Origin of the sequence: Pseudomonas sp. K8 (assembly GCF_014889455.1) — a bacterium.
Taxonomy (GTDB): domain Bacteria; phylum Pseudomonadota; class Gammaproteobacteria; order Pseudomonadales; family Pseudomonadaceae; genus Aquipseudomonas; species Aquipseudomonas veronii.
Map to the genome: position 1 here is coordinate 1 of NZ_VJWO01000045.1, position 48,911 is coordinate 48,911.

Consider the following 48,911-nt stretch of genomic DNA (forward strand, 5'->3'; position numbering starts at 1 on the left):
AGATGATCCTGCAAGGGACCCAACTGGAGATCGAATACGCGCGCGACACCATGCCACGCGGTGTACTCGGCATGAACGCGGCGATGATGGAGGACTACCTCAAGTTCATCGCTAACCGTCGTCTGTCGCAGATCGGTTTGAAGGAAGAGTATCCAGGGACGACTAACCCATTCCCATGGATGAGCGAGATCATGGACTTGAAGAAAGAGAAGAATTTCTTTGAGACCCGTGTGATCGAGTACCAGACTGGCGGTGCGTTGAGCTGGGATTGATTTTAACGGTACAAAGGAGCTGCCCATTGGCAGCTCTTTTTTTGCAAAAAACTCAGTGGTTTGGAACAGCAAATGGATTACCTGTAATCCGGCCAAATCCCCTTCAGAACGCCAGCATCAAGGGTGACGGTGCCCGCAAATTTGTGCCAACGAAGCCTCTATGCCACCCCCTTTGGCCCTCGCACTTAAACCAAGTCCGCAGGCTGCATCGTCAGGATGATTTTTCCAACGTTTTCAGACGACTCCATTCGGCGATGGGCATCGGCCGCGCGTGACAGCGGGAAAGTACTGTCGACGACCGGCTCCAAACTTCCAGCGCCATCGAAGCGATCAAGCCAATACTCGCGAAAGCGCTTGATCATGTCGTGCTTCTCCGGCTGTGTACGCGACTTCATGACTGTACCGATGATTTGCAAGTGACGGTAAAGAATGTGTTCCAGCTCTACGCTCACCTTACCGCCTCCGCCCAGGATACCGACCTGAACAAGTCGGCCGCCATGAGCGAGAGAAGCGATGTTGCGTGCAAAGTAGGGCTCGCCAATGAAATCAATGACGACATCAACGCCTCGACCATTGGTTTTGGCTGCGATGACTTCAGCAAAATCCTGCGTCTTGTAATCAATGGCAATATCCGCGCCTAAATGCTCGACACGCGCCAGCTTGCTGCCCTCGGTTGTCGCATACACCGTCGCCCCGGTGGCGTAGGCCAGTTGAACGGCGGCAGATCCCACACCGCCTGCGGCGGCGTGGATCAATACCGAGTCGCCGGACTTGAGCCGAGCCAGGTGCATCATCGCTTCATGGGCCGTGACGAAGACCTCGGGAATAGCCGCGGCATGCACATAGTCCAGCTGCGCAGGGATATGCATGGCCATGCGGTAATCGATACGCGCAAGCTCGGCATAGGCCCCACCTCCGACGACCCCCATCACTCGATCTCCAACCTCGAAACCCGTGACCAAATCACCTTTGCCAATCACCTCACCGGCGATCTCCAGCCCGATGATCAGCGAGTCACCGAAATTCGGATGGCCGTAGCCACCCGTTCGATGTGTCAGGTCCGCACGGTTCACGCCAGCGGCATAGACACGTACCAGCAAGTCGGTTGGGCGCAGGTGTGGATTGGGAGCATCTGCCAGTTCAAGTACGTCCGCCGCGCCGAATGCTCTGATGCTGATGGCTTTCATGATCAGTTTTTCTCCGGTTCGGTAAACGTGGCATTAGCGATAGCAGAGGCGGTAATGGCGCCTGGAAAGCCTACGTAGAACGCCAGGTGAGTGATCGCGGCGGCGATTTCGTCATGGGTCACCCCGTTGCTCAGCGCCCGTCGCAGATGCGCGGGCAACTCTTCAGAGTGACCACCGGCAATCAATGCGGCCACTGTGATCAGGCTGCGGTCGCGTGGGGACAATGCCGGATCGCTCCAGATCTGCGGATACAACGTCGAATCAACGAATTGCGACAGCTTTGGGGTAAACGCCCGAGCCGCTTCACGAGGACTGCTGAAGTTGAGATTGGACATGATGCTGTCTCCTTAAACCTGGCTGATGAATTTGTGGGTGAGGTAGTGCTCGATGCCTTCAATGCCACCTTCCGAACCGTGGCCGCTTTCTTTCATGCCGCCGAAGGGAAGTTCTGTGGCGACGATGCGGTATTGGTTGATCCCGATCATCCCGGCCTCTAACCCGTCAGCGACGTCAATGGCCGTTCGAGCACTCGACGTGAACGCGTAGGCTGAAAGCCCGTAAGGCAGACGATTGGCCTCCTTCAAACCATCAGCCAAGTGATCGAATGGCATCAGCACGGCGATAGGCCCGAAGGGTTCTTCATGCATGACTCGGGCATGCATAGGCACGTCCGCCAACACGGTGGGCTCAAAAAAGTAGCCGCTGCATTCCAGGCGTTTACCACCGGCCAACACGCGCGCGCCTTTGGCAACGGCATCTGCCACCAGCTCTTCCATCTTGGCCAACTGCCGTGGATTGGCGAGCGGCCCAACCTGGGTGCCGGGCGTCAGGCCATCGCCAATGTTCAACGCGAGGGTGGCCGTCACAAAGTGCTCAACAAACGTTTTATAGACGCCACGCTGAATCAAAAACCGCGTTGACGAGATGCAGACTTGGCCAGTCCCGCGGAACCGATTGGCAACGCCTTCGACGGCTGCTTTTTCGATTTCTGCGTCATCGAATACCAGCACCGGCCCGTGTCCTCCCAGTTCAAGGGTGATGGGCTTGACGCCCTCGGCAGCACGAGCGGATAGCAGCCGACCGATGGGAACCGAACCGGTAAAGGTCACCTTGCGAATGATGGGAGAAGCGATCAGGTGGCTGGAAACTTGGTCCGGCACACCAAAGACCACTTGCAACACGCCTTTAGGCAATCCTGCATCGTCGAGAGCACGCGCCAGGGCCAGCGCGGTGGAGGGGCTTTCTTCCCCTGGCTTGAGGATGACACTGCAACCTGCGGCCAAGGCTGCCGAGAGCTTGCGGGCGGGCGTAATGGCCGGGAAATTCCAGGGCGTGAACGCAGCGACCGGGCCGATGGCTTGGCGTTTTACCATTTGCAGCACACCGGGACGATTGGCCGGGACTACACGCCCATCGATACGGCGCGCGCTTTCGGCAAACCATTCGAAGTATTCAGCTGCACGCGTGACCTCATCCAGGCTTTCCGCAAGCGGTTTGCCTTCTTCCAGCGTCATTTGCTCGGCGATGTGTGGGGCCCGTTCCAGGATGAGATCGGCAGCGCGTTTGAGAATTTTTGCGCGCTTGTCGGGTACGGTCTGGCGCCATTGTTCAAAGCTCTGTTGAGTCACTTCGAGCGCGTGATCGAGGTCGCCTGCGGTGGCGAGTGGAACACGCCCGATCTCACGTGCGGTTGCGGGGTTGACGACAGCGGCGGTCGCGCGGCCTTCGGCACTGATCCATTCACCACCGATAAAGAGATAAAGCGGGTCGTAAGACGTGTTCATGAGGTTGCCCTTCGGTTGGTTTATCAACAAGTTCGTACAAGACTCAGCGCCTGGGTTGCCGTGTTCAGGCGCCCTGTGCAACCAAGTCTATGGAGTACAAACCGTTTGATTTAGCCGACCAGAAGGGAATCATTGTTGTGCCTGGAGGTAATATCGAGCACCGCCAGGAGCGTGTAGCATCTGCAAATACCGCTCACGTCATGCGGCAATGACAACCTGGCTCGTCGCTCCAGGCTTGATTGTTTTTTGGGGTGGGGACTTCTGCAGTGAAGAACGTTTGCAATCAGATCGACAGGTAGAGTTGGATGGATAAGCTTACGAACATGTCCGTGTACGTCAAAGTTGTTGAGATGGGCAGTTTTACTGCGGTGGCTAACCATCTGGACTCTACGGTCGGCAATGTCTCGCGTGCGGTTTCCGCGCTTGAAAACGTGCTCGACGCCCGCCTGTTACAGCGCTCGACCCGCCGCCTTTCGGTGACAGACGCTGGCCGGCGCTTTTATGAGCGCTGTACCAAAATTCTGGCAGACCTTGAAAATGCAGAAGCCGAAGCAAGCAACGCCGCGCTGAAACCCAGGGGGACGTTGCGTGTGCATTGTGTGCCGGGGCTAGCACGGCAGTTGGTTACTTCAGCCGTGCTGGATTACCGCCGGGAATTCCCCGATGTCACCGTGGACTTAATGCTTTCTCAGCGAATGCCTAACCTCCTGGAAGACCAACTGGACGTCTCGATTCTGATTGCCCGAACGCTGCCAGATTCAGCGTATGTCAGCCAAAAGATCGGCATCAGCCATTGTGTGCTGGTTGCGTCTCCAGCATATCTGGAGCAACACGCTGCCCCTGTAACGCCAGAAGATCTCAGCGATCATCAGTGTTTGCTGTTGGGCACCGTCGATTATGTGCGGGATGAATGGCAATTAAAGAGCAAGACCGGGGATGCGCTATTTACCCCCAAGGGCCCGAGTTTCAGCGTCAATGATATGGACGCAATGGCAGTCGCCATTCGAGAGGGAGCAGGCATAGGTTTGCTGGCCGGTTTTTCAGCCATTGAGGACTTGCGTTCAGGCCGGCTCGTGCGTGTTTTGCCCGAGTACCATACCTACGAGCGTAATGTTTACGCCGTCTACACATCACGTCAGTTCATCGATGCAAAAGTTACTCGATTCATCGATACGTTAAAAAATCGGGTCGGTACTGAGCTGATGATGACCGCTCAGGAGCTCATCGCTTGAAGGACGCCAACCAAGGCCCGACGGGGAGGCTGTATCAGGATGGGTGCCTTCCTCATTTCGAGGCATTTCGAAACAGAAGACGCTAAAGACAATCAGGCGGGCTAAGGTTCGGTCATACCACTTGAAGTGTTTTTTTTGCCATTTTTTGCAGTCCATCACGAAGGGTTCGGATCGCATCACCAATGCTGTAGCCTTGTCCGCCAATTGCTATCAGCGCTGTCACCGCTCGAATGACCGGGATGAATTCACCGCCGGGCTCTACTCGACAATCGGCCGATTGATACAGGAGTAAACTCTTGCGGTCACAGCTGATGCATTCTCAATCAATACTAGCCAGGACCGAGGCCACCCCGTGAACCCAGATATGCTCGAAGCCGGCCCCGTGGATGCCAAAGTACTTTCCGTCTTTGACTTCGACGGCACCCTGACCCATCACGACAGTTTCGTGCCCTTCCTCAAGTTTGCCTTTGGCGCCGGCGAGTTCTATGGCCGGATGATCAAGCTGGCGGTGCCTGGGCTGCGGTTTCTGGTGCGGCAAATCAGCCGGGACGAGTTGAAGGCGCAGTTGATCCGCACCTTTATGACCGGGGTGGAGAAGGCGTGGGTGCAGCAGAAGGCCGAGGAGTACTGCCAGCGCAGTTGGGCGCGGTTGATGCGGCCGGCGGGGGTGTTGTCGGTGGAGCAGGAACTGGGCTCGGGGGCGGTGGTGACGTTGTGTTCGGCGTCGCCGGCGTTGGTGCTGCAGCCGTTTGCCGATCGGCTTGGGATCAAGTTGATCGGGACCGAACTTGAGGTGGTCGACGGCGTGTTGACCGGCAAGCTCACCGGGAACAACTGCCGGTGCGAGAACAAGGTGCTGCGACTTGAAGCGGTGTATGGCGACCTGGGGGAGTATCGGCTCAGGGCCTGGGGCGATACGCGTGGGGATCGGGAGTTGTTGGCAGCGGCGCAGGACGCGCATTTTCGGCATTTTCATGGGAAGAAGCAGCAGGCCAGGTTGCAGCGCTGATAGGGGCGGTGGGGGATGCCATCGCAGCCTCGCTGGGATACGCGAGGTTGCGGTTTCCTAGCGACATCTGCGTAATATCCGGCTATCAATAGCCAAACCTCTCACGGACCCGAGCCCATGAAATTCGACACGGCCTACAGCCTGAGTCTCGACGACAAGCTGTCGATCTACGACGTGCGAGAGTTGAATTTCGACGAAACCGACGCCTACGACTCCGACACGGACCGTTTCCTCTGCCCCAACGACACATGCCGCGCGGCCTTTGACGCAGGCAATGTGCTGAGCACGTTCAACGCAAAAAACGTCAACTACCGACGCACCCCGCATTTCAAGAACACCCCAGGCACCCGGCACATCGAGGGTTGCCGTTACGCCAGCAGCCACAAGACTGCCACGGGCGAAAGTGAGGACGAGCGCGAGGAACACTTCCCATCGGAATTCGTCCTGACCCGGCGCACCTACCCGCGTAAAACCCCGCAGGCCGGCACTGAGGGGCAAGTCCCACAAGCCCCGGCGAAGCCCCCTTCAACCCGCACCAGCGCGTCTGTCGGCGCCAACGACACCACCCCGGATAAAACCAGCGTGTTCGCACACCCGGTGGAATGTTATGTGTCGAACCTCGACGACAAGGACAAGCTCAAGGCGATGCCCTTGAAGATCGGCGACCATACCGCGACGTACTGGACGTTTTTCAAGAAGATCGAGTACCTGCAGGACAATCAGGGCCTGATCTACTGGGGCCGGATCAAAGCGATCAAGGACTACACCAACAGCTTTCGCATCGACTTCGAAAAGAAGGTATGGCTCGACAAGAAGCCCTATTCGGTCAACGTCTACCTGAGCAAGAAACTCATCGAGAATTACCGCAAGCGCACAGCGTTCCTCGAGCAGATCAAGGCCGCGGCCAGCAGCGCACGGCCGTTATATTGCTTCTTTTACGGGGTGACGCCGACACTTAGACAGGTGCCCAGCAAGAAAAACCCCGAGCAGACGTTTGGGGTGTTCAGCGCCGATATCGAGAATCTGGATCATTTGATTATTCGCGAAGTGCCAGCGGCTGAGGCGGGTTAGCCGAGACCGTGCCCGACCTCGCACACGAATACCCTCGTGCAAGCCTCAAAATAGAACGGTGTCGGCGCCGGAGAAAATTCCAGTTGATGAGCGGTCAAAACAACTGTACAAAAACACAGTATAGTTTGTCCTCCCCGTCGAACCCTGGAGACACCCCATGTCCTCTCTGGCAATGAGCTCTTTCGTAGAACAGCAGATCGTCCTGCATCAATTCACCGCCAAGCACAGCGTGCAGGCCCGCGTCATGCTCGGCTGGAGCCGCGAAGAGCTGTCGCGCCAGGCCGGTGTGACGGTGGATGCGATTCAACGGTTTGAAACCCAGGGCACCGTGGAGGACGACGTGCGCCTGACCCTGGCGTTTCGCCTGGAAGCCGAGGGGTTGGTGTTTTTCCCAGGGTTTGCGCCTGGCTGGGGGATGCGTGCGCGCAAGTTGGGAGCCGCCGCAACGGAACCCGCTGCACAAAACATCCTGTCTCGATTGATGGGTTCAACAGCGACGTCAATTGATTCACCAACCCCGCAGGCGCAGTAAGGCGCTGAGTGCGAACCCCAACGTTGGCCACGCCTGGGTGTGAACATTGCCTGACGGCTTAGAGGCTGGGCTTGGCGACCTTCTGTGCCGCCTGCTCATAGCCATGGCCCACAGCAAGCAGTGTGGGTTCAGACCCACGGGCACCAAAGAAGTACGCACTGGTCGGCACGCCGTCCTCATTCTTCCCGGATGGCACGCTGATCCCTGGGTAACCGGCCACCGCAACCGCGAAGTAGCTGTTCGTATCAAAGTCCGACACCATGGCGTCGAGGTTTTCCTGCGCGATCAGTTCATCCACCGTGCCACGAAAATCCTCGATCATTGCGTCCCATAACGGCTGGCGCTCATCGGCGGTGAGGGTGGACGCGTTGATCTCCTTGAGTGTCGGTTGGTGATCGGTGTCGGTGCCATCGCGCTTTTCATTGAACGCGATCAACTCGGACACCGACTTGACCGGCAACCCCTCGCGCTTGGCCAGGTAGTCGTTCAACTCATCCTTCACATCGGCGTACAAGAGTTCGCCATAGCGTGATGCGTCGGCCAAGCGCATATCGACCGGCACCAGAACCGCGCCTTGCGCGCGAAGCACTTCAAGCGTCTTGCGAAATTGCGGACTGTTGTCCACCGGTAAGCTTTCGCCATTCGCGGAAAAGGTCACGGGATAGCCGATACGTTTGTCCTGCAACGCACCGGGCTTGAGCAACGCGGTGTAATCAATTCCTTGGGGCGCATCCACACTGGCGGCATCATGAGGGTCCTTGCCCGACATCGCATTAAGCATCAACGCAGCATCAAACACCGAACGCGTCATCGGGCCCGGCGTGTCCTGCCGATGACTGGCTGGAATGATGCCGCTGCGGCTCAACAAACCCACGCCGGGCTTGAAACCGACCACCCCGTTGAACGCCGCCGGCACGATGATCGAACCATTGGTCTCGGTGCCCACCGCCAAGGGAGCGAAGCCTGCGGCGACCGCGGCGGCCGACCCCGAACTCGAACCACCCACCTCTGCGCCCGCTTGATGCGGGTTACGCGTCTGCCCGCCCCGCCCACTCGAACCATCGGGACCACCGCGAAAGCCCGCCAGTTCAGTCAAGTTGGTTTTACCCAGGATCACGGCCCCCTGCTCGCGCAAGCGCTCGACGATGAAGGCATCCTTGGGCGCCGCACTGCCCACCAAGCCAAAGGCGCCAGCGCTGGTTTGCTGGGTATCTCCCGTCTCGATAGTGTCCTTGAGTAACACGGGAATGCCATGCAGCGGGCCACGCACCTTGCCATTGGCGCGCTCCAGATCGAGCTCGCGGGCGATCTGCAAGGCCTCGGGGTTCAGTTCAATGATCGAGCTCAATTTGGGGTCGAGCTTATGAATGCGCTCCTGCAGGTAACTAACCAGATTCGCCGAAGTGAGCCCACCCGGCCGGGCCATTTGCTCGCCGAGCTCACGCACACTGGCGTATTCCGTTCCCGGGGGAACCGGCGCTGAAGCCCCCGATGAAGACTGCGCAGGCAGCACTCGCTGCACCTGGTGAACAAACACACCCATGCCATAACCAATACCCAACATGAAGCACCTCCCGGAAGGCGTAAGAAGTGATGAAGGACCCACATTGATCCGTACACCAGTCTAAAAACCCCACTCGTTCCAGGCTGCGCGACGCAGGTTGTTCAAACCGTGGGATTGTTCAGCGCAGTTGGTAGCTTTGCCTACCCATTAGTCAGGCCACGGGCGTTGCGATAGCCCTGCACCAGCACCTTCAGCGAGTCTTTCGACCACTGCGCGCCATAGAACCATAGCGTCGCCCCGTCCCCCAGCGGCTCACCAAGGCTCGGGTAGCCACTCCAGCACGCGGCATGGAATGCAGCGCTATGGCTCTCGGACACCAGCGCATCCAGCCGATACTCACTCACACGCTCATCGATTTCATTGCGCGAATGCAGGGTGAAACGCAGACCGTCATCAGCCCGCTCTGCCGGCACCGCCACCAGTTGGGCACCGGCCTGACGCAGGAAACCCAACGCTTCCAGGAAGGATGCGCTGTGTTCAATCAGCTCCTGATCATTGCCACGCACAAGGCGGTCGGCGAACCCCACGCGAGTGCCCGCCAACGTGTAGGGGACGGCGCAATTGCTGGAGTGTTGCACCAAGGCAGCTTCCACCTTGCCCGATTCAGTGGGCTCGCCCCCACTCAAGGCGATCAATGACAGCGCGGGGTCGCGCACAGGTTTCAGAGGCAGGGCCGGCACGTTATAGCCAGGGATTACAACGCCGGCACCAAGATGTGCATCGGGGACGTAGCCGATGCCCAGTGCCGTCGTGGTCCCCGTTTCGATGTGAGCGTTGGAGGGCGCCTGCGCCAAACAAACCGGTTCCGCAGAGGGGGGTAAAAACGCTTCCCGCCGACAAGACATAGGCGATAGCAAAGACTTCCCACATTTATTGTCCATCAGAGCCGACTCCCGGAAATTGACCTTCCCGAGATCATCGCACTCTCATCTGGCGTTTGTCGTAGGCCTGCAACACCTTGAAAATTCCTTTTTTTCCGATTTTCCCAACCGTCAGTTCACAAGCGCTTCCTTACCGCTCTGAACCTCCACCTCCAACCACCACGCGACACCTCGCGCGGGCTGGCTCAAACTGAACGCCTGCCCCATGGCCGGTGTGGTAATCGACACGTTGCGCTCCCACGCCAACGCCATGATACGGTCGAAAGGCTCGTGCCAGGCATGGAAGGCCAGGTCGAAGGTGCCATTGTGAATCGGCAGCAGCCAGCGGCCTTTGAGGTCGATGTGCGCCTGCAGGGTTTGCTCCGGTTGCATGTGTACATGGGGCCAGTCGACGTTGTAAGCACCGGTTTCCATCAGCGTCAGATCAAACGGCCCGTACTGTTCGCCGATGCGTTTGAAGCCGTCGAAATAACCGGTGTCGCCGCTGAAAAACACGCGACGCGCGCCATCGATCATCACCCAGGAACACCACAGCGTCTGGTTGCTATCAAACAAACCACGCCCGGAAAAATGCTGCGCGGGAGTGGCGACAAAATGAATGCCATCGACTTCGCTGCCCTGCCACCAATCCAACTGCCGCACTTGGCTGGCGTCCACACCCCACTTCACCAGGATGTCGCCGACGCCCAGCGGCGCAAGGAAGTAACGGGTCTTGTCGGCCAGTTGGATGACGGCCTTGCGGTCGAGATGGTCGTAATGGTTGTGGGAAAGAATCACCGCTTCTAACGGCGGCAGGTCTTCGAGACTGATCGGCGGCGCATGGAATCGCTTGGGGCCGGCCCAACTGAACGGCGAAGCGCGCTCGGCGAATACCGGGTCGGTCAGCCAGAATTTGCCGCGCATTTTCAGCAGCACGGTGGAATGTCCCAGGCGGAACACACTGTGGTCGGGGGCGGCCGACAGCTGTTCGCGGGTCAGCGAATGTACCGGAATATCCCCCACCGGCCGCGTGCTGCGCGGCTTGTGAAACAGCATCTTCCAGAAAATGCGCAAGGTTCTGCCGAAGCCGGCGCGCTGTACGGGAGCATGGTTACTGAAGGTGCCTTGCTCCTGTTCGGCAGCTTTGCGTACCACAGGCGAGGGATCGAGACGGGTTGAAATCGTGGCCATTACAAGGTGACTCCTACGGACCGCTCATGGAATTACACTGCACAGTGTAGTTTCAAGATTGCAACAAAACCCGGAGCAAGTAAACTACCGAGTGTAATTTTCCTTTTAGAGTCGATCACTGTTCATGACTGCGCCTCAACGCCTCACCCAACGCAAACGCGAAGCCATCCTGGCCGCCGCCATCGCAGAGTTTCGGGTCAATGGGTTCGAGGTCACCAGCATGGACAGGATCGCCGCCACCGCCGGCGTTTCCAAGCGCACGGTGTACAACCACTTCCCCAGCAAAGAAGAGTTGTTCGCCGAAATTCTCAACCAACTCTGGGCCAGCAGCGTCGCGCAACTCGACGTGAGCTACGCCGGCGACCGCCCGCTGCGTGAACAACTGCGCGGGTTGCTGGAAGCGAAGATGAAGATGATGTCGGACGTTAACTTCCTCGACCTGGCCCGGGTCGCCATCGCCGCCACCATTCACTCGCCGGAACGCGCCCAGGACATGGTCAACCGCTTGAGCATGCGCGAAGAAGGTTTCACTCAATGGGTGCGCGCCGCCCAGGAAGACGGCCGGCTCACGTGTACCGACCCGGCCTTCGCCGCGCACCAGATTCAAAGCCTGCTCAAGGCGTTCGCCTTCTGGCCGCAGATCACCCTCGGCCAACCCACCCTCGACGCCGCCGACCAAGCCCGCGTGATCGAGTCGGCAATCGATATGTTTCTGGCCTGCTACGACGCCGATACTCGCCGCCCGCAGTAAACGACCGTTGCAGACGCGACATACCTGGTCGTTTTTGGCCTATTTGCCCTCTGTTTTGCGCGAATGGCCTGGAAGGACACTGATTATTCCTACATGAATAATCGACAATATTCACACACATTATCCGATCAACGGTTATCCCTGCACACGCGCGCGGCTGAATCTGTGAAAAAGAGCTGACCTGGGAATCTATGGAAAACAGACGAGGCAAAGGGCTTTCATTTGCCAGGCGTATTTACAAGCCAAGGATCATCGGCCTGGGTATCGGCTGCATCAGTGTCATCGGCGGCTTGTACCCGCTCGCGATGCCGGGCTGGGTGTGGGCGTTCCTGCTGTTCAATGGGTTGGCGTGGGCACATGTGGCGTACCAACTGTCAATCCGCTCACCCTTCCCCTACCACGCCGAACAGCGCAACATTTTGTATGACTCGTTGTGCGGTGGTTTCTGGGCCGCCGCTGCCCAGTTCACGCCGCTGACGGCCGTGACCATCCTCTCGATGATGACCATGAACAACTTCGCCGCCGGCGGCAAGCGCCTGTTCCTGCGCGGTTTGCTCGCGCAAGGGGTGGGGATCGGGGTGGCATGGGCGCTGTTCGGCGTGCGGTTCAACCCCGACGTCAGCCTGCTGCAGGTCTACACCTGCCTGCCGATGTTGACGTTGTACCCCATGGCCATCGGCATGGTCTGCTACGAGTTGGCGATCAAACTGTCGGAACACAAACGTGCCCTCAGCGCCCTGAGCCGCACCGACAGCCTCACCGGCCTGCTCAACCACGGTTCCTGGAAAGATCTGCTGCACCTCAAGTTCCACAAGTGCCGGCAGCAGCAAAGCCACGCCACCATCGCGCTGATCGATATCGATCACTTCAAACAAATCAATGACACTCACGGCCATATCGTCGGCGATGCCGTACTGCGCCAACTGAGCCTGGAGATACGGCGCAACCTGCGCGAAAACGATCTGGCCGGACGCTACGGGGGCGATGAGTTCTGTGTGATTCTTCCGCAAATGCCCTTGGAAGAAGCTGCACGGGTGATGGAGCGTATCCGCGAAAACTTCAGTAATTATCGCAACCCGCAGATCCCCGAGTTGCGCGTGAGCCTGAGCATCGGCCTCGCCGATTTCCAACGAATCTTCACCGATGCCGCCACCTGGCTGAACGCGGCGGATCGCGCGCTGTACGCCGCCAAGGACACCGGGCGCAACCGGGTCAATGCGAGTAACTACGCGGTCGCCCATTCCGCCTGAGGCGGCCATACGGCATCTCGTAGGCACCCCAGGTCGTCCTCGGGTTATTCATGCGTAAGACAGGTCGCCAAGGCTATAGTGGCCACCTGTCTTAAACATTGATGACCCGAGTTTGCCATGAGCCCAACCCCCGACAACCCCAAAGCCGTCCCCGTCGATCATCTGCGTTTCCATCGACGCCACGCGCACCTGGCGCCGACCTTTGGCAACGACACCTTCGCCCTCAAGGCCGAGGCTTTCGCACGCTTCTTCGGCACGCCGATGTTCCTCGGTGCGCAAACCTTGATCGTGGCCGTGTGGATTGCGCTCAACGTCAGCGGCATCACGCACTTCGACGTCTACCCGTTCATCCTGCTCAACCTGGCCTTCAGCCTGCAAGCGGCCTACGCGGCGCCGCTGATTCTGCTGGCCCAGACACGCCAGGCCGCGCGCGACAAAGCCCAGTCCGACGCCGACGCGCAGCACCGTGAAGCGCTGGCCGTCGCCAATGCCGAGCGCCAGGCCGAGGCGCAGAACACCAGCAAACAGCTGCTGGAACTGCTGGAGCAGAACACTCGGCTGACGGAAATGACCAAGCAACTGACCGAGCGTATCGATACCCTGACGTGTGAAATGCATGCGCAGTTTGTGCGAAAACCTTAAGCACCCCATGCCTGCCGGTCTCAGGGGCTCAGTCGTACATGCCGCCCCAGTTGATCAAACAGCGTCACCACCGAGCGCAATGCCCGGCAATCGGGGCGCGTCAGCAGCCATAGCGCCGTGTCATGCCCCGCCAACGCGGGGCCCAGCGGTTGCAGGTGTTCATCCAACAGGAAATCCGGCAGCGCCGCCACGCCCAGCCCTGCCCGCACCAGTTCGGTGACCGACAACATGCTGTTGCAGCGATAGCCGGGACGCACACCCGGCAACTGCGCGCGGCGCCAGACGACGGTGGGATGATCGGGCAGGAAATCATCCGGTGCGATCCAGGCCAGCTCTGCCAGCTCGCGTCCTGCGTGCCGCCGCGCAAAACCTGTGCTCGCGCACACCTGATACCTCACGGTGCCGAGGCAACGTCCGACCAGATGCTGCGGCGGTGTCCGGGTCAGGCGCAAGGCGATGTCGGCATCGCGGCGGCTGAGGTTGGCGAAGTCATTGGAGGTGCTCAGCTCCAGGGTTAGCGCCGGGTAATCCGGCATGAACTGCGCCAGCGCCGGCAACAATAAGCCTTGCAGTACCGAGTCGGTGCAGGTCAGGCGCACGGTGCCGCTGATCACTTCACCGCCTTGCTCGACGCCGACCCGCGCCGCTTCCAGGGCTTGTTCGGCGCGTTCGGCCTGTTGCGCCAGATGACTGGCCAGGCTGGTGGGCAGGTAACCGGCGCGGCTTTTTTCAAACAACGTCTGGCCCAGCGCGGCCTCCAGGCGCCGCACGGCGCGGAACACCGTCGACACATCCACCCGCAACAACGCGGCGGCCCGCGCCAGGGTGCCACCGCGCACTAGGGCGAGGATCAGCGACAGGTCGGGGTAATCGATTCGATAGTGCGTGAGCGCATTGAACATGTGGGCAAACGCCAATATTGATTGCGTGAACGCCAATCTATAGTGCGCGCCAGGACACAACAAGCCAGGGGATGCCTAAGATGAACGCCAGCACGCTGCACCTCGCCCTGATCGGCGATTACAACCCCGATGTCATTGCGCACCAGGCCATTCCCGTGGCGCTGCAACAGGCCGCCGACGCCTTGGGCCTGACGGTTCGCACGCAATGGCTGGAGACCGACACCCTCAACACCACCTCCGCGCTGCAGGGTTTCGATGGCTTTTGGTGCGTGCCCGCCAGCCCGTACCGCGACATCGACGGCGCACTGCGTGCGATCCGTTTTGCCCGCGAGCAGCGGCGCCCTTTCCTCGGCACCTGCGGCGGTTTTCAACACGCGGTGTTGGAATATGCCCGCAATGTGTTGGGCTGGGCCGATGCCGAACATGGCGAACTGGCCCCCAACGCCCCACGTGCGGTGATCGCGCCACTGAGCTGTTCTCTGGTGGAAGCCACCGACACCGTGCGCCTGGCCGCCTACACGCGCATCGCCGACGCCTACGGCACACGCGATATCCACGAAGGTTATCGCTGCCGCTACGGCATCAACCCCGACTTCGCCAGCGCGCTGCTGGACGGTGCTCTGATCCCCTGCGGCCACGACTCGGCCGGCGACCTGCGCGCGGTGGAGTTGCTGGACCATCCGTTCTTTGTCGCCACGCTGTTCCAGCCCGAACGCGCCGCCCTCAAGGGCGTCACGCCGCCGCTGGCGATCGCTCTGCTCAAAGCCTGCCAGGAGACCTCGGTATGATTGCCCACACCCCCGCCCCGCCTTACTACGCAGTGATTTTCAGCTCACTGCGCACCGCCGGTGACCACGGTTACGCTGAGGCTGCCACGCGCATGCTGGAACTGGCGCGCGAGCAGCCGGGCTTTCTCGGGGTTGAGTCGGCGCGGGAGGATGGCCTGGGGATCACCGTATCGTACTGGCGCAGCGAAGCCGACATCCTCGCCTGGAAACAACAGGCCGAGCATCGGGCGGTGCGCGAGCAGGGGCGTTCCACTTGGTACTCGGCGTTTCACACCCGCGTATGCAAGGTGGAGCGGGCCTACACATCCCAGAACTGAACGGCAGCCGGAAGCCCTCCCGCCGTTGACCTTCATCGATGCCAAAACGCCGCTCAGGCTAGCTGACGAGACTGCGCAACGCACTGATCTGCGGGATCTCCACCCGCCGCATGTACACGCGCAGCGGCTCGGTGATGTTGATGCGATCGTCGATGTTCTGATCGAGCAGCAGTTGCAGACGCTCACGGGACAACGTCATGACGTGCTCGGGGGCCGGCAGCCAGACAAATTCGGCAGTGGGGATGATGCCGTCATCGGCAACATCCATACCGAAGGAGTCTTCGCTGAACCGCACGATGTACTGGCCGGTCTTGCGGTTGAGGCCGACAAAACCGTGAAGCTGGTCGGCGGCCTGGCAGATAAGCTCGGAGGTGATTCGCATGGTAAACCTCACTGAAAAGTCCCACAGGGACTGGAAAGATGGTTTACACGCGTGGCGGAAAGTACTGCCCTCTTACGGGGCGGTTCGCGGCAAGAGTACTGCAAAGCCACGCAAAAAAAACCCAGAAAATTAGCGCGCACACACGTTAATGTCGGTTTGGTGATAGCGCCTTTCGTTATCAATTGTTAAAAAGGAAGCCTTCTCAAAGCTCCCTCCACGAAAGGACTCCACATATGCCTGTCACGTTCACCAAGAGTGCCTTGCTGCTCGCCCTGATGCTTGGCCTTGGCCAGGCGCAGGCTGCCGACCCGATCAGCCCGGCTGAATTGGCAACTAACGAAGGCATTCCCTACCCTGCGGTGATCGCCCACCGCGGTGCATCCTACGACGCCCCCGAGTCCACTGCCGCAGCCTACAAGGTCGCGCGCGACCTGGGCGCCGACTACCTGGAGTTGGACCTGCAGCGCAGCAAGGACGGCGTGCTGTTCGCCCTGCACGACAACAACCTGCAACGCACCACCGACGTGGCCACCAAGTTCCCCGAGCGCAAAGACGCTCCGGCCAACGAGTTCACCTGGAAAGAACTGCAAACCCTCGACGCCGGCAGTTGGTTCAACGCCGCCTACCCGGACCGCGCCCGCCCGGGCTTCGTCGGCCTGAAAATCCTCAGCCTGGACGACATCATCAAGATCGCCGAAGGCAACCCGCAGCACAAACCGGGCCTGTACATCGAAACCAAAGAACCCAAGCAATTCCCGGGCATCGAAGCCGACCTGAAAAACAAGCTGCTGGACAAAGGCTGGTTGAGCTCCGCCGGCTCCAAGCTGGGCAAGAGCAACACCGGTGTCGGCCAGGGCAAGGGGCGCGTGGTGCTGCAGACCTTCGAGACGGCCAGCCTGAAAGAGCTGCAGAAAGAAATGCCCAACACCCCGAAAATCCTGCTGCTGTGGGTGGGTGAAGGCAGCATCGAGCCGAAATCCAAACAAACCTTCGCCGAATCCGGCGAAGCGACCAAGGCCGCTTACTACGCCAAGCAAGAGCCCAAGGACGCCGCCGAGTTCGAAAAGTGGGTCGACGAAGCCAAGAGCCTCGGCGCCATCGGCACGGGCCCGTCGGCGGAGCTGACCGCCCTTGGCGACCAGAGCTACACCGACCTGGTGAAGCCTGGAATGAACAAGCTGACCCACGACAAGGGCCTGCTGGTACACGTCTACACCGTGGATGAACCTGTGGACTTCGAGAAAGTGATGAACGCCGGCGTCGACGGTATCTTCACCAACCGCGCCGCCGAACTGCTGAAGTTCTACAAGCGCTGGCCGTCGTCCAGCGTGCAGGACCTGCTGAACGACCACAAATACTGAGCGAGTCAGTGTGCCATTAAGGATGAATTAAGTTGCGCCGGTTAATCTGGCGCCACTTAAACAGCTCACCGAAAAAGGATACACACCATGAAAACCTTGACTGCCCTGTTTGCCGCGACCGCCCTGACCCTGGCCGCCGGCCTGGCCCAGGCCGATGTCCGTCCGGATCATATCGAAGGTCTGCTCAAATCCGGTGCCGTGATGCCTTTCGACAAGCTCAACGCCGCCGCAGTGGCCAAACACGCCGGCGCCCAGATTACCGACACCGAGCTGGACCACAACAACAGCGGCGTCCTGGTCTACGAAGTTGAACTGACCGACACCGCCGGCAAGCGCTTTGAAGTGAAACTCGACGCCAAGACCGGCACCGTGCTCGAAGACAAGCAAGACACCTGAGTCAAACCCTGAAAAAACCGCGCCACCTTCGGGTGGCGCGGTTTTTTATGGGCGCTTGATCAAGCGCTCAGTCGCGCCGTCACCTCGTTCAATTCGCCGGACAAACCACGCAGATTCTGGCTCGCCGCTTCGGTGCGCTTCACGTTGTCGAGGTTGGCGGTGGCCACGGTGGTGATCTGGGTGATATTGCGCGAAATATCCTCGGCCACCGACGTCTGCTCCTCGGCCGCCGTGGCGATCTGGCGGTTCATGTCGCGAATCGCTTCGACGGCCTGGGTGATGTGAGCCAGCATCGCGCCGGCCTGGGTGACTTTTTCCACGCTGTCATCGCTGCACGACTGGCCAGTGACAATCGCCTCGGCCGCATCGACCGCGCCGGTTTGCACCGCCTGGATAATCTGATTGATCTCGATGATCGACGCCGCCGTGCGTTGCGCCAGGCTGCGCACTTCATCGGCCACCACCGCAAACCCGCGCCCCGCCTCGCCCGCCCGTGCCGCCTCGATCGCGGCGTTGAGCGCCAGCAGGTTGGTCTGCTCGGCGATCCCGCGAATCACTTCGAGCACCTTGCCGATCCGCACGCTGTCGGTTTCCAGGCGGCGGATGATGGTGCCGGTGTTGAGGATTTCAGTACGCATCTGGCCGATGGTGGCGATGGTGACTTTCATCACTTCGCCGCCCTCGCGGGCCGATTGGTCTGCGTCATCGGCCGCGCGGGACGCACTGGCGGCGTGGTGCGCCACTTCCTGGGCGGTGGCCGACATTTCGGTCATGGCCGTGGCCACCTGGTCGGTACGGTTGAATTGTTCGTGGGTGCCGGTCGCCATTTGCCCGGCGATCGAATTCAACTCACCGCTGGCGTGGACCAGATCGGTGGCACTGCGCTGCAGGCGGCTGAAGGTTTCGGCCAAAAAGTCGCGCAAGGTGTTCGCGGCCTCCGCCAGATGCCCCAGTTCGTCCTGGCGACGACTGGCGACACGCTCGGCAAAACGGCCGTGGCTCAGTTGGCTCACATACTCGATCAAGCCACGGATCGGCAGGATCAGGTTGCGGTTGATCAACCACAGGCTGAACAGGCCGATCAATACGCCGGACAGCAACATGATCGCCAGCCCCACCATCACCGTGCGCTCGGCATGGGCGCTGATGGCCTGGGATTGCTGGGTGCTTTGGGCACGCAGATCGCTGACCAGCGCGCTCATCTGTTCACTGGCGGCGCGGTCCACGCCCTTGACCGCGGAGTCTCCGGCGCTCGGGTCGGCGCCGGCGGCCAAGTAGGCATCACGGCCCTTCTGGTAGGCAACGCCGAGCTGCTGGTGTTCCTGACGCAGGTTCTGGATACGCTGGCTCAGCGCCGGGTCACCGGCGGTCTGGGTGACCAGCCGCGAGAGAATGCCTTGTACATCGCGCTGCCGATCCTGGAACTGGCCCCAGTATTTCTCCAGGTCCTGCGGCTGCTTGCCGCGCAACAACACGTTTTTCCATTCTTGCACCTGCACTTTGAATTGCAGGTTGGCCTCATCGATCAACTGTGAAGTGAGCAACGGCCCATCGAGCAAACTGCGGTAACTCTGCACCCCGTTGGAAAGGAAGTTGAAACAGGCCAGGGCTATCAACAGCATCGCCAGCAGGCTGCCGCCGAGCAGCGACAAAATCTGTGCCCGCAGGGATGTTCGTAAAAAAGTCATCGGGAAAAGCCTCGAAACAAGGAAAAGGTGCAAATACGTCATGACATCCCTGTCGTCGAAGGCGCCGTCATCCGCAGCGGTTGTTGTGCCCTGAATCGGCCGATCTAGACACTTCTTGAGCTCATTTCGATAGTCGGTCAATAAAATGTCATCAAGTCGAAAACTGTCACAAAACTGTCAAGCATCCTTGCAATGATTCGCTCACGCGAACCTGTGAAACGTCCGACAGGTCCTTTCTCTGCGAGACTCCATGAACCACAGCATCGACCATAGCCACCAGGACTCCGATCTGTTTGGCTTGCTTTACGGTTTCCGTTTCCGCCCAGGCGAAAAGGGTGAGCAGATTGATTCAGCCACCGCTCTCCAGGCCTTGCAGCAACCGCAAGACCCGCAGGAGTTTCTATGGCTGCACCTGAACCTGGCTCATGCCGGATGCGAGCGCTGGATGCTGGCGCACCTGCAATTGCCGGAAGAATTCTTCGAAGCCTTGCACGAAGGCTCACGCTCCACCCGTATCGAACACGTCGACTCTGCCTTGCTCGCGGTGGTCAACGACGTGGTGTTCAACTTCAGCAGCATGGTCTCGTCGGATATTTCCACATTGTGGGTCTGCGCCCGCAGTCACTTGCTGATCAGCGCGCGCCTGCAACCGCTGCACTCGGTGGATAAGTTGCGTTCGTCGGTCAAGGCCGGTGAGCACTTCCGCTCGCCGCTGGAGCTACTGGTCCACCTGCTGCGCGACCAGGGCGAGGTGCTGACGCAGATCGTGCGCAAGACCAGCATCAGCGTCGACCACATCGAAGACCAATTGCTCTCCTCGCACCTGTCCACCAACCGCGCCGAGCTGGGCGCCATGCGCCGGGTGCTGGTGCGCCTGCAACGCCTGCTGGCGCTGGAGCCCGGCTCGCTGCTGCGGCTGCTCAACCGCCCGCCGCAGTGGCTGCAAAAGGAAGACGTCAAGGAGCTGCGCAAATCCACCGAGGAGTTTGCGCTGATCATCAACGACCTGACCGCCCTGGGCGAACGCATCAAGTTGTTGCAGGAAGAAATCGCCGCCAACCTCAACGAACAAAGCAACCGCACGCTGTTTACGCTGACGGTGGTCACGGTGCTGGCGTTGCCGATCAATATCATTGCCGGCTTTTTCGGCATGAACGTAGGCGGCGTGCCGCTTTCCCAAGACCCGGAAGGCTTCTGGATTCTGGTGGCGTTGGTCGCGACCTTTACCTTGATTGCCGGGCGCTGGGCCTTCAGGAAACGCAACGACTACTGACCCTCACATGCGCTCAAAAAATCTGTGCGTTTGTAGACCAGCGGCCAATCCAATCCGCTAAACACTGATCTATCGCAGCATCTCTGTAATATTCTGCAATGATCATGAGCGACATCCTCTCCGACACTGGATGTTACTGCATGGCCACCCCTTCCCTGACAGCTTCAACGCATACGTCATCCGTTGATACCCGACCCAGGCTGGACAAAAAACCCGGCCTGCTGACGGTGATCATTTTCTTTGCCGTGCTCGCGATGGGCCTGTTGTTCACCGCCTACAGCCTGATGCGCGACATGCACGAACTGGGCACGCTGGTCACCACCTGGACGCCGTTCCTGCTGCTGGGCGTGGCGCTGCTGATCGCCCTGGGTTTCGAATTCGTCAACGGTTTCCACGACACCGCCAACGCCGTGGCGACGGTGATCTACACCAACTCGCTGCCGCCGCAGTTCGCGGTGGTGTGGTCGGGTTTTTTCAACTTCCTCGGGGTGCTGCTCTCCAGCGGCGCAGTGGCGTTCGGCATCATTGCCCTGCTGCCGGTCGAGCTGATTTTGCAGGTGGGTTCCTCGGCCGGTTTCGCGATGATCTTCGCCCTGCTGATCGCGGCGATCCTGTGGAACCTCGGCACCTGGTGGTTGGGCCTGCCGGCCTCATCCTCCCATACTCTGATCGGTTCGATCATCGGCGTCGGCGTGGCCAATGCCCTGATGCACGGGCGTGATGGCACCAGCGGCGTGGACTGGAGCCAGGCGATCAAAATCGGTTACGCCCTGCTGCTCTCGCCGCTGATCGGTTTCGCTTTCGCCGCCCTGCTGTTGCTGGCCCTGCGCGCCTTCGTGAAAAACCGCGCGCTGTACAAGGCGCCCAAAGGCGACACCCCGCCGCCATGGTGGATTCGCGGCATGCTGATCCTCACCTGCACCGGTGTATCGTTCGCCCACGGCTCCAACGACGGGCAAAAAGGCATGGGCCTGATCATGCTGATCCTGGTCGGCACCCTGCCGATGGCGTATGCGCTGAACCGCGCCATGCCCGCCGAACAATCGCTGCAGTTTGCCGCGGTGGCTGAAGTGACCCAGGTCGCGCTGATGAAAAGCGCGCCGCAAGCGCTGCCGGGCGACCCGCGCCCCATCCTCTCGACCTACGTGCGGACCAAGGACGCCACACCCGAACTGATCCCGGCCCTCGCCGCCCTCGCCGGCCAGATCGGCGATGAAGTCAAAGGCTACGGCTCTTTGGCTAAAGTCCCCGCCGAAGCCGTAGGCAACGTGCGTAACGACATGTACCTGACCAGCGAAACCATTCGTTTGATGGACAAGGCCAAGATCGGCAACTTCGACGCCGACACCCAAGGCAAGCTGCAACTGTTCAAGCAACAGATCGACAACTCCACGCGCTTCATTCCGCTGTGGGTGAAGATCGCCGTGGCCATCGCCCTGGGGCTCGGGACCATGGTCGGCTGGAAGCGCATCGTGGTGACCGTGGGCGAGAAAATCGGCAAGACGCACATGACTTACGCCCAAGGCGCCTCGGCCGAGACCGTGGCGATGCTGACCATCGGCGCTGCGGATATGTTCGGCTTGCCGGTGTCGACCACCCATGTGTTGTCGTCCGGCGTGGCGGGGACCATGGTGGCGAACGGCGGCGGCTTGCAGATGAAGACCATCCGCAATTTGCTGATGGCCTGGGTGCTGACCTTGCCGGCAGCGATTCTACTGTCGGGTAGCCTGTACTGGTTATTCACCCAACTCTTCTGACCCAGCGCCGGTCAACAATGTGGGAGGGGGCTTGCTCGCTCCCACATTGTTGGCCGGCGTGGCAGTGACCAGGGTGGCGATGCTGCTCTACTGGCTGTTCAGCAAACTCTGCTGACCCACTACATTTTGCTGGGTGGTGTTTCAGGTATTGAAGAGCCCGGTCATTGCCTTCAGACGCTTCTTGTACACCCGCCGCGCCTCCAACGCTTGCTCCAGGCTGACCGCCACAAACCCCGCCCGCTGGTTCGGCTGCATCTGCCCGATCAAGTCCAGGTCGGCACTGATCACCGTGCCGATCATCGCGTAGCCGCCGCCCGACACCGCGTCCCGATGCAGCACGATCGGCTCCAGCCCGGCCGGCACCTGGATCGAGCCGATCGGGTAGCAACTGTCGACGATGTTCGACGGATCGGACCCCGCACCAAACGGCTGCTCCCGTGGCTGAAAGCTCAACGCACTGCCGCCCTTGAAGCGATAGCCGATACGGTCCGCCTCGGACCCCACCGTCCACGGCTCGGCAAAAAAGCTGCTTTTCGCCGCCGCCGTCAGGCGTTCGTAATACAGGCCGGGCACCACGCGCAAGGTCACATCGCCACCGACTGCCCGGCGCAAGGCCATCGGCAAGCTGTTGCCCGCCCGCCCCTGCCCACAGGGCTCGCCGATGGGCAGCTCATCCCCCGCCTGCAACCGCCGCCCGTGAAAGCCACCGAGTGCGCCGAGGGTGTAGGTCGAGCGACTGCCGAGCACCAACGGCACGTCGATGCCGCCGGCGACCGCCAGATAGGTACGCGCACCGGCCTGGGGAAATTCGAAGCGCAACACCTGCCCGGCGCGGACCTGGAACGCGGTGTCCTGGTGGACCACTTCACCGTCCAGGCGCGGCGCCATCAAGGCGCCGCTGAGGGCGACCAAGGCGTCCCGGCGAAACTCCAGCTCGGGACCGATCAGCGTGCATTCCAGGCCGGCCGCGCCCGGCGGGTTGCCCACCAAATGGTTGGCCGCGCTCAGCGCGTACTGGTCCAGCGCGCCCGACGGCGGAATACCCAGGTGGTAATAACCTTCGCGGCCCAGGTCCTGTACCGAGGTCGCCAGGCCGGGTTTGAGCACCTTGATCATGCCAGCGCCTCCTGCAGGGTTTTCGGATAACCGATGGGGTCGGCGAGAAACGCATCCAGGGAAAATTCCAGGGGGCGGATGCGCAGGTCGAAACGTCCTGCGTCCACCTCGGCGACGGCCAGGTCGTAGGCCTCGCGGTCGATCGGTTTGAACTGCACGATGTCGCCCGGCCGGAAGAACACCATATGGTCCTTGAGGTAGGCCAACTGCTGCGCCGGGTCGTAGATCGGTGCCGGGGTGACGCCGAACATCTGGTAGCCGCCGGCGCCGCGCACCGAATAGATGCAGCCAAAGCAGCCGCCATGGCCGAGGGTCAGTTTCGGCGTGTCGGTGCGCGGGCGCAGGTATTTGGGCACCTGCAACTGCCGCTCGCGCTCGACCATCTGGAACATGAACGGCAAGCCCGCGACAAAGCCGACCATCGACACAAACCACGGCGCGCCACTGTGGGCCGCGATGAAAGCGTCGACATCGGCCAGGCCGTTGATCCGCGCCGCGTATTCCAGGTCGGTGCCGCTGGGGTCTTGATGGCGATCGCGAAAGCGCATAAGGGTTTCGTGGGTCCAGGGGTCGTTGTAGAGCACCGGGATTTCGATGATGCGCGTGTGCAAGGTGCGTTCGGCCACGGCCTGGGCTTCGGCGCTTTGCACCGCGTCGAGCAGCACATGGGGCGCAATGCGGTCCGGGTCGAAGCGGATCTGGAAGGAGGCGTTGGCCAGGCACACATCCAGCACACCGTCCAACGCCAGGCGTTCCACGGCGCGGGTCACGGCCATGCCTTTGAAGAAAGCCTCCAGGGACATGCTGTCGCTGACCTCGGCGAACAGGTGTTCATCGGCGCCGAAGCTGTAGCGGATGGGGGACGTTTCAGCCATGTCTGTTCCTCTTGGAATCGTTATAGAAAGGCAGGCAAAAAAGTATGGGGGCGATCTTATTCGGGTGTTCTGACCGCAATGCCTGCTTGGTCCAGGGCTTCACGGGTGGCTTCGACCAATTCCAGGGCGCCGGGGGTGTCGCTGTGCAGGCAGATGGAATCGAATTCGATAAACAGGTCTTCGCCTTCTACGGTGCGTACAAGACCCGTCTGACAAGCCCGTAGGACCCGCGCCGCGACGGTGGCAGGGTCGAGGGCGCGCACCGTGCGGGTGAACACGATAGAGCCGCTCAGGTCGTACTCGCGGTCGGCGTAGAACTCACGCACCACCGGCTGCCCCAGTTCCTTGGCTATGCGCCAGATCACCGAGTTCGGCATGCAGTACAGCAACAGTGTCGGCTCAATCAGTTGCAGGTTTTGCACCAACAACCGCGCGGCGTCTTCATCGCGGGCCAGGTGCATGTAGAGCGCGCCGTGGGGCTTGATGTGTTGCACGGGCACCCCCTGGGCGCGGGCGATTTCACGCAGGGCGCCGAGCTGGTAGAGCATGTCGTCCACCAGTTCCTGGGCCGGCGCGTTGATATGGCGGCGACCGAAGCCCACCAGGTCGCGAAAGCCCGGATGAGCGCCGATGGCGACCCCCAGTTGCTTGGCGCGTGCGACGGTGCGGCGCATGGTGCCGGGGTCGCCGGCGTGGAAGCCGGTGGCGATATTGGCCGAGCTGATGTAGGCCATCAGCTCGGCATCGACGCCATCGCCGATCGTCCAGGGGCCGAAGCCTTCGCCCATGTCTGAATTGAAATCCACTGCCTGCATGAAAAGTCGCTCCGCCAAAGGTGATGCTGAAAAGTAGGCTGCGGCTTGACCCCTTGGGAAGATCTATTATCAGATGGCCTATCTTCTGAAAAACAGATATCGCCATGTCGCTGACCTTGCGCCAAATCCGCTACTTCGTCGCCACCGCCGAGATCGGCCAGATTTCCCAGGCGGCGATTCACCTGAACATCTCCCAATCGGCCGTGACCACGGCGATCAAGGAACTGGAGGCGATGCTCGGCGTGCAATTGTTTGTGCGTTCGGCCCAGGGCATGAACCTGACCGACGCCGGGCGGCATTTTCTCAACCGCGCCTATGTGATCGTGCGCAGTGTCGACGACGCGCTGAACAGCCCACTGCCCGACTACCGCGCCAGCGGCGTGCTAAGGGTCGCCGCCAGTTACACGGTGCTCGGTTATTTCCTGCCGCACCATCTGCAGCGCATGGAACACTGGCACCCGGACGTGACCATCGAGGTGTTCGAGCAGGAGCGCCAGGCCATCGAACACGGCCTGCTCGACGGCCAGTTCGACATGGCCGTGGTGCTCACCGCCAACCTCACCCACGCGGATATCGTGTCGGAAATCCTCTTCAACTCCGAACGCCGCCTGTGGCTGCCCAGCCATCACCCATTATGCGAACGCGGCGCCGTCAGCCTGGCGGACGTGGCCCGCGAGCCCTACATCCTGCTGACTGTCGACGAAGCCGAACACAGTGCCATGCGCTACTGGGAACAGGCCGGGCAAACGCCCAAGGTGCGGCTGCGCACCAGTTCGGTGGAAGCGGTGCGCAGCATGGTCGCCAATGGCAGCGGCGTGGCGATCCTGTCGGACCTGGTGCATCGGCCCTGGTCCCTGGAAGGCAAGCGCATCGAAACCCTGACCGTGACAGACCCGGTGACGCCCATGAGCGTCGGCCTGGCCTGGCACCGCGAGCGCGCATTTACCCCGGCGATGCAGGCGTTCCGGGACTACTTCCACGACGCCTTCCTGACCCCGCAGCAGTTGTCGGCGCGGCGTTAGAGTTGGGCTTGCAGCGTCGCGGCCAACCAGCCCATGAACACCCGCACCCGCAGCGGTAAATGCCGCTGCCCGGCATAGAGCAGGGACACGTCCAACGGCGGCGCCGGGTATTCCGGCAAAACCGCCACCAGTTCGCCACTGGCCAACTGATCGCCAATGCCCAGGGCCGGCACCTGGATAATCCCGAAACCGCCCAGGCAAGCCGACTTGTAGGCATCAGTGCTGTTGACCGTGACCCGCCCGGCCATGGGCAGGCGCTGCACCTTGTTGCCCTGCAGGTATTCGAACCCCGCCGAGCGCGAACCCAGCGGGCGCACGTAATGCACCAAGTGGTGGTCGGCCAGGTCGGCCAGCGTCCGCGGCACGCCATAGCGTTGCAGGTAGCCTGCGCTCACGCAGTTGATCATCGGCATGCTGCACAACAACCGGGCGACCACCGACTGGTCCGGCTGCGCACCGACGCGCAGCACGCAATCGAACCCCTCGGCCAGCAGGTCGACCTGACGGTCGGTGGCGCTGATTTCCAGCTCGATCAACGGGTGCGCGTCCATGAAATGCGGCAGGCGCGGCAGGATCAAATCCCGCGCCATCATGGTCGGCAGGTCCACCCGAATGCGTCCGGTCAGTTGTGTTTCGTCCTGGCGAAACAATCCCTCCAGTTCCTCCATGTGCGCAAGCAAGTCCTTGCTGCGTTCATACAGCACACGGCCGTCCTGGGTCGCCTGCACCTTGCGCGTGGTGCGCTGCAGCAGGCGCGCGCCGAGCAGTTCTTCCAGTGCCTGCACATGCTCGGACACCGTGGAACGCGGCAGGCCCAGGCTCTCGCCGGCGCCGGTGAAACTCGACAGTTCGGTGACGCGCACGAAGGTGCGCAGCAACTCCAGTTTGTTCATGGGATTGTTCGCTTTTTCCGGCCAGTGATTTCGCTTTACCGCTGTTTATCACGTTACAGGCGGACAAATACACTCATTCCCACAATCACCTCAGAGGACTGCACCATGACCCGCAAAATCGCACTGATCACCGGCGCCAGCCGCGGCTTGGGTAGAAGCGCCGCGTTGCGCCTGGCCGCACAAGGCGTGGATATCATCGGCACTTACCACAGCCAGGCGGATGAAGCCCAGGCAGTGGTCGAGCAGATCGAACAATGGGGTGGCCGCGCCGCCATGCTGAAACTGGATGTGAGCCAGAGCGCCACCTTCGACGCGTTCGTCGAAGCCGTCGGCGGCGTGCTCAAGCGTGTTTTCGCACGGGATGATTTCGACTTTCTGATCAACAACGCCGGTATCGGCATCCACGCCAGCTTTGCCGAGACCAGCGAAGCGCAGTTCGACCAACTGGTCGCGATTCAATTCAAAGGCCCGTTTTTTCTGACCCAGAAACTGCTGCCGCTGATCCGTGACGGTGGCCGCATCCTCAATATCTCCAGCGGCCTCGCCCGTTTCAGCCTGCCCGGCTATGCCGCGTATGCGGCGATGAAAGGCGCCATGGAAGTGCTGACCCGCTACCAGGCCAAAGAGCTCGGCGCGCGCGGTATCAGCGTCAATATCCTCGCGCCGGGCGCCATCGAAACCGACTTCGGCGGCGGTGCCGTGCGCGACAACGCCAACCTCAACGCGATGGTCGCCAATAACACCGCCCTGGGCCGCGCCGGGTTACCGGATGATATCGGCGGGGCCATTGCCAGCCTGCTGGCGGACGGTAGCCACTGGATCACCGGCCAGCGGATCGAGGCTTCGGGCGGCATGTTTCTGTAAGAGCTTTTCGCGCATCACGTCGTAGCCCCAGTGGTACACGTAGGTGTACGGCAGGAAAAACAGCAACACGCCGATATCGAGGATAAACGCCTGCAGCAGGCTGATGTTCAGCCACGCGGCAATCAACGGCACGCACATCAGGACCAGCCCGCCTTCAAACAGCAAGGCGTGCAGCACCCGGGTCCAGCTGTTGTTGGCCAGTTGCAGGCGTGCCTTGAGGCGGTCGAACAGGCCGTTGAAAATCACGTTCCAGGTCAGCGCCATCAGGCTGATCGCCAGGGTGACCATGCCCATTTCCACCGCGGGCTTGTCCATGATCCACGCCAGCAACGGCGTGCAGATCAACAACGCCAGGGCCTCGAAACCGATGGCCTGGCACACACGTTCAGTAATCGACTTGGTAGGGTTCATGCCCCGGCTCCGTGAGTGACTGTGTTGCCATCATTGCGTTTTGTATCGATACTTCATAACCAATAACCATCGATAAAGGCGATAGTCATGGCCTCCCATGAAGTGCTCCAGGCCTTTGTTCAGGCCGCGACCCAAGGCTCGTTTTCTGCGGCGGCACGCAAGCTGGGCAAGAGCCAGTCCACCGTCAGCGCGGCGGTGGCGAGCCTGGAGATTGACCTCGATGTGCTGCTGTTCGACCGCAGCAGCCGCAAGCCGACGCTGACCGCCGCTGGCCATGTGCTGCTGCAACGCGCCGAGCAGGTGCTGGAGGCGAGCAGTCGGCTGGCGCTGGCGGCAAGTCAGCTATCCCAGGGGTTGGAGGCGAAAGTGACGATTGCGATGTCTGACACCTACCAGTCGGAGCGCTTCGAACTTGCGCTCAAGGCCTTTGAGCAACGCTACCCCGACCTGGAGCTGGAATGGCTGATCGCCGAGTGCGAAGACCTGATAGCCCTGGTGCAAAGTGGCCGGGCCCAGATTGCCCTGGTCGAGGCCCAGGAGGTTTACCCACCCGACCTGAGCCGTTCGCCGGTGGAAGAGCGCACGGAAATTGCCCTGTTCGTCGCGCCCACGCACCCTTTGGCCAGCCTGGAAAGCGTCAACCAACAGGTGTTGCAGCAACACCGTGAGCTGCGCCTGGCGAGCATCATCAACCCGAATGAAACCCGCCCCATGGGCCGCGTCTGGTCGGCGCCGAGTTTTCTGATGCTGATGGAAATGGCCCAGCTCGGTTTTGGCTGGGCCGCACTGCCGCGCTGGTTGGTGGAACGCTTTGGCAATGCCGGGCTGATTGAACTGAGCGTGCGCAGTTGGCCGCGCTCGGTGGCGGTGGATGCGCTGTGGTCGCGGCAATATCCGCCGGGGCCTGCGGGGAGTTGGTTGTTGGGGCAGATGCTCGATTGAGTTCGTCCAGAGCAGGCAGGGCTTGGTGGTCCCACAGTGGAAATGCGTTGGGCGCTAGATCGGGGTCAGGCTGGCCAGGCGGCGTTCGAGGAAGTGCTTTTCCGGGGTTTGCCGGGTCAGAGACAGGGCTTTTTCATACGCCAGCCGCGCCTCGTCCAGCCGCCCCAATTGTCGGCAGAATTCGCCACGCGCCGAATACGCCAGGTGATAGTCCAGCAATTCGCCCCGCGCCAGAATCGCCTCCACCTGTTGCAACCCGGCCAGCGGCCCATCGCGCATGGCCAGCGCCACTGCGCGGTTCAGTTCGATCACGGGCGACGGCACGGCGCGGAGCAACACATCGTATAGCCCGACAATCTGCGGCCAGTCGGTGTGCTCGGCACTGGGCGCTTCGGCATGTACCGCCGCAATCGCCGCCTGCAAGCCATAGGGCCCAAAGCGCCGGGTCGTCAGCGCTTGCTCCACCAGTGCGCAGCCTTCGGCAATCAGGGATGCATCCCACAATGCTCGGTCCTGTTCGTCCAGGAGCACCAATTCGCCGCCGGCCGAGGTCCGCGCCGGGCGGCGTGACTCGTGCAGCAGCATCAACGCCAGCAAGCCCATGACTTCCGGCTCCGGCAGCAACTCCAGCAACAAACGGCCGAGGCGGATGGCTTCACGGGTCAGGTCGTCGCGCGTGAGATCCGCGCCCATCGACGCCGAGTAGCCTTCGTTGAACACCAGGTAAATCACACGCAGCACGCTGTCGAGGCGCTCGGGCAATTCGGCCAGCGACGGCACCTGATAGGGAATCTTCGCCTCGCGGATCTTGCCCTTGGCCCGCACGATCCGCTGGGCGATGGTGGCCGGCGGGACCAGAAAGGCGCGGGCGATTTCTTCGGTGGTCAGGTCGCAGATTTCACGCAGGGTCAGCGGCACTTGGGCGTCAGCCGCCAGCGCCGGGTGGCAGCAGGTGAAGATCAGGCGCAGGCGGTCGTCTTCCACGTCTTCGTCGTCCCAATCGGCCGCTGCCAGCGCGTCGGCCTGCGCCTGCAATAACGGGGTGAAACGGGCCTGGCGGCGCAGGCGATCGATGGCCTTGAAGCGCCCGGTCGAGACCAGCCACGCCCGTGGATTGCTCGGCACGCCGTCGTGCTCCCAGCGCTGCATGGCGACCAGGAACGCCTCGTGCAGCGCTTCCTCGGCCAGGTCGAAATCGCCGAGCAAGCGAATCAGCGTCGCCAGCACGCGCCGTGATTCGTGGCGGTAAATCGTCTCGATCGGAGGGGTCAATCGGGCAGATCCTGGGTCACCGGGCGATTGGCCACGTCGCCCCCAGGGTTGATGGACCGTTCACATTCGGCAAGTTGAGTGTTCATGGGTAAACCTCCTGTTTATGGGTGTTTTGTGTTCAGAGATTCAATTGGCGCACGGGGCGTACTTCCACACTGCCGACCCGGGCCGCCGGAATGCCGCCGGCGACCTGGAGCGCTTCGTTCAAGTCCCGGGCTTCGATCAGGTAAAACCCGGCGAGCTGCTCCTTGGTTTCGGCAAACGGCCCGTCGGTGATCGACAGCTTGCCATTGCGCATACGCACAGTGGTGGCGGTGCTCACCGACTCCAGCGGCTCGGCGGCGAGCATGCGCCCGCTCTTTTGGACGGACTGCGCGTAGGCGAAACACTCCGGGTCGGCCGGGCTGTCCGGCGCGGTGTGCAGCACCTGTTCGTTGCTGTAGATCAGGCACAGGTATTTCATGGTGTTCTCCGTTTTCGGACTACTGACTATAGTTCGCGGGGCTCAAGGTTTCAGGTCGAACAGCGCGACGCCGGTGGCCATGTCGAAGGGGGCCGACCAATGCTCATGCACCACCTTCCATTGGCCGTCGACACGCTGGTAACCGACGGTGACGCGCATCCAGCAGGTCTTGAGCACGCCGTCCGGGCCGGTGCCACCGCAGTGAGCCAGCCAATGGGCAAAGGCGCTGTTGTCGGCGGCGACGATATGCAACTCATGGAAGTCGAACACACCGGGGCCGGGGCAGACTTCCATGCACGCCTGCCAGTGCGCGCGGTAGGCCAGCTTGCCCTTGAACTGCAGGGCGCTAACCGCGTCGAACGCGATGATATCGTCGGTGTAAAAGCTGACAATCTTATCGATGTCCTTGGCGACGACGGCTTGTTTCCATTGTTCGATCAGGGTGTGGATTGCAGTGTTCATGGCGATACTCCTGGGGGGTGAAAATCTTCAGAGACACCCTTAGTCGAATGGCCCGCCGCCCGATCGACAGCGCGCTGAAAAAAAATCTCGCAGCGCGCAAACCCGATAGACTGCGCCCTTCTTTGCAGCCGTTCGGACGCCCCGATGCAAACCCGCCTTGTCGCCTACGAGGCGCTGAACGCTGTGCAAACACAGCAAGTCGGCGCGATCGAAGTTCACCCTGAGCAGTTGCCGTTTTGCGGCGACATGTATTGCGCACTCAACACCCTGCTGGTCAACCCCAGCCCCGGTATCAAAGGCTTTGCGCTGCTGGCCGACGATGTGCCCGTGGCCTTCCTCCTGCTCAAATGCCCGCCATGCCTGCCCCATTGGGCCGATGCCCACAGCGCCACGCTGCACGCGTTACAGGTGGATCGCAGCCAACAGGGCCGGGGATTTGGCAAAGCCTGCCTGCAGGCGCTACCCGCGGCAGCGCTTCAGGCCTGGCCGCAGATCAAGGCGCTGGAGTTGTCGGTGGACACGCACAATGTCGCGGCGATGGGCTTGTACCTGGGGCTGGGCTGGGTGGATCGCGGGGAGGCATACAAGGGCCTGGGCGGGTATGAACGCCGTTTGAGTCGGGGCTTGGAGCCGCAGTAGATGTCACGTAGAGATGACAGCGACCAACGCTTGGGGGCACGCTGGATCATGAGCATTCCCGCGCAGGAAAAACGGCCGAAGAGTCGCCATCATCTTCGGCCGGCGCTTCAGGCCTTTGCTTCCACAGGCAGCCAGACCTCCACGGTGCCGAGGCCCTTTCTCACATCAAAATCCGCGCTGTACCGCTCGAAATCCACGCCGGCAACCTTGTACCCGGAATGCGGCAACCATTCGAACATGATCCGCTCGTAGGTCTGCGGCAACGCGTGTACCTCGCCGTAGTGCGCGAACACGGCATAGTGATGCGGCGGGATTTCGATGAACTCGAAATTGCTCGGCACATCACCCTTGGCGGGGACTTCAACCCCTGCGATGTAGTCGAACTCATCGTGTCTGGGGTTATGACAAACCCCGTAGGTAAAGCCGCCCAAACGCTTTTTGATGTATTTGACGCTCTCGTCAAACACGCCCCACAACTTGGGAATATCCCCGGTGGTGGCCTTCGAATAATGCCCTTGCACCCCGGCGATCACCAGGGCCTTGCCCTCTTCCATGCGCGGCTCTAACGGTTGTTGCGTCTGCTGATCCATCTGAACAGTCTCCTTCTTATGAGAGAACAAACCCGTATTGAGTATAGGGGTATATCCGGATTGCACTGCATGTAGAAATTGTTCCTACGCATCTGGACAACTGGCCATCATCAACCGTATTGTCTGCCCCGCAGGCCACCGCAGTGGCCGACGTCGCTCGGACGGTTCCGGGCGCTTACGTACTTTCGAGGCAACAATGGCCGACCAAGGTTTGCCGCGCCGCTTTGCGCGCATAGATCGACTCCCCCCCTACGTTTTCAATATCACTGCCGAGCTGAAGATGGCTGCGCGTCGGCGCGGCGAAGACATTATCGACTTGAGCATGGGCAACCCTGACGGCCCGACCCCACCACATATCGTGGAAAAAATGGTCACCGTCGCCCAGCGTGAAGACACCCACGGTTACTCCACCTCCAAAGGCATTCCGCGCCTGCGCCGGGCGATTTCGCGCTGGTACAAGGACCGTTATGAAGTGGATATCGACCCCGAGTCGGAAGCCATCGTGACCATCGGTTCCAAGGAAGGCCTGGCGCACTTGATGCTGGCCACCCTGGACCAGGGCGACACCGTACTGGTGCCCAACCCGAGCTACCCGATTCATATCTACGGTGCCGTGATTGCCGGCGCCCAGGTGCGTTCGGTGCCGTTGATTCCGGGCGTGGACTTTTTTGCCGAGCTGGAACGGGCGATTCGCGGTTCGATTCCCAAGCCGAAGATGATGATCCTGGGGTTCCCGTCCAACCCGACCGCGCAGTGCGTGGAGCTGGATTTCTTCGAGCGGGTGATCGCCCTGGCCAAGCAGTACGACGTGCTGGTGGTGCATGACCTGGCCTACGCCGACATCGTCTACGACGGCTGGAAAGCCCCGTCGATCATGCAGGTGCCGGGCGCCAAGGACATTGCGGTGGAGTTTTTCACCCTGTCCAAGAGCTACAACATGGCCGGCTGGCGCATTGGTTTCATGGTGGGCAACGCAGAACTGGTCAACGCCCTGGCGCGGATCAAGAGCTACCACGACTACGGCACCTTCACCCCGCTGCAAGTGGCGGCGATTGCCGCGCTGGAAGGCGACCAACAGTGCGTGAAAGACATCGCCGAGCAGTACCGCCAGCGCCGCAATGTACTGGTCAAAGGCCTGCATGAGTTGGGCTGGATGGTGGAGAATCCCAAGGCGTCGATGTACGTCTGGGCGAAGATCCCCGAAGCGTATGCCGCCATGGGCTCGCTGGAGTTTGCCAAGAAGCTGCTGCTCGAAGCCAAGGTGTGCGTGTCGCCGGGGATTGGCTTTGGTGAATATGGCGACGACCATGTGCGCTTTGCACTGATCGAGAACCAGGACCGGATTCGCCAGGCGGTACGCGGGATTCGCGGGATGTTCCGCGCCGATGGCCTCTTACCAAAAACCGGCGTCTAACTCGGTCAAACATGTGGGAGGGGGCTTGCTCCCGATGGCAGGGTGTCAGTCACTGTATCGGGTGACTGAAACACCGCTATCGGGGGCAAGCCCCCTCCTACATTTGGATTGGGTTTGCACCCTTGCCTTACGGTGTGTCTGTCACACCACCAACGACAGCAACATGATGAAGATCAGCGCCACCACCGACAAGATGGTCTCCATCGCCGTCCAGGTCTTGAACGTCTCGGCCACGGTCATGTTGAAGTACTGCTTCACCAGCCAGAACCCCGCATCGTTGACGTGAGACAGGATCAACGAACCCGCCCCCGTCGCCAACACCAGTAGCTCGCGGTTAACCCCCGGAATCATGCCGACCACCGGCACCACGATGCCTGCGCCAGTGATGGTCGCGACTGTCGCCGAACCGGTCGCCACCCGAATCACCGCCGCCACCAGCCACGCCAGCAGGATCGGGTTGATCTGCGCGTTCACCGCCATATGGCCGATCACGTCGCCCACGCCGCTGGTCACCAGCATCTGTTTGAAACCACCACCGGCACCGATGATCAGGATGATCGCGGCGGTCGGCGCCAGGCTGGCGTCGAGCAACTTGAGGATCTGCTTGGAGTGGATGCCCTGGCGATGACCGAAGGTGTACAGCGACAGCAGCAACGCCAGCAGCAAGGCACTGATCGGGTGACCGATCATGTCCATCCAGTTGCGCACCACATGACCGTCGGCCAAGGCGATGTCGGCGAAGGTTTTCAGCAGCATCAGGAACACCGGCAGCAGCACGGTGATCAGGGTGATGCTGAAGCTCGGCAGCGTCTTGTGCTCCGACTCGCGGGCCAGTTGGTCGATCAGTTCCTGGGACGGATTGCCCGGGATGTACTTGGCGATAAACGTACCGAAGATCGGGCCGGCGATGATGGCAGTCGGCAGCGCGACGATCAGGCCGTACAGAATGGTCTTGCCGATGTCCGCACCAAACACGCCGATGGCCAGCAGCGGGCCCGGGTGCGGTGGTACCAGGCCATGGACCGCCGACAGGCCGGCGAGCAACGGGATGCCGATCTTGATCAGCGACACGCCGGTACGGCGCGCGACGATAAACACCAGCGGGATCAGCAACACAAAGCCGATCTCGAAGAACAGCGGGATACCCACCAGGAACGCGGCGAACATCATCGCCCACTGGACCTTTTCCTTGCCGAAGGCGCGGATCAGGGTCTGGGCGATCTGATCGGCACCGCCGGATTCGGCCATCATCTTGCCGAGCATCGTACCCAGCGCGAGGATAATGCCGACAAAGCCGAGCACCCCGCCGAAGCCGTCCTGGAAGGCCTTGATGATCTTGTCCACGGGCATGCCCGAGGTCAGGCCAAGGAAGCCGGCGGCGATGATCAACGCGATAAACGGGTGAACCTTGAACTTGGTGATCAAGAAGATCAGACCAATGATAGTGACCACTGCATCAAGCAGCAGGTAGGACTCGTGGGACATGCCAAACATGGGGGTCTCTCCTGTTTGTTGTTGTTATTAAAGCGGGTGTTGAGTTTGCTGTCGGAGATAGCGCTATCTTTCCGACACAAAAATTAATGAGCGGGTTCAAAACCGTGTTTGCACCACCACGCATGGGTTTGCTCGGCCAACGCCTCGACGCTGTCTTCGCTGGCGTTGAGGGCCAGGGTCAGCGGCTCGCCGATGGGCGATTCAAGGGTGGCGAACTGGCTGTCGATCAGACTTGCCGGCATGAAATGCCCGGGGCGATGGGACACGCGGTCGGCGGCGACTTCGCGGCTCAGTTCCAGAAACACAAAGCCCAGGCCCGGCGCGGCTTCGCGCAGGTGGTCGCGGTATTTCTTTTTCAATGCGGAACAGGTGAGGACCGGGTGTTCGCCGGCCTTGAGCGAACGGCGTAACTCATCGCACAGGATGTCGAGCCAGCCGGCGCGGTCGTTGTCGTCGAGGGGGTGGCCGGCGCTCATTTTTTCGATGTTCGCGGCGGGGTGAAAGCTGTCGCCTTCAATGGCGGTGGCACCGTTCAGGCGGCACACGGCCTCACTGACGCTGGTCTTGCCGCAGCCGGCGACACCCATGATGACCAGGGCGGTAACAGGTTGACTCATGAAACACCTCAGGACGCAGATAGCGCTACCTTTGCACGCTGTAAGGCTAGTGCAAAAACAGGCTTTTCCCGCGCCGTCTTGTCTTTTTTTATGGAGTGACGCGTGCATCCGCTCCAAGCATTTGAACTGGATCAGGCAACCCAGCATTCAAGCATTTGCAGCCGTTTGGAGACAGCGCTACCTTAGTGCCTCGATTTTTGTTTGGCAAGCCGCCTGATGACCTCCAAGAACGATAAAAATACGCGCACCACGGGTCGCCCGACCCTCAATGAAGTCGCCCGCCTGGCCGGCGTCAGCCCGATTACCGCTTCCCGCGCCTTGCGTGGCATCAGCACCGTGGCCACCGAACTGGTGGAAAAAGTGCAACGGGCCGCCGCCGAGTTGAACTACGTGGTCAACCCCGCCGCCCGCGCCCTGGCCTCGGCCCAGAGCCATTCGGTGGTGGTGCTGGTGCCCTCGCTGTCCAACCTGCTGTTTATCGAAACCCTCGAAGCGATCCACCAGGTGCTGCGGCCCAAGGGCTTTGAAGTGCTGATCGGCAACTCCCACTATTCCCGCGACGAAGAAGAGACTTTGCTGCGCAACTACATGGCCTACCAGCCGCGGGGTTTGCTGCTGACCGGGTTCGATCGGACCGAAAGCGCGCGACGGATGGTCGAGGCCAGCAATGTGCCGTGCGTGTACATGATGGATCTGGACCCCAACGCTGGCGTGAATTGCGTGGGCTTTTCGCAGTTGGCGGCGGGTGAGACGGCAGCGGCGCATTTGCTGTCCCGTGGGCGCAAGCGCCTGGCGTATATCGGCGCGCAACTGGACCAACGCACCTTGCTGCGCGGCGAAGGCTTCCGCCGTGCGCTGCAACAGGCCGGGCTGTACGACCCGGCGCTGGAACTGTTGACGCCACGCCCCTCCTCCGTGGGCCTGGGCGGCGAGTTGTTCTTGCAGTTGCTGGCGGCCCATCCGGATGTGGATGCGATCTTCTTCGGCAACGACGACCTGGCCCAGGGCGCGCTGCTCGAAGCCCTGCGTCACGGCATCAACGTCCCGGGGCGCGTAGCCGTGCTGGGTTTCAACGACCTGCCCGCCTCCTCCTTCATGGTGCCGCGCCTGAGCAGCATCAGCACGCCGCGCGAGGCCATCGGTCGGCGCGCGGCGGAGCATCTGCTGACGGTCATGGCGGGGAACAAGATCGCCAAGCCGGTGGTGGACATGGGGTTTGAGTTGCAGGTGCGGGAGAGCACGTAGGACGCGGCTGACATTGCGATGTTGCCCTGGCAATTCATCAGTTGAGGGAGCTGAGCGTATTGCCAGTGGGCAAAGCCATGGCCCCACACACATTTTTAACCGTGCCCGCTTGAAGGCATCGCCGTAGTGCCCGACCCCTGCTAGATTGAGTGTTCTCCACTGCCAGAGAAGCACCATGGGACACTCACTGAAAATCTTGGGTCGCGCTTCGTCCATCAACGTGCGCAAAGTGCTCTGGACCTGCCAGGAACTGGGCATCGACTATGTGCGCGAAGACTGGGGCATCGGCTTCAAGCCGACCCAATCCGCCGAATTCCTTGCCCTGAACCCCAACGCCCAAGTGCCGGTGCTGATCGACGACCACGGTGTGCTGTGGGAATCCAACACCATCTGTCGCTATCTGGTGAACCTCTACCAACGCCACGACCTGCTACCTCTCGAGCCCGCCCCTCGCGCCCGGGTCGAGCAGTGGATGGACTGGCAAGCCACCGAACTCAACCCGTCCTGGGGCTATGCCTTCCAGGCCTTGGTGCGCAACAGCCCCGATCATCAGGACCCGCAGCGCATCAAGGCGGGCGTGCAAGCCTGGCACGACAAGATGGGCCTGCTGGAACAACAGTTGGCAAAGACCGGTGCCTACGTGGCCGGCGACGAATTCACCCTGGCTGACATCCTCATCGGCCTCTCGGTTCACCGCTGGCAGATGACGCCGATGGAGCGCCCGTCCTACCCGGCAGTTGCCGCGTATTACCAGCGCCTTGGCCAGCATGCCGGCTTTAAGACCTTCGCCCTCGACGGCCATGACTGATCACAAAGACGGCAACGTGAAAGGACTCAACGCACAGCTCTCAGGTGCCTGCGACAGAATCGGCAAAACGCTTTTTTCGAAACATCGAAAGACCGTCTGTCAGGAAAGCGCAGGGACCTGTCAGGTCTGACAGTAGCCCCGTTTCTCCTCTTCGCCTATTCATAAGCACACGCAATGTGCAACACATTGCCCCTTGAATATGGAGAAGCAATCATGGGTTCGGTACTGGGTAAAAACGATGCAATCTCTGGGGTAATAGCCGGATGGACGGTTCCCTTTAGCACAAACTTTGTAGCTCATTTGAATGGCGGGTCAGGCTTTAATTCAACAGTCGGGATCATGACCGATTTCGCCCTGCTTAAAATCAGCATTGACCAAAATATCAAGGAAGGCGAGACCTACGAGATTGGTGCAACGGCCAGTGAAGACCACAAGGTAAGGCTTGAATTTGACGACACGAGGTCAGGCGAACAGGGCACCTATTTGGCAACCAGCGGAAAATTCACCGTGTTGTACCTGCAAGGCCGCCTCCTGAAGGCGTCCTTTCACTTCAAGGCCAAAACGGCGGCACTTCACCATGCCCTGGAAATGGACTTCACGAGCGGGTCGTTCATCGTCGAGGACTTCAAACACGACTGAACGGCCCTGCCACCGGGAAGGTACTGCACAAGATGGCCTGTCGACGGCAACGTTTGGCCGGCGCCAGAACAATGTTTGCCGCTAGCGCCATGCCAGCCCCCCGTAAAACCGGGGCTGTGCACCCGGCACGCTATTTGCTCCAGCTGACGCATCGAACATTTGCATAGGTGCCCGATCATGCTGATTAACAACAACACTCAAGCCTTGTCGACCGTCGAAAAGCTCAAGCGCCCCGACATGGACCCCGCCAACGCCGCCGCCAGCACGCTGTACAGCGGTGCCCTGCAAACGGCGCAGCAAAGTGTGAGCGTACCCGCCGCGCAGACCCAACTGGACAAGGCCGCCGACCGCATCGACGAAGCCTTCGCCAAGACCCGCGTGCAGTTGCAGGCCTCAACGGCCGCCACCCCGGCGACCACGGATGTGCCCGCAGCCGGTTCTACCACGAGTGCCGCGCGCGCAGACTTCACCGATTACATGAGCAAAACCCCGGCCGAACGCATTCGCGAACAGTTGCTCAAGGAGCAGGGGTTGACCGAGGCGGAGGTGCAGACAATGCCGCAGGAAAAACAGGATGCAATCGCCAAGCAAGTGGCTGATCGTCTGAAGCAACAGCAAGAGCAGCAGGTAGCCGTGAAGACGGCAGAGCCACAAGCGCAATCGGTGAAAGAGACCTTGGCCGCGATCTAAGCGACCCGGCCAGCGGGGCCATTCGGTCGCGCAGTAACGCCGTGTGCCAGGACGTTGATTTCCCGGCACTGGGTGCCATCACGCTAGTTGGGCATCGACAGCTCAGAGCAGGTGTGTCCTGCTCTGTGCGGTAAGGCGGGAACATCTTGCAGATCGTAGGCTTCTACACGTTCAACTCAGTGACCGAACAGCCCTGTCTCGGATTTCTTGGCTTTCTTGTCAGCGCGTTTTTCATCGGCGGTCTTTGCCGGTTTCTTCTTCGCGGCTTTCTTTGAATCCATACCTTTGGCCATGATGCATGCTCCACTTACAGGGGATGTAACAATGGGTATACCACCTATTGCCGCACATTAGGCGCTTATAATCCCCGGCCCTGGATAACGCCTGCCTGAACACCATGCCCGAATTGCACATCGAACCGCTGGCAGAGCCCCTGTGGCCGCTGCTGAACAAGTTTTATCGCCACCACGATTCGCCGATGAAGGCACTCAAGGGCGGACGTCTGTGGGTGGCGCGGGACCGCGAGATAGTCGCCGGCTTATGCCTGACGCCGGTGGTGGGCGGGCAATGGCTGACCGGGGTGTTTGTCGACCCGGCCTATCGCGGTCAGGGGCTGGCGGCGCGCTTGATTCGTCAAGCGGTGGCCGATGGGGAGGGTACGGTCTGGCTGATGTGTCATCCGGACCTGGAAGGCTGGTATCAACGCATGGGGTTCACCCAGGATACCGTGCTGCCGCAGTCCCTCAGCGAACGGTTGGTGCGCTACAAGCGCAACAAGCCGATGATCGCGATGGGCATGGAACGCGCCTTGTAACCTCCCGTGGGAGCTGAGGTTGACGTTGCGTTGTGTCAGGAGGCTATTCGTCGGCCGTCGGGTCCATGTCGGGGAACATCACCTCGATGAACCCGAACTTGCTGAAATCGGTAATCCGCGACGGGTACAAGCGGCCGATCAGGTGATCGCACTCGTGCTGCACCACCCGCGCATGGAAGCCATCGGCAATGCGGATGATCGGTTCGCCCTTGGGGTCGAAACCTTCGTAGCGGATCTGCTGGTAACGGTCCACCGCGCCACGCAGGCCGGGCACGGACAGGCAGCCTTCGAAGCCCTCTTCCATGATCGGACTGAGCGGCGTGATCAGTGGGTTGATCAAAATCGTCTGCGGTACGGCCGGCGCATCCGGGTAGCGCTCGCTGCTCTCGAAACCAAAGATCACCAGTTGCAGGTCAACACCGATCTGCGGCGCGGCCAGGCCGACACCGCCGACGTGCTCCATGGTCTGGAACATGTCATCGATCAATTGCCACAGCTCGGGGCTGTCGAACATTTCCGGCGGGACCGGCGGGGCGATACGCAGCAGGCGCTCATCGCCCATTTTCAGGATTTCACGGATCATCAATCAGACTTCATCGGGAGTGGGCTTGGAATGGTCTCGGCCAAGACCGGAGACGTGCTTTTTTTCACCGGCATGGGTGTTTTCATCGAATGTCTTTTCTCCCGGGTCCTTGCCTTCGGCCGACATGTGCTCGATCACGGCATTCATTTCCGCCCCCAGCAACAACACGGCGGCGGAAATATAGAAGTACAGGAGCAGAACAATGATCGCGCCGATGCTGCCATACATGGCGTTGTAGTCGGCGAAGGTTTTGACGTAGGAGCCAAAGCCCAGGGACGCGACGATCCACACCACCACCGCCAGCACCGAGCCAGGGGTGATGAAGCGGAATTTCTGCTGCACGTCAGGCATCACGTAATACATGAGGGCCACGGCGAACATCAGCAGGATCACAATCAGCGGCCAGCGCAGGATGGTCCACAGCGTGACCACGAATTCCTGCATACCGATCTGCCCTGCCAGCCATTCCATGACCTGCGGGCCGAGCACCATCAGCGCGGCGGCGGCGAGCAACATGCCAGCGATGCCGACGGTGTAGAAAACCGACAGCGGGAAACGCTTCCAGATCGGCCGGCCTTCGATCACGTCGTAGGCGGCGTTCATCGCGCTCATCATCAGGCGCACGCCGGCCGACGCGGTCCACAGGGCAATCACGATACCCACCGAAAGCAGGCCGCCCTTGGACTGCTGCAACTGGTCGATCACCGGGTTGACCTGCTCGAGGGCCTGGGGCGGCAACACCAGTTCCGACTGCAGGCGCAGCCAGGTGAAGAAGTCCGGCAAATGCAGGAAACCGATCAACGCGATGAGAAACAGCAGGAACGGAAACAACGAAAACAGCATCTGGTAGGCCAGTGCCGAGGCGTAGGTGGACATCTCGTCGTTGACGAATTCCTTGACCGTGCGTACCAGCACCTGGTGCAGCTTGAGACCATCGAGTACCGGGAAAATCATAGCGTCTCCTTTCGCCGCAAAAAGTCAGGTTCGTGGGCGACTCAGGGGCCGTTTTCTACATCAAGGTAGCCTATTTGGCGACATTGAAACAATTTCGAAAGATTAACCGCTTCAGGTGACACAAAAACGGCCATCCGTGGATGGCCGTCGGGCTGGGTGAATCCAACCGGCGAATCAGGGTCACTTGATCGCTTTCTTCACCGCATCCTTGATATCACCCACGGCTTTCTGCACTTCGCCTTTCTTTTCCTGGACCACCCCTTCAGCGCGCAGCTTGTCGTTGCCGGTCACTTTGCCGACACCTTGCTTGATGTTGCCGACTGCTTCGTTGGCGACGCCTTTTACCTTATCCGATGTGCTGCTCATGGTATTTCTCCTGGAACAATCGAGGGCTTTTGGTCATTACCTAGAGATTGACCCAGGGCTGTTCGGCAGAGTTTCAATTATTTTTACGCGGGCATTTCATCGCCGGCAGCAGGTTTGGCTTTATGTTTTGCGGCCAACCCACGAGAATGCCCGGCACATTCAGGCTACAACGCTGAATAACAGATCCCGTAGGAAGGTTATGAAACTCAATAAAGCACAGGCCATCGCCCGCAGAAACCAGGAACTGGGCGGTGCCGTACTCGGCGTCAACAACTGCCACTTCACCGACCTGGACCGCAAACGCAACATCTGGTGGTTCGACCTGCCGGTGGCGCGGATCGCGGTGGGCCAGTACGAGTGGATTCACTTGTTGCTGCACAACGCCGAGACTGACCAGTTGCTGCACCTGAAGGTGCCGACGGTGTTCCTGCGTGAAAAGCTCGAAGGCTTGGTGGTGCGCAATGCGGGCAAGCGCAAGCCAGAGATTACCCTGGAGCTGAGCGCGGACAAGGACTCGTTCCTCAAGGATGTGCGCCCAGCCGGTGCTGGCGTCAGCTTCGCGCCATTCACCCTGTAGGAACGCGGTCAGAATGTGCGAGGGGGCTTGCTCCCGATAGCGGTGGTTCAGTCACTCGATGCAGTGGCTGACACTCTGCCATCGGGAGCAAGCCCCCTCTCACATTTGGGCCTGGGTTACTTTTTCAGGCCCAGTTTCTTCAGTTCTTCATCACGCAATTCGCGACGCAGGATCTTGCCCACGTTGGTGGTCGGCAAGGCATCGCGGAATTCCACGGCCTTGGGCACCTTGTAGCCGGTGACGTTGGCACGCATATGCTCCATCACCTGGTCCTTGGTCAGGGTGGCGCCCGGCTTGACCACGATGAAGATCTTGATGTGCTCCCCGGACTTCTCGTCCGGCACACCAATGGCCGCGCACTGCAGCACGCCCGGCAGGGTCGCCAGCACGTCTTCGAGTTCGTTGGGATAGACGTTGAAACCGGAGACCAGAATCATGTCTTTTTTACGGTCGACAATCCGCATGTAGCCGTCCGGCTGGATGATCGCGATGTCACCGGTCTTCAACCAACCTTCGCTGTCGAGGATCTCGGCGGTGGCGTCTTCGCGCTGCCAGTAGCCCTTCATGACTTGCGGGCCTTTGACGCACAACTCGCCGACCTCGCCCAGGCCCAGCTCGACGCCGTCATCGGTGATGACTTTGCACAAGGTCGACGGCACCGGAATGCCGATAGTGCCGATCTGGATCTTCTGGATCGGGTTGACCGTCGCCACGGGGCTGGTCTCGGTCATGCCGTAGCCTTCGCAGATGTCGCAGCCGGTCACGGCCTTCCAGCGCTCAGCTGCGGCCAGTTGCAGGGCCATGCCGCCAGACAGGGTGACTTTCAGCGCAGAGAAGTCCAGCTTGCGGAAGCCTTCGTTGTTGCACAGCGCCACGAACAGCGTGTTCAGGCCGACAAAGCCGCTGAACTTCCACTTCGACAGCTCCTTGACCATCGCCGGCAGGTCGCGCGGGTTGCTGATCAGGATGTTGTGGTTGCCGATCAACATCATCGCCATGCAATGAAAGGTGAACGCATAGATGTGGTACAGCGGCAGCGGAGTGATCAGGATCTCGCAGCCTTCATTGAGGTTGGAGCCCATCAGCGCCTTGCACTGCAGCATGTTCGCCACCAGGTTGCGGTGGGTCAGCATCGCGCCCTTGGCCACGCCGGTGGTGCCGCCGGTGTATTGCAGCACCGCCACGTCGCTGCTGGCCGGGCTGACATCATTGACCGGTTGGCCGTGCCCCTTGGCCAGCACGTCGTTGAACTTGATCGCCTTGGGCAAGTGATAGGCCGGGACCATTTTCTTCACGTACTTGATGACGCTGTTGATCAGCAGGCGCTTGAGCGGCGGCAGCAGGTCGGCGACTTCGGTGACGATCACGTGTTTGACGGCAGTCTTGGGCACGACTTTTTCAGCCAGGTGCGCCATGTTGGCCAGACAGACCAGGGCCTTGGCCCCGGAGTCGTTGAATTGGTGTTCCATTTCCCGCGCGGTGTACAGCGGGTTGGTGTTGACCACGATCAGGCCGGCACGGATGGCACCGAACACGGCGACCGGGTATTGCAGGACGTTGGGCAGTTGCACGGCGATTCGATCGCCAGGCTTCAAATCGGTATGCTGTTGCAGGTACGCGGCGAAAGCGCCGGACAATTCGTACAACTCACCGTAGGTGATTGTCTTGCCCAGGTTGCTGAAAGCCGGTTTGTTGGCGAAGCGCTGGCAGGACTGTTTCAGTACCGCCTGAATATTTGGATACTCGTCTGGATTGATGTCTGCAGCAATCCCGGCGGGGTACTTATCCTTCCAAAAGTCTACGTTCATGGAAGCCCACTCCTCAGCGACGCGAATTCATCATCGCATTTGATGCGATTATTATTGGTGTATGTTTTTTAGGTGAGTCTGGCGCGTTTAAGCAGGCCGAGAGGTCACAAAGCGCGCCGAGAGTAGCAGCTTTGCCAAGGGCCGACTAGAGCCAAAAGAGGGCCCTACAGTCATAAACATGACTCATGAATAACTAATAGTCATTTTTAGAGCAAAAATTCTATACGCTTGAAAATGGCTCTAGAACAGGGCTTAACGGGATAAACACAGACAAATGTGGGAGGGGGCTTGCCCCCGATAGCAGTGAATCAGCCAACACATTTGGTGACTGATCCACTGCCATCGGGGCAAGCCCCCTCCCCCATCATCGACTGCATTTCACATCAGGCGATGTCGCGCAACTCGCGCCGCAGGATCTTGCCCACCGGCGTCATCGGCAACGACTCACGCAACACGATGTGCTTGGGCACCTTGTACCCCGTGAAGTTGGTCTTGCAGTAGTTCTTCAACTCCTCAAGGCTCACACCTTCGGCACGCGCCACCACAAACAGCTTCACCGCCTCCCCCGTGCGCTCGTCCGGTACGCCGATCACCGCGCAGTTGGCCACCGCCGGGTGAGCCATCACCACGTCTTCGATCTCGTTGGGGTAAACGTTGAAACCCGAGACGATGATCAAATCCTTCTTGCGATCCACGATGCGTACAAATCCATCCTCGTCGATCACGGCAATATCGCCGGTCTTGAGCCACCCCTCGGCGTCCAGCGCCTCGGCGGTGGCGGCCGGCTGCTGCCAGTAGCCCTTCATCACCTGCGGGCCCTTGATGCACAGCTCGCCGCGTTCGCCCAGGGGCTGCTCGGCGCCTTCATCATCGATCACCTTCATCGCCGTCCCCGGCACCGGGATGCCTACGGTGCCCAGGCGTGACTGATTGCCATACGGGTTGGTGCTGGCCACCGGCGACGTTTCCGTCAGGCCATACCCTTCGCCGATCGCACAACCGGTGAGTTGCTCCCAACGTTCGGCGGTGGCCTTGATCAGCGCCGTGCCACCGGAGTTGGTGAGTTTAAGGCTGGAGAAGTCCAGGCCCTTGAAGTCGGGATGGTCCATCAACGCCACAAACAACGTGTTGAGCCCGAGCAAGCCGGTGAAGCGCCAGTTTTTCAGCTCCTTGATAAAGCCCGCGATGTCACGCGGGTTGGTGATCAACACATTGTGGTTGCCGGAAACCATCATGCACATGCAGTTCGCGGTGAACGCATAGATGTGGTACAGCGGCAGCGGCGCGATCATCACCTCCTGGCCTTCCTTGATCAGCGGGTGGCCATCCTCGCCGGTCTGCGACATGCAGGCGCGCACCTGCTGCATGTTCGCCACCAGGTTGCCATGGGTGAGCATTGCGCCCTTGGCCAGGCCGGTGGTGCCGCCGGTGTATTGCAGCACCGCGACGTCATCGAGGCTCACCGGGTGGCGCGTCACGCCCTGCCCTGCGCCCATGCGCAAGGCGCGCTTGAACGACACCGCGCGCGGCAAGTGATAGGCCGGGACCATTTTCTTCACTTTGTCGACGAGGGTGTTGACCAGCCAGCCCTTGGCCGCTGGCATGAAGTCGCCCATCCTGGCTTCGATCAGGTAGTCGATCTCGGTGTCGGTGCAGACGTCCTGCACCCGCGAACCAAACAGGTTGAGGTAGATCAGGCCGCGCACGCCGGCGTCCTTGAACTGATGACGCATCTCGCGCGGGGTGTACAGCGGGTTGGTGTTGACCACGATCAGCCCGGCGCGCAGCGCACCGAACACCGCCACCGGGTAATGCAGCACGTTGGGCATCTGCACCGCGATGCGATCGCCCGGCTTGAGGTCGGTGTGCTGCTGCAGGTAGCCGGCGAACGCCGCACTCTGGCGCTCAAGCTCGGCGTAGGTCAGGGTGACGCCCATGTTGCTGAACGCCGGGCGGTCGGCAAAGGCCTTGCAGGAACGCTCGAAGACTTCAATCACCGACTTGTAGGCGGTCAGATCGATCTCGTTGGGAACGCCCGCCGCGCGTTTGTCATTCCAGAAATCAGGTTGCATTATTCTTGTCCTCTTACCTGAATGTGCCTGGCCGCTTTTCTGCTGCTATAAAAAGCGGAGCTTCGGGGACGTTAGCAGCTATGGCCAAACAGGCAAATACGGGCAATAGCGTCATTGATAGCGTGAATCTTCCTACAAGGGTCTGTACTGATCAGCCGCTTGGCCGAGGATGGGCTATACACTGCAATGACCCCGAGCAAAGGAAGCGCCATGAACCACACCACCTTCTGGCTGACCGCGAATGACCACAGCCGCCTGTACGTCAATCAATGGCTGCCGGACACGCCGCCGAAGGCGTTGATCATGGTGTCCCACGGCATGGCCGAGCATGGCGGTCGCTATGCGCGCCTGGCCGAAGCGTTATGTGGGGCGGGCTACGGGGTGTTTGCCCTGGACCAGCGCGGCCATGGTCGCACCGCCGACGAGGGCACGCTGGGCCTGTTCGCCGAGCGGGACGGCTGGAACAAGGTGGTGGGCGACCTGGCCAGCCTCAACCAGCACATCGGCCAGCAGTTGCCGGGAGTGCCGATCATTTTGCTGGGCCACAGCATGGGCAGCTATATCGCCCAGGCTTACCTGCTGCACCACAGCGCCAGCCTGCATGGGGCGATTCTCAGCGGTTCGAATTTCCAGCCGGTGGCGCTGTACCGCGCCGCGCGGCTGATCGCCCGTGCCGAACGCCTGCGCCAGGGCTTGCGCGGCCGCAGTGCGCTGATCGAGTTCCTGTCGTTCGGCTCGTTCAACAAAGCGTTCAAGCCCAACCGCACGGCTTTCGACTGGCTCAGCCGTGACCCGGACGAAGTCGACCGCTACCGCCACGACCCGCTTTGCGGGTTCCGCTGCACCAACCAACTGTGGATCGACCTGCTGGGCGGCTTGCAGCAAATCAGCAAAGCGTCCAATCTCGCGCAGATCGATCCGGGCTTGCCGATCCTGGTGATCGGCGGCGAATGTGATCCGGTGAGTGAAGGCAAGCGTCTGAAAAGACTGGCCCATGCCCTGCGTGAGGCCGGCTGCCAGAACCTGCAACTGAATATCTACCCGCAGGCGCGTCACGAACTATTCAACGAAACCAACCGCGACGAAGTCACCGCGGATGTGCTGACGTGGCTCGACCAGGCCCTGACCTCGCGCAGGCCGACTCGCTGCGAATAATTTTTCGTTTAAAATCAGCCAATTAAATTATCGATTAGCCACAGGATGCACCTTTAGATGACCCAGGTAACCAACACCCCATACGAAGCCCTCGAAGTCGGCCAGACCGCCAGCTACAGCAAGACCGTCGAAGAGCGTGACATCCAACTGTTCGCCGCGATGTCCGGCGACCACAACCCGGTACACCTGGATGCGGAATTTGCCAAGGCGACCATGTTCAAGGAGCGAATCGCCCACGGCATGTTCAGCGGCGCCCTGATCAGCGCGGCGGTTGCCTGTGAGCTGCCTGGGCCGGGCACGATCTATATCGGCCAACAGATGAGCTTCCAGAAACCGGTGAAAATCGGCGATACCCTGACCGTGCGTCTGGAAATCCTCGAAAAGCTGCCAAAGTTCCGCGTGCGTATCGCCACCCGCGTGTTCAACCAGCGCGATGAGCTGGTGGTGGATGGCGAAGCGGAAATCCTCGCGCCACGCAAGCAACAGGTCGTGACATTGACCGAACTGCCAGCCATCACCATCGGCTGATCAATTCCCATAAAAAATCCCCGCATCGGCGGGGATTTTTTATTCAGCGACGGCTCACGACTGAGCGCGAGCCTGGTTACGCAAGGCTTTCACCTGATCGTGGTTGCGTTGTACGCCGTGGTACTGGCGCTCAACCAAGTCACGAATGCCCACCAGGTTGTGCTGGGTGATCTTCTCGATCGCTGCTTTGTAAGCCTTGAGGGCGTGGTCTTCACCGCGCTCGGCTTCGTTCAACACAGCCTCTTCGTCTTTGCCGGTGACCATCGACTTCACATCGACCCAGCCACGGTGCAGGGCGCCGGCAACGCTGCCGGACTGTTCCGGGTCGCCACCCAGGGCACGCACGGCGGTTTTCAGCTCGGCGGCGGCAGTGGCGCAGTCTGCGGAGCGCTTGGCAAACAGCGCTTTGAGTTCGGGATGCTTGATGTCGTCAGCGCACTCTTTAAAACCTTTTTGACCGTCGATGCTGGTTTCGATCAGGTCGTTCAATACGGAGATGGACTCTTTATTGATATCAGTCATTTTTCAATTCCTTATGTGGGTTGAGAAAGGTGGCATTAATGATTGCAGCGCC

Annotated in this window: 53 protein-coding genes and 1 pseudogene; 27 read left to right on the forward strand and 27 right to left on the reverse strand. The window is 60.6% G+C overall.

Annotation, left to right across the window (positions count from 1 at the left end):
* On the forward strand, positions 1-272 hold a 272-nt coding region (locus tag INT12_RS23960), incomplete at its 5' end, for a ribonucleotide-diphosphate reductase subunit beta (protein ID WP_188310392.1).
* A gap of 185 nt (positions 273-457) precedes the next feature.
* On the opposite strand, the gene INT12_RS23965 is transcribed toward INT12_RS23960, so the two are convergent.
* Genes INT12_RS23965 through INT12_RS23975 form a run of 3 tightly spaced genes read right to left on the reverse strand, consistent with a single transcriptional unit; the run spans position 458 to position 3,243 of the window.
* On the reverse strand, positions 458-1,459 hold the full coding sequence (locus INT12_RS23965; RefSeq protein ID WP_193040641.1) for an NAD(P)H-quinone oxidoreductase: 1,002 nt from the start codon (positions 1,457-1,459) through the stop codon (positions 458-460).
* Between the two features lie 2 nt (positions 1,460-1,461).
* Complete coding sequence (locus INT12_RS23970) at positions 1,462-1,794, reverse strand: carboxymuconolactone decarboxylase family protein (RefSeq protein WP_017847243.1); 333 nt, start codon at positions 1,792-1,794, stop codon at positions 1,462-1,464.
* Positions 1,795-1,806: 12 nt separating this feature from the next.
* Positions 1,807-3,243 (reverse strand): NAD-dependent succinate-semialdehyde dehydrogenase, encoded by a 1,437-nt coding sequence (locus INT12_RS23975; RefSeq protein ID WP_017847242.1) that lies wholly within the window; start codon positions 3,241-3,243, stop codon positions 1,807-1,809.
* 305 nt (positions 3,244-3,548) lie between these two features.
* On the opposite strand from INT12_RS23975, the gene INT12_RS23980 reads away from it, so the two are divergent.
* From INT12_RS23980 to INT12_RS23995, 4 genes are all read left to right on the forward strand, one after another.
* Complete coding sequence (locus INT12_RS23980; RefSeq protein ID WP_046382319.1) at positions 3,549-4,475, forward strand: LysR family transcriptional regulator; 927 nt, start codon at positions 3,549-3,551, stop codon at positions 4,473-4,475.
* A gap of 364 nt (positions 4,476-4,839) precedes the next feature.
* Positions 4,840-5,484 carry an HAD-IB family hydrolase gene (locus INT12_RS23985; protein ID WP_046489845.1) on the forward strand — a complete coding sequence of 215 codons (645 nt, stop codon included), beginning with the start codon at positions 4,840-4,842 and terminating at the stop codon, positions 5,482-5,484.
* Positions 5,485-5,601: 117 nt separating this feature from the next.
* Complete coding sequence (locus INT12_RS23990; RefSeq protein WP_126585407.1) at positions 5,602-6,555, forward strand: hypothetical protein; 954 nt, start codon at positions 5,602-5,604, stop codon at positions 6,553-6,555.
* A gap of 157 nt (positions 6,556-6,712) precedes the next feature.
* Positions 6,713-7,087 (forward strand): helix-turn-helix transcriptional regulator, encoded by a 375-nt coding sequence (locus INT12_RS23995; RefSeq protein WP_046489849.1) that lies wholly within the window; start codon positions 6,713-6,715, stop codon positions 7,085-7,087.
* A gap of 58 nt (positions 7,088-7,145) precedes the next feature.
* Here the strand turns inward: INT12_RS23995 and INT12_RS24000 are convergent, their stop codons facing one another.
* The 3 genes from INT12_RS24000 to INT12_RS24010 all read right to left on the reverse strand — a co-directional run bounded on the left by INT12_RS24000 (position 7,146) and on the right by INT12_RS24010 (position 10,702).
* A complete protein-coding gene (locus INT12_RS24000; RefSeq protein ID WP_193040640.1) occupies positions 7,146-8,651 on the reverse strand; it encodes an amidase family protein in 1,506 nt (501 codons plus the stop codon).
* A gap of 140 nt (positions 8,652-8,791) precedes the next feature.
* Positions 8,792-9,445, reverse strand: a complete 654-nt coding sequence (locus INT12_RS24005; protein ID WP_193040639.1) for a hypothetical protein — start codon at positions 9,443-9,445, stop codon at positions 8,792-8,794.
* A gap of 198 nt (positions 9,446-9,643) precedes the next feature.
* Positions 9,644-10,702, reverse strand: coding sequence for an MBL fold metallo-hydrolase (locus INT12_RS24010; protein WP_193040638.1), 1,059 nt, complete (start codon positions 10,700-10,702; stop codon positions 9,644-9,646).
* Between the two features lie 124 nt (positions 10,703-10,826).
* Here INT12_RS24010 and INT12_RS24015 point away from each other — a divergent pair, with 124 nt between their 5' ends.
* From INT12_RS24015 to INT12_RS24025, 3 genes are all read left to right on the forward strand, one after another.
* Positions 10,827-11,453, forward strand: a complete 627-nt coding sequence (locus INT12_RS24015; RefSeq protein WP_017847234.1) for a TetR/AcrR family transcriptional regulator — start codon at positions 10,827-10,829, stop codon at positions 11,451-11,453.
* 191 nt (positions 11,454-11,644) lie between these two features.
* Positions 11,645-12,703, forward strand: a complete 1,059-nt coding sequence (locus INT12_RS24020; RefSeq protein WP_046382314.1) for a diguanylate cyclase — start codon at positions 11,645-11,647, stop codon at positions 12,701-12,703.
* 117 nt (positions 12,704-12,820) lie between these two features.
* Positions 12,821-13,345 (forward strand): DUF1003 domain-containing protein, encoded by a 525-nt coding sequence (locus INT12_RS24025; RefSeq protein ID WP_126585411.1) that lies wholly within the window; start codon positions 12,821-12,823, stop codon positions 13,343-13,345.
* Between the two features lie 20 nt (positions 13,346-13,365).
* Here the strand turns inward: INT12_RS24025 and INT12_RS24030 are convergent, their stop codons facing one another.
* Complete coding sequence (locus INT12_RS24030) at positions 13,366-14,247, reverse strand: LysR family transcriptional regulator (protein WP_126585412.1); 882 nt, start codon at positions 14,245-14,247, stop codon at positions 13,366-13,368.
* Positions 14,248-14,327: 80 nt separating this feature from the next.
* Between INT12_RS24030 and INT12_RS24035 the strand changes: the two genes are divergently transcribed.
* Both INT12_RS24035 and INT12_RS24040 read left to right on the forward strand, forming a co-directional pair.
* A complete protein-coding gene (locus tag INT12_RS24035) occupies positions 14,328-15,035 on the forward strand; it encodes a CTP synthase (RefSeq protein WP_017847230.1) in 708 nt (235 codons plus the stop codon).
* A complete protein-coding gene (locus tag INT12_RS24040) occupies positions 15,032-15,352 on the forward strand; it encodes an antibiotic biosynthesis monooxygenase family protein (protein WP_193040636.1) in 321 nt (106 codons plus the stop codon). Before INT12_RS24035 ends, INT12_RS24040 begins: the two co-directional genes overlap by 4 nt.
* 58 nt (positions 15,353-15,410) lie before the next feature.
* Here the strand turns inward: INT12_RS24040 and INT12_RS24045 are convergent, their stop codons facing one another.
* Positions 15,411-15,734: a DUF2025 family protein gene (locus INT12_RS24045; protein WP_017847228.1), complete on the reverse strand. Its 324-nt coding sequence runs from the start codon at positions 15,732-15,734 to the stop codon at positions 15,411-15,413.
* A 233-nt stretch (positions 15,735-15,967) separates the two neighbouring features.
* On the opposite strand from INT12_RS24045, the gene INT12_RS24050 reads away from it, so the two are divergent.
* Both INT12_RS24050 and INT12_RS24055 read left to right on the forward strand, forming a co-directional pair.
* Positions 15,968-17,095 carry a glycerophosphodiester phosphodiesterase family protein gene (locus INT12_RS24050; RefSeq protein ID WP_017847227.1) on the forward strand — a complete coding sequence of 376 codons (1,128 nt, stop codon included), beginning with the start codon at positions 15,968-15,970 and terminating at the stop codon, positions 17,093-17,095.
* Between the two features lie 87 nt (positions 17,096-17,182).
* Positions 17,183-17,491 (forward strand): PepSY domain-containing protein, encoded by a 309-nt coding sequence (locus INT12_RS24055; RefSeq protein WP_017847226.1) that lies wholly within the window; start codon positions 17,183-17,185, stop codon positions 17,489-17,491.
* 59 nt (positions 17,492-17,550) lie between these two features.
* Here INT12_RS24055 and INT12_RS32080 read toward each other — a convergent pair whose 3' ends face one another.
* The gene (locus tag INT12_RS32080; RefSeq protein WP_370737557.1) at positions 17,551-18,318 is read right to left on the reverse strand and encodes a methyl-accepting chemotaxis protein; all 768 of its coding nucleotides are present in this window, start codon (positions 18,316-18,318) and stop codon (positions 17,551-17,553) included.
* Between the two features lie 165 nt (positions 18,319-18,483).
* A pseudogene (locus INT12_RS32085) lies at positions 18,484-19,221 on the reverse strand (methyl-accepting chemotaxis protein); the annotation flags it as partial.
* Between the two features lie 208 nt (positions 19,222-19,429).
* On the opposite strand from INT12_RS32085, the gene INT12_RS24065 reads away from it, so the two are divergent.
* Together INT12_RS24065 and INT12_RS24070 are read left to right on the forward strand one after the other, a co-directional pair.
* Positions 19,430-20,452 carry a transporter gene (locus INT12_RS24065; RefSeq protein ID WP_017847224.1) on the forward strand — a complete coding sequence of 341 codons (1,023 nt, stop codon included), beginning with the start codon at positions 19,430-19,432 and terminating at the stop codon, positions 20,450-20,452.
* A gap of 140 nt (positions 20,453-20,592) precedes the next feature.
* Complete coding sequence (locus tag INT12_RS24070; protein ID WP_017847223.1) at positions 20,593-22,209, forward strand: inorganic phosphate transporter; 1,617 nt, start codon at positions 20,593-20,595, stop codon at positions 22,207-22,209.
* A gap of 141 nt (positions 22,210-22,350) precedes the next feature.
* Here the strand turns inward: INT12_RS24070 and INT12_RS24075 are convergent, their stop codons facing one another.
* From INT12_RS24075 to INT12_RS24085, 3 genes are read right to left on the reverse strand one after another with little or no spacing between them, the layout of a single operon-like run.
* Positions 22,351-23,325: a biotin-dependent carboxyltransferase family protein gene (locus INT12_RS24075; RefSeq protein ID WP_126585416.1), complete on the reverse strand. Its 975-nt coding sequence runs from the start codon at positions 23,323-23,325 to the stop codon at positions 22,351-22,353.
* The gene (locus INT12_RS24080; protein ID WP_017847221.1) at positions 23,322-24,200 is read right to left on the reverse strand and encodes a 5-oxoprolinase subunit B family protein; all 879 of its coding nucleotides are present in this window, start codon (positions 24,198-24,200) and stop codon (positions 23,322-23,324) included. Before INT12_RS24080 ends, INT12_RS24075 begins: the two co-directional genes overlap by 4 nt.
* 56 nt (positions 24,201-24,256) lie before the next feature.
* The gene (locus tag INT12_RS24085) at positions 24,257-25,015 is read right to left on the reverse strand and encodes a 5-oxoprolinase subunit PxpA (RefSeq protein WP_017847220.1); all 759 of its coding nucleotides are present in this window, start codon (positions 25,013-25,015) and stop codon (positions 24,257-24,259) included.
* A gap of 104 nt (positions 25,016-25,119) precedes the next feature.
* On the opposite strand from INT12_RS24085, the gene INT12_RS24090 reads away from it, so the two are divergent.
* The gene (locus INT12_RS24090; protein WP_193059048.1) at positions 25,120-26,037 is read left to right on the forward strand and encodes a LysR family transcriptional regulator; all 918 of its coding nucleotides are present in this window, start codon (positions 25,120-25,122) and stop codon (positions 26,035-26,037) included.
* Here INT12_RS24090 and INT12_RS24095 read toward each other — a convergent pair.
* Positions 26,034-26,930 carry a LysR family transcriptional regulator gene (locus INT12_RS24095; RefSeq protein WP_193040992.1) on the reverse strand — a complete coding sequence of 299 codons (897 nt, stop codon included), beginning with the start codon at positions 26,928-26,930 and terminating at the stop codon, positions 26,034-26,036. The two genes, INT12_RS24090 and INT12_RS24095, sit on opposite strands and share 4 nt — an antisense overlap.
* Before the next feature lie 105 nt (positions 26,931-27,035).
* Here INT12_RS24095 and INT12_RS24100 point away from each other — a divergent pair, with 105 nt between their 5' ends.
* Complete coding sequence (locus INT12_RS24100; protein ID WP_046382305.1) at positions 27,036-27,794, forward strand: SDR family NAD(P)-dependent oxidoreductase; 759 nt, start codon at positions 27,036-27,038, stop codon at positions 27,792-27,794.
* Here INT12_RS24100 and INT12_RS24105 read toward each other — a convergent pair.
* Positions 27,693-28,205, reverse strand: a complete 513-nt coding sequence (locus tag INT12_RS24105) for a multidrug/biocide efflux PACE transporter (RefSeq protein WP_046489873.1) — start codon at positions 28,203-28,205, stop codon at positions 27,693-27,695. The genes INT12_RS24100 and INT12_RS24105 overlap by 102 nt on opposite strands.
* Before the next feature lie 87 nt (positions 28,206-28,292).
* Between INT12_RS24105 and INT12_RS24110 the strand changes: the two genes are divergently transcribed.
* Positions 28,293-29,147, forward strand: a complete 855-nt coding sequence (locus INT12_RS24110) for a LysR family transcriptional regulator (protein ID WP_017847215.1) — start codon at positions 28,293-28,295, stop codon at positions 29,145-29,147.
* Positions 29,148-29,201: 54 nt separating this feature from the next.
* Here the strand turns inward: INT12_RS24110 and INT12_RS24115 are convergent, their stop codons facing one another.
* The 3 genes from INT12_RS24115 to INT12_RS24125 all read right to left on the reverse strand — a co-directional run bounded on the left by INT12_RS24115 (position 29,202) and on the right by INT12_RS24125 (position 31,344).
* Positions 29,202-30,419, reverse strand: coding sequence for an RNA polymerase sigma factor (locus INT12_RS24115; protein ID WP_193040993.1), 1,218 nt, complete (start codon positions 30,417-30,419; stop codon positions 29,202-29,204).
* A gap of 118 nt (positions 30,420-30,537) precedes the next feature.
* Positions 30,538-30,882 carry a YciI family protein gene (locus tag INT12_RS24120; RefSeq protein ID WP_017847213.1) on the reverse strand — a complete coding sequence of 115 codons (345 nt, stop codon included), beginning with the start codon at positions 30,880-30,882 and terminating at the stop codon, positions 30,538-30,540.
* 42 nt (positions 30,883-30,924) lie between these two features.
* Positions 30,925-31,344, reverse strand: coding sequence for a YybH family protein (locus tag INT12_RS24125; RefSeq protein WP_193040994.1), 420 nt, complete (start codon positions 31,342-31,344; stop codon positions 30,925-30,927).
* A 144-nt stretch (positions 31,345-31,488) separates the two neighbouring features.
* Between INT12_RS24125 and INT12_RS24130 the strand changes: the two genes are divergently transcribed.
* A complete protein-coding gene (locus INT12_RS24130; RefSeq protein ID WP_193040995.1) occupies positions 31,489-31,983 on the forward strand; it encodes a GNAT family N-acetyltransferase in 495 nt (164 codons plus the stop codon).
* Positions 31,984-32,090: 107 nt separating this feature from the next.
* Here INT12_RS24130 and INT12_RS24135 read toward each other — a convergent pair whose 3' ends face one another.
* Complete coding sequence (locus INT12_RS24135) at positions 32,091-32,573, reverse strand: GyrI-like domain-containing protein (RefSeq protein WP_017847210.1); 483 nt, start codon at positions 32,571-32,573, stop codon at positions 32,091-32,093.
* A gap of 196 nt (positions 32,574-32,769) precedes the next feature.
* On the opposite strand from INT12_RS24135, the gene alaC reads away from it, so the two are divergent.
* Positions 32,770-33,987: an alanine transaminase gene (gene alaC / locus INT12_RS24140; RefSeq protein WP_017847209.1), complete on the forward strand. Its 1,218-nt coding sequence runs from the start codon at positions 32,770-32,772 to the stop codon at positions 33,985-33,987.
* Between the two features lie 141 nt (positions 33,988-34,128).
* On the opposite strand, the gene INT12_RS24145 is transcribed toward alaC, so the two are convergent.
* Both INT12_RS24145 and INT12_RS24150 read right to left on the reverse strand, forming a co-directional pair.
* A complete protein-coding gene (locus tag INT12_RS24145; protein ID WP_057004503.1) occupies positions 34,129-35,481 on the reverse strand; it encodes a GntP family permease in 1,353 nt (450 codons plus the stop codon).
* An 83-nt stretch (positions 35,482-35,564) separates the two neighbouring features.
* Positions 35,565-36,098 (reverse strand): gluconokinase, encoded by a 534-nt coding sequence (locus tag INT12_RS24150; protein ID WP_017847207.1) that lies wholly within the window; start codon positions 36,096-36,098, stop codon positions 35,565-35,567.
* A gap of 213 nt (positions 36,099-36,311) precedes the next feature.
* Between INT12_RS24150 and INT12_RS24155 the strand changes: the two genes are divergently transcribed.
* The 5 genes from INT12_RS24155 to INT12_RS24175 all read left to right on the forward strand — a co-directional run bounded on the left by INT12_RS24155 (position 36,312) and on the right by INT12_RS24175 (position 40,294).
* Positions 36,312-37,343: a LacI family DNA-binding transcriptional regulator gene (locus tag INT12_RS24155; protein ID WP_162231529.1), complete on the forward strand. Its 1,032-nt coding sequence runs from the start codon at positions 36,312-36,314 to the stop codon at positions 37,341-37,343.
* A 175-nt stretch (positions 37,344-37,518) separates the two neighbouring features.
* Positions 37,519-38,151: a glutathione S-transferase family protein gene (locus INT12_RS24160; protein ID WP_017847205.1), complete on the forward strand. Its 633-nt coding sequence runs from the start codon at positions 37,519-37,521 to the stop codon at positions 38,149-38,151.
* 213 nt (positions 38,152-38,364) lie between these two features.
* A complete protein-coding gene (locus tag INT12_RS24165; protein WP_104902587.1) occupies positions 38,365-38,790 on the forward strand; it encodes a hypothetical protein in 426 nt (141 codons plus the stop codon).
* Between the two features lie 177 nt (positions 38,791-38,967).
* On the forward strand, positions 38,968-39,480 hold the full coding sequence (locus INT12_RS24170) for a hypothetical protein (protein WP_057004505.1): 513 nt from the start codon (positions 38,968-38,970) through the stop codon (positions 39,478-39,480).
* Between the two features lie 397 nt (positions 39,481-39,877).
* Positions 39,878-40,294 (forward strand): GNAT family N-acetyltransferase, encoded by a 417-nt coding sequence (locus INT12_RS24175; RefSeq protein WP_046382292.1) that lies wholly within the window; start codon positions 39,878-39,880, stop codon positions 40,292-40,294.
* Between the two features lie 43 nt (positions 40,295-40,337).
* Here the strand turns inward: INT12_RS24175 and def are convergent, their stop codons facing one another.
* From def to INT12_RS24190, 3 genes are all read right to left on the reverse strand, one after another.
* A complete protein-coding gene (def, locus tag INT12_RS24180) occupies positions 40,338-40,877 on the reverse strand; it encodes a peptide deformylase (RefSeq protein ID WP_104904519.1) in 540 nt (179 codons plus the stop codon).
* A 3-nt stretch (positions 40,878-40,880) separates the two neighbouring features.
* On the reverse strand, positions 40,881-41,831 hold the full coding sequence (locus INT12_RS24185) for a YihY/virulence factor BrkB family protein (protein ID WP_193059049.1): 951 nt from the start codon (positions 41,829-41,831) through the stop codon (positions 40,881-40,883).
* Between the two features lie 180 nt (positions 41,832-42,011).
* The gene (locus INT12_RS24190) at positions 42,012-42,197 is read right to left on the reverse strand and encodes a CsbD family protein (RefSeq protein ID WP_046382290.1); all 186 of its coding nucleotides are present in this window, start codon (positions 42,195-42,197) and stop codon (positions 42,012-42,014) included.
* Positions 42,198-42,396: 199 nt separating this feature from the next.
* On the opposite strand from INT12_RS24190, the gene INT12_RS24195 reads away from it, so the two are divergent.
* Entirely contained in the window at positions 42,397-42,774 is a 378-nt protein-coding gene (locus tag INT12_RS24195) for a hypothetical protein (RefSeq protein WP_017847198.1), read from the forward strand.
* 116 nt (positions 42,775-42,890) lie between these two features.
* Here the strand turns inward: INT12_RS24195 and fadD1 are convergent, their stop codons facing one another.
* Both fadD1 and fadD2 read right to left on the reverse strand, forming a co-directional pair.
* Positions 42,891-44,582 carry a long-chain-fatty-acid--CoA ligase FadD1 gene (fadD1, locus tag INT12_RS24200; RefSeq protein WP_017847197.1) on the reverse strand — a complete coding sequence of 564 codons (1,692 nt, stop codon included), beginning with the start codon at positions 44,580-44,582 and terminating at the stop codon, positions 42,891-42,893.
* A gap of 383 nt (positions 44,583-44,965) precedes the next feature.
* The gene (fadD2, locus tag INT12_RS24205; RefSeq protein ID WP_193040303.1) at positions 44,966-46,654 is read right to left on the reverse strand and encodes a long-chain-fatty-acid--CoA ligase FadD2; all 1,689 of its coding nucleotides are present in this window, start codon (positions 46,652-46,654) and stop codon (positions 44,966-44,968) included.
* A gap of 210 nt (positions 46,655-46,864) precedes the next feature.
* On the opposite strand from fadD2, the gene INT12_RS24210 reads away from it, so the two are divergent.
* Both INT12_RS24210 and INT12_RS24215 read left to right on the forward strand, forming a co-directional pair.
* On the forward strand, positions 46,865-47,809 hold the full coding sequence (locus tag INT12_RS24210; protein WP_104902585.1) for an alpha/beta hydrolase: 945 nt from the start codon (positions 46,865-46,867) through the stop codon (positions 47,807-47,809).
* A gap of 57 nt (positions 47,810-47,866) precedes the next feature.
* Positions 47,867-48,337 carry a MaoC family dehydratase gene (locus INT12_RS24215; RefSeq protein ID WP_017847194.1) on the forward strand — a complete coding sequence of 157 codons (471 nt, stop codon included), beginning with the start codon at positions 47,867-47,869 and terminating at the stop codon, positions 48,335-48,337.
* Between the two features lie 54 nt (positions 48,338-48,391).
* Here the strand turns inward: INT12_RS24215 and INT12_RS24220 are convergent, their stop codons facing one another.
* Positions 48,392-48,859, reverse strand: coding sequence for a ferritin-like domain-containing protein (locus tag INT12_RS24220; protein ID WP_017847193.1), 468 nt, complete (start codon positions 48,857-48,859; stop codon positions 48,392-48,394).
* Between the last annotated feature and the right edge of the window lie 52 nt (positions 48,860-48,911).

Excerpts from the sequence above, each read along its gene's own strand:
- INT12_RS23965 (WP_193040641.1), bottom strand. The coding sequence starts at position 1,459 with ATGAAAGCCATCAGCATCAGAGCATTCGGCGCGGCGGACGTACTTGAA.
- INT12_RS23970 (WP_017847243.1), bottom strand. The coding sequence starts at position 1,794 with ATGTCCAATCTCAACTTCAGCAGTCCTCGTGAAGCGGCTCGGGCGTTT.
- INT12_RS23975 (WP_017847242.1), bottom strand. The coding sequence starts at position 3,243 with ATGAACACGTCTTACGACCCGCTTTATCTCTTTATCGGTGGTGAATGG.
- INT12_RS23980 (WP_046382319.1), top strand. The coding sequence starts at position 3,549 with ATGGATAAGCTTACGAACATGTCCGTGTACGTCAAAGTTGTTGAGATG.
- INT12_RS23985 (WP_046489845.1), top strand. The coding sequence starts at position 4,840 with ATGCTCGAAGCCGGCCCCGTGGATGCCAAAGTACTTTCCGTCTTTGAC.
- INT12_RS23990 (WP_126585407.1), top strand. The coding sequence starts at position 5,602 with ATGAAATTCGACACGGCCTACAGCCTGAGTCTCGACGACAAGCTGTCG.
- INT12_RS23995 (WP_046489849.1), top strand. The coding sequence starts at position 6,713 with ATGTCCTCTCTGGCAATGAGCTCTTTCGTAGAACAGCAGATCGTCCTG.
- INT12_RS24000 (WP_193040640.1), bottom strand. The coding sequence starts at position 8,651 with ATGTTGGGTATTGGTTATGGCATGGGTGTGTTTGTTCACCAGGTGCAG.
- INT12_RS24010 (WP_193040638.1), bottom strand. The coding sequence starts at position 10,702 with ATGGCCACGATTTCAACCCGTCTCGATCCCTCGCCTGTGGTACGCAAA.
- INT12_RS24015 (WP_017847234.1), top strand. The coding sequence starts at position 10,827 with ATGACTGCGCCTCAACGCCTCACCCAACGCAAACGCGAAGCCATCCTG.
- INT12_RS24020 (WP_046382314.1), top strand. The coding sequence starts at position 11,645 with ATGGAAAACAGACGAGGCAAAGGGCTTTCATTTGCCAGGCGTATTTAC.
- INT12_RS24025 (WP_126585411.1), top strand. The coding sequence starts at position 12,821 with ATGAGCCCAACCCCCGACAACCCCAAAGCCGTCCCCGTCGATCATCTG.
- INT12_RS24030 (WP_126585412.1), bottom strand. The coding sequence starts at position 14,247 with ATGTTCAATGCGCTCACGCACTATCGAATCGATTACCCCGACCTGTCG.
- INT12_RS24035 (WP_017847230.1), top strand. The coding sequence starts at position 14,328 with ATGAACGCCAGCACGCTGCACCTCGCCCTGATCGGCGATTACAACCCC.
- INT12_RS24040 (WP_193040636.1), top strand. The coding sequence starts at position 15,032 with ATGATTGCCCACACCCCCGCCCCGCCTTACTACGCAGTGATTTTCAGC.
- INT12_RS24045 (WP_017847228.1), bottom strand. The coding sequence starts at position 15,734 with ATGCGAATCACCTCCGAGCTTATCTGCCAGGCCGCCGACCAGCTTCAC.
- INT12_RS24050 (WP_017847227.1), top strand. The coding sequence starts at position 15,968 with ATGCCTGTCACGTTCACCAAGAGTGCCTTGCTGCTCGCCCTGATGCTT.
- INT12_RS24055 (WP_017847226.1), top strand. The coding sequence starts at position 17,183 with ATGAAAACCTTGACTGCCCTGTTTGCCGCGACCGCCCTGACCCTGGCC.
- INT12_RS32080 (WP_370737557.1), bottom strand. The coding sequence starts at position 18,318 with ATGGCGACCGGCACCCACGAACAATTCAACCGTACCGACCAGGTGGCC.
- INT12_RS24065 (WP_017847224.1), top strand. The coding sequence starts at position 19,430 with ATGAACCACAGCATCGACCATAGCCACCAGGACTCCGATCTGTTTGGC.
- INT12_RS24070 (WP_017847223.1), top strand. The coding sequence starts at position 20,593 with ATGGCCACCCCTTCCCTGACAGCTTCAACGCATACGTCATCCGTTGAT.
- INT12_RS24075 (WP_126585416.1), bottom strand. The coding sequence starts at position 23,325 with ATGATCAAGGTGCTCAAACCCGGCCTGGCGACCTCGGTACAGGACCTG.
- INT12_RS24080 (WP_017847221.1), bottom strand. The coding sequence starts at position 24,200 with ATGGCTGAAACGTCCCCCATCCGCTACAGCTTCGGCGCCGATGAACAC.
- INT12_RS24085 (WP_017847220.1), bottom strand. The coding sequence starts at position 25,015 with ATGCAGGCAGTGGATTTCAATTCAGACATGGGCGAAGGCTTCGGCCCC.
- INT12_RS24090 (WP_193059048.1), top strand. The coding sequence starts at position 25,120 with ATGTCGCTGACCTTGCGCCAAATCCGCTACTTCGTCGCCACCGCCGAG.
- INT12_RS24095 (WP_193040992.1), bottom strand. The coding sequence starts at position 26,930 with ATGAACAAACTGGAGTTGCTGCGCACCTTCGTGCGCGTCACCGAACTG.
- INT12_RS24100 (WP_046382305.1), top strand. The coding sequence starts at position 27,036 with ATGACCCGCAAAATCGCACTGATCACCGGCGCCAGCCGCGGCTTGGGT.
- INT12_RS24105 (WP_046489873.1), bottom strand. The coding sequence starts at position 28,205 with ATGAACCCTACCAAGTCGATTACTGAACGTGTGTGCCAGGCCATCGGT.
- INT12_RS24110 (WP_017847215.1), top strand. The coding sequence starts at position 28,293 with ATGGCCTCCCATGAAGTGCTCCAGGCCTTTGTTCAGGCCGCGACCCAA.
- INT12_RS24120 (WP_017847213.1), bottom strand. The coding sequence starts at position 30,882 with ATGAAATACCTGTGCCTGATCTACAGCAACGAACAGGTGCTGCACACC.
- INT12_RS24125 (WP_193040994.1), bottom strand. The coding sequence starts at position 31,344 with ATGAACACTGCAATCCACACCCTGATCGAACAATGGAAACAAGCCGTC.
- INT12_RS24130 (WP_193040995.1), top strand. The coding sequence starts at position 31,489 with ATGCAAACCCGCCTTGTCGCCTACGAGGCGCTGAACGCTGTGCAAACA.
- INT12_RS24135 (WP_017847210.1), bottom strand. The coding sequence starts at position 32,573 with ATGGATCAGCAGACGCAACAACCGTTAGAGCCGCGCATGGAAGAGGGC.
- alaC (WP_017847209.1), top strand. The coding sequence starts at position 32,770 with ATGGCCGACCAAGGTTTGCCGCGCCGCTTTGCGCGCATAGATCGACTC.
- INT12_RS24145 (WP_057004503.1), bottom strand. The coding sequence starts at position 35,481 with ATGTTTGGCATGTCCCACGAGTCCTACCTGCTGCTTGATGCAGTGGTC.
- INT12_RS24150 (WP_017847207.1), bottom strand. The coding sequence starts at position 36,098 with ATGAGTCAACCTGTTACCGCCCTGGTCATCATGGGTGTCGCCGGCTGC.
- INT12_RS24160 (WP_017847205.1), top strand. The coding sequence starts at position 37,519 with ATGGGACACTCACTGAAAATCTTGGGTCGCGCTTCGTCCATCAACGTG.
- INT12_RS24165 (WP_104902587.1), top strand. The coding sequence starts at position 38,365 with ATGGGTTCGGTACTGGGTAAAAACGATGCAATCTCTGGGGTAATAGCC.
- INT12_RS24170 (WP_057004505.1), top strand. The coding sequence starts at position 38,968 with ATGCTGATTAACAACAACACTCAAGCCTTGTCGACCGTCGAAAAGCTC.
- INT12_RS24175 (WP_046382292.1), top strand. The coding sequence starts at position 39,878 with ATGCCCGAATTGCACATCGAACCGCTGGCAGAGCCCCTGTGGCCGCTG.
- def (WP_104904519.1), bottom strand. The coding sequence starts at position 40,877 with ATGATCCGTGAAATCCTGAAAATGGGCGATGAGCGCCTGCTGCGTATC.
- INT12_RS24185 (WP_193059049.1), bottom strand. The coding sequence starts at position 41,831 with ATGATTTTCCCGGTACTCGATGGTCTCAAGCTGCACCAGGTGCTGGTA.
- INT12_RS24190 (WP_046382290.1), bottom strand. The coding sequence starts at position 42,197 with ATGAGCAGCACATCGGATAAGGTAAAAGGCGTCGCCAACGAAGCAGTC.
- INT12_RS24195 (WP_017847198.1), top strand. The coding sequence starts at position 42,397 with ATGAAACTCAATAAAGCACAGGCCATCGCCCGCAGAAACCAGGAACTG.
- fadD1 (WP_017847197.1), bottom strand. The coding sequence starts at position 44,582 with ATGAACGTAGACTTTTGGAAGGATAAGTACCCCGCCGGGATTGCTGCA.
- fadD2 (WP_193040303.1), bottom strand. The coding sequence starts at position 46,654 with ATGCAACCTGATTTCTGGAATGACAAACGCGCGGCGGGCGTTCCCAAC.
- INT12_RS24210 (WP_104902585.1), top strand. The coding sequence starts at position 46,865 with ATGAACCACACCACCTTCTGGCTGACCGCGAATGACCACAGCCGCCTG.
- INT12_RS24215 (WP_017847194.1), top strand. The coding sequence starts at position 47,867 with ATGACCCAGGTAACCAACACCCCATACGAAGCCCTCGAAGTCGGCCAG.
- INT12_RS24220 (WP_017847193.1), bottom strand. The coding sequence starts at position 48,859 with ATGACTGATATCAATAAAGAGTCCATCTCCGTATTGAACGACCTGATC.